Origin of the sequence: Agromyces tardus (genome assembly GCF_003710805.1) — a bacterium.
GTDB lineage: Bacteria > Actinomycetota > Actinomycetes > Actinomycetales > Microbacteriaceae > Agromyces > Agromyces tardus.
Genome location: NZ_RHHB01000019.1, coordinates 1 through 53,626, shown reverse-complemented (window position 1 = coordinate 53,626; position 53,626 = coordinate 1). Strand labels below are relative to the sequence as shown.

At 72.5% G+C, this 53,626-nt stretch carries 52 protein-coding genes and 2 tRNA genes; 36 read left to right on the top strand and 18 right to left on the bottom strand.

Annotated features, from left to right (window positions below; translation table 11 throughout):
* The 4 genes from EDM22_RS11005 to EDM22_RS10990 all read left to right on the top strand — a co-directional run.
* The coding region (locus EDM22_RS11005; RefSeq protein WP_138708067.1) for an anti-sigma factor at positions 1–734 on the top strand (734 nt) is incomplete at its 5' end.
* 200 nt (positions 735–934) lie between these two features.
* A complete protein-coding gene (locus tag EDM22_RS11000; RefSeq protein WP_122937096.1) occupies positions 935–1,984 on the top strand; it encodes an LLM class F420-dependent oxidoreductase in 1,050 nt (349 codons plus the stop codon).
* Positions 1,985–2,175: 191 nt separating this feature from the next.
* Positions 2,176–2,358 carry a YegP family protein gene (locus EDM22_RS10995; protein ID WP_122937095.1) on the top strand — a complete coding sequence of 61 codons (183 nt, stop codon included), beginning with the start codon at positions 2,176–2,178 and terminating at the stop codon, positions 2,356–2,358.
* Between the two features lie 57 nt (positions 2,359–2,415).
* Complete coding sequence (locus EDM22_RS10990; RefSeq protein ID WP_122937094.1) at positions 2,416–3,870, top strand: phytoene desaturase family protein; 1,455 nt, start codon at positions 2,416–2,418, stop codon at positions 3,868–3,870.
* Between the two features lie 36 nt (positions 3,871–3,906).
* On the opposite strand, the gene EDM22_RS10985 is transcribed toward EDM22_RS10990, so the two are convergent.
* Positions 3,907–3,979: transfer RNA gene (locus tag EDM22_RS10985), tRNA-Lys, on the bottom strand.
* A gap of 154 nt (positions 3,980–4,133) precedes the next feature.
* Between EDM22_RS10985 and EDM22_RS10980 the strand changes: the two genes are divergently transcribed.
* The 3 genes from EDM22_RS10980 to EDM22_RS10970 all read left to right on the top strand — a co-directional run bounded on the left by EDM22_RS10980 (position 4,134) and on the right by EDM22_RS10970 (position 6,562).
* On the top strand, positions 4,134–4,598 hold the full coding sequence (locus EDM22_RS10980) for a hypothetical protein (protein WP_122937093.1): 465 nt from the start codon (positions 4,134–4,136) through the stop codon (positions 4,596–4,598).
* A gap of 166 nt (positions 4,599–4,764) precedes the next feature.
* Complete coding sequence (locus tag EDM22_RS10975; protein ID WP_122937092.1) at positions 4,765–5,403, top strand: DNA-directed RNA polymerase subunit beta; 639 nt, start codon at positions 4,765–4,767, stop codon at positions 5,401–5,403.
* A 271-nt stretch (positions 5,404–5,674) separates the two neighbouring features.
* Positions 5,675–6,562 carry an aminodeoxychorismate lyase gene (locus EDM22_RS10970; RefSeq protein WP_122937091.1) on the top strand — a complete coding sequence of 296 codons (888 nt, stop codon included), beginning with the start codon at positions 5,675–5,677 and terminating at the stop codon, positions 6,560–6,562.
* 96 nt (positions 6,563–6,658) lie between these two features.
* Here EDM22_RS10970 and pstB read toward each other — a convergent pair whose 3' ends face one another.
* The 7 genes from pstB to EDM22_RS10935 form a co-directional block, all read right to left on the bottom strand.
* Positions 6,659–7,438, bottom strand: a complete 780-nt coding sequence (gene pstB, locus EDM22_RS10965) for a phosphate ABC transporter ATP-binding protein PstB (RefSeq protein WP_122937090.1) — start codon at positions 7,436–7,438, stop codon at positions 6,659–6,661.
* A 23-nt stretch (positions 7,439–7,461) separates the two neighbouring features.
* Entirely contained in the window at positions 7,462–8,562 is a 1,101-nt protein-coding gene (pstA, locus tag EDM22_RS10960; protein ID WP_122937089.1) for a phosphate ABC transporter permease PstA, read from the bottom strand.
* Positions 8,562–9,500, bottom strand: coding sequence for a phosphate ABC transporter permease subunit PstC (gene pstC, locus EDM22_RS10955; RefSeq protein ID WP_122937088.1), 939 nt, complete (start codon positions 9,498–9,500; stop codon positions 8,562–8,564). Before pstC ends, pstA begins: the two co-directional genes overlap by 1 nt.
* Positions 9,501–9,593: 93 nt before the next feature.
* A complete protein-coding gene (gene pstS / locus EDM22_RS10950) occupies positions 9,594–10,688 on the bottom strand; it encodes a phosphate ABC transporter substrate-binding protein PstS (protein ID WP_376917887.1) in 1,095 nt (364 codons plus the stop codon).
* A 157-nt stretch (positions 10,689–10,845) separates the two neighbouring features.
* Positions 10,846–11,784, bottom strand: a complete 939-nt coding sequence (locus EDM22_RS10945) for an NUDIX hydrolase (RefSeq protein WP_122937087.1) — start codon at positions 11,782–11,784, stop codon at positions 10,846–10,848.
* Entirely contained in the window at positions 11,781–13,961 is a 2,181-nt protein-coding gene (locus tag EDM22_RS10940; RefSeq protein WP_122937086.1) for an RNA degradosome polyphosphate kinase, read from the bottom strand. The genes EDM22_RS10945 and EDM22_RS10940 overlap by 4 nt, the downstream gene beginning before the upstream one ends.
* 101 nt (positions 13,962–14,062) lie before the next feature.
* On the bottom strand, positions 14,063–14,752 hold the full coding sequence (locus EDM22_RS10935; protein ID WP_122937085.1) for a winged helix-turn-helix transcriptional regulator: 690 nt from the start codon (positions 14,750–14,752) through the stop codon (positions 14,063–14,065).
* Positions 14,753–14,839: 87 nt separating this feature from the next.
* Here EDM22_RS10935 and EDM22_RS10930 point away from each other — a divergent pair, with 87 nt between their 5' ends.
* The 4 genes from EDM22_RS10930 (at position 14,840) to EDM22_RS10915 (ending at position 18,118) form a co-directional block, all read left to right on the top strand.
* Positions 14,840–15,151 (top strand): hypothetical protein, encoded by a 312-nt coding sequence (locus EDM22_RS10930; RefSeq protein ID WP_122937084.1) that lies wholly within the window; start codon positions 14,840–14,842, stop codon positions 15,149–15,151.
* A gap of 137 nt (positions 15,152–15,288) precedes the next feature.
* Complete coding sequence (locus tag EDM22_RS10925) at positions 15,289–15,897, top strand: nitrobindin family protein (protein ID WP_122937083.1); 609 nt, start codon at positions 15,289–15,291, stop codon at positions 15,895–15,897.
* Positions 15,897–17,042 (top strand): CAF17-like 4Fe-4S cluster assembly/insertion protein YgfZ, encoded by a 1,146-nt coding sequence (gene ygfZ / locus EDM22_RS10920; RefSeq protein ID WP_122937082.1) that lies wholly within the window; start codon positions 15,897–15,899, stop codon positions 17,040–17,042. The genes EDM22_RS10925 and ygfZ overlap by 1 nt, the downstream gene beginning before the upstream one ends.
* Entirely contained in the window at positions 17,039–18,118 is a 1,080-nt protein-coding gene (locus tag EDM22_RS10915) for an FUSC family protein (RefSeq protein WP_122937081.1), read from the top strand. The genes ygfZ and EDM22_RS10915 overlap by 4 nt, the downstream gene beginning before the upstream one ends.
* A gap of 54 nt (positions 18,119–18,172) precedes the next feature.
* On the opposite strand, the gene EDM22_RS10910 is transcribed toward EDM22_RS10915, so the two are convergent.
* Positions 18,173–18,982: a class I SAM-dependent methyltransferase gene (locus tag EDM22_RS10910; protein ID WP_376917886.1), complete on the bottom strand. Its 810-nt coding sequence runs from the start codon at positions 18,980–18,982 to the stop codon at positions 18,173–18,175.
* A gap of 96 nt (positions 18,983–19,078) precedes the next feature.
* Between EDM22_RS10910 and EDM22_RS10905 the strand changes: the two genes are divergently transcribed.
* Complete coding sequence (locus EDM22_RS10905; protein ID WP_122937080.1) at positions 19,079–19,825, top strand: phosphoglyceromutase; 747 nt, start codon at positions 19,079–19,081, stop codon at positions 19,823–19,825.
* An 82-nt stretch (positions 19,826–19,907) separates the two neighbouring features.
* Here the strand turns inward: EDM22_RS10905 and phoU are convergent, their stop codons facing one another.
* Positions 19,908–20,561, bottom strand: coding sequence for a phosphate signaling complex protein PhoU (gene phoU / locus EDM22_RS10900; protein WP_122937079.1), 654 nt, complete (start codon positions 20,559–20,561; stop codon positions 19,908–19,910).
* Between the two features lie 186 nt (positions 20,562–20,747).
* On the opposite strand from phoU, the gene EDM22_RS10895 reads away from it, so the two are divergent.
* Together EDM22_RS10895 and EDM22_RS10890 are read left to right on the top strand one after the other, a co-directional pair.
* A complete protein-coding gene (locus EDM22_RS10895; protein WP_122937078.1) occupies positions 20,748–22,067 on the top strand; it encodes a sensor histidine kinase in 1,320 nt (439 codons plus the stop codon).
* Positions 22,064–22,744, top strand: coding sequence for a response regulator transcription factor (locus EDM22_RS10890; RefSeq protein ID WP_122937077.1), 681 nt, complete (start codon positions 22,064–22,066; stop codon positions 22,742–22,744). Before EDM22_RS10895 ends, EDM22_RS10890 begins: the two co-directional genes overlap by 4 nt.
* A 76-nt stretch (positions 22,745–22,820) precedes the next feature.
* Here the strand turns inward: EDM22_RS10890 and EDM22_RS10885 are convergent, their stop codons facing one another.
* The gene (locus EDM22_RS10885) at positions 22,821–23,282 is read right to left on the bottom strand and encodes a hypothetical protein (RefSeq protein WP_122937076.1); all 462 of its coding nucleotides are present in this window, start codon (positions 23,280–23,282) and stop codon (positions 22,821–22,823) included.
* A 161-nt stretch (positions 23,283–23,443) separates the two neighbouring features.
* On the opposite strand from EDM22_RS10885, the gene EDM22_RS10880 reads away from it, so the two are divergent.
* The 4 genes from EDM22_RS10880 to rlmB all read left to right on the top strand — a co-directional run bounded on the left by EDM22_RS10880 (position 23,444) and on the right by rlmB (position 27,773).
* The gene (locus EDM22_RS10880; protein ID WP_122937075.1) at positions 23,444–23,926 is read left to right on the top strand and encodes a CarD family transcriptional regulator; all 483 of its coding nucleotides are present in this window, start codon (positions 23,444–23,446) and stop codon (positions 23,924–23,926) included.
* A 58-nt stretch (positions 23,927–23,984) separates the two neighbouring features.
* Positions 23,985–25,241, top strand: a complete 1,257-nt coding sequence (gene ispD, locus EDM22_RS10875; protein WP_122937074.1) for a 2-C-methyl-D-erythritol 4-phosphate cytidylyltransferase — start codon at positions 23,985–23,987, stop codon at positions 25,239–25,241.
* A gap of 85 nt (positions 25,242–25,326) precedes the next feature.
* The gene (gene cysS / locus EDM22_RS10870) at positions 25,327–26,748 is read left to right on the top strand and encodes a cysteine--tRNA ligase (protein ID WP_122937073.1); all 1,422 of its coding nucleotides are present in this window, start codon (positions 25,327–25,329) and stop codon (positions 26,746–26,748) included.
* On the top strand, positions 26,745–27,773 hold the full coding sequence (gene rlmB / locus EDM22_RS10865) for a 23S rRNA (guanosine(2251)-2'-O)-methyltransferase RlmB (RefSeq protein WP_122937072.1): 1,029 nt from the start codon (positions 26,745–26,747) through the stop codon (positions 27,771–27,773). Before cysS ends, rlmB begins: the two co-directional genes overlap by 4 nt.
* A gap of 65 nt (positions 27,774–27,838) precedes the next feature.
* On the opposite strand, the gene EDM22_RS10860 is transcribed toward rlmB, so the two are convergent.
* A complete protein-coding gene (locus tag EDM22_RS10860) occupies positions 27,839–29,158 on the bottom strand; it encodes a DUF4032 domain-containing protein (RefSeq protein WP_122937071.1) in 1,320 nt (439 codons plus the stop codon).
* 90 nt (positions 29,159–29,248) lie between these two features.
* On the bottom strand, positions 29,249–30,349 hold the full coding sequence (locus EDM22_RS10855) for an ABC transporter ATP-binding protein (protein ID WP_122937070.1): 1,101 nt from the start codon (positions 30,347–30,349) through the stop codon (positions 29,249–29,251).
* Between the two features lie 244 nt (positions 30,350–30,593).
* Here EDM22_RS10855 and EDM22_RS10850 point away from each other — a divergent pair, with 244 nt between their 5' ends.
* Together EDM22_RS10850 and EDM22_RS10845 are read left to right on the top strand one after the other, a co-directional pair.
* Positions 30,594–31,517: a DsbA family protein gene (locus tag EDM22_RS10850; protein WP_122937069.1), complete on the top strand. Its 924-nt coding sequence runs from the start codon at positions 30,594–30,596 to the stop codon at positions 31,515–31,517.
* Positions 31,518–31,604: 87 nt separating this feature from the next.
* Positions 31,605–31,677: transfer RNA gene (locus tag EDM22_RS10845), tRNA-Thr, on the top strand.
* A gap of 7 nt (positions 31,678–31,684) precedes the next feature.
* Here the strand turns inward: EDM22_RS10845 and EDM22_RS10840 are convergent.
* Both EDM22_RS10840 and msrB read right to left on the bottom strand, forming a co-directional pair.
* Positions 31,685–32,242: a nitroreductase family protein gene (locus EDM22_RS10840; protein WP_245989328.1), complete on the bottom strand. Its 558-nt coding sequence runs from the start codon at positions 32,240–32,242 to the stop codon at positions 31,685–31,687.
* Between the two features lie 2 nt (positions 32,243–32,244).
* Positions 32,245–32,646 carry a peptide-methionine (R)-S-oxide reductase MsrB gene (gene msrB, locus EDM22_RS10835; RefSeq protein ID WP_122937068.1) on the bottom strand — a complete coding sequence of 134 codons (402 nt, stop codon included), beginning with the start codon at positions 32,644–32,646 and terminating at the stop codon, positions 32,245–32,247.
* A gap of 192 nt (positions 32,647–32,838) precedes the next feature.
* Here msrB and EDM22_RS10830 point away from each other — a divergent pair, with 192 nt between their 5' ends.
* From EDM22_RS10830 to EDM22_RS10785, 10 genes are all read left to right on the top strand, one after another.
* On the top strand, positions 32,839–33,156 hold the full coding sequence (locus tag EDM22_RS10830; protein ID WP_122937067.1) for a DUF3263 domain-containing protein: 318 nt from the start codon (positions 32,839–32,841) through the stop codon (positions 33,154–33,156).
* Between the two features lie 26 nt (positions 33,157–33,182).
* Entirely contained in the window at positions 33,183–33,728 is a 546-nt protein-coding gene (locus EDM22_RS10825) for a LytR C-terminal domain-containing protein (RefSeq protein ID WP_122937066.1), read from the top strand.
* A 205-nt stretch (positions 33,729–33,933) separates the two neighbouring features.
* Entirely contained in the window at positions 33,934–34,137 is a 204-nt protein-coding gene (locus tag EDM22_RS10820; RefSeq protein WP_122937065.1) for a cold-shock protein, read from the top strand.
* Positions 34,138–34,312: 175 nt separating this feature from the next.
* Positions 34,313–35,374 (top strand): DUF3048 domain-containing protein, encoded by a 1,062-nt coding sequence (locus EDM22_RS10815; protein WP_122937064.1) that lies wholly within the window; start codon positions 34,313–34,315, stop codon positions 35,372–35,374.
* 210 nt (positions 35,375–35,584) lie between these two features.
* A complete protein-coding gene (groL, locus tag EDM22_RS10810) occupies positions 35,585–37,204 on the top strand; it encodes a chaperonin GroEL (RefSeq protein ID WP_122937063.1) in 1,620 nt (539 codons plus the stop codon).
* A 220-nt stretch (positions 37,205–37,424) separates the two neighbouring features.
* A complete protein-coding gene (locus tag EDM22_RS10805; protein WP_122937062.1) occupies positions 37,425–38,525 on the top strand; it encodes a hypothetical protein in 1,101 nt (366 codons plus the stop codon).
* Positions 38,526–38,612: 87 nt separating this feature from the next.
* Positions 38,613–39,725, top strand: a complete 1,113-nt coding sequence (locus EDM22_RS10800; protein ID WP_122937061.1) for an acetamidase/formamidase family protein — start codon at positions 38,613–38,615, stop codon at positions 39,723–39,725.
* Positions 39,722–41,323 (top strand): AtzH-like domain-containing protein, encoded by a 1,602-nt coding sequence (locus EDM22_RS10795; protein ID WP_245989327.1) that lies wholly within the window; start codon positions 39,722–39,724, stop codon positions 41,321–41,323. Before EDM22_RS10800 ends, EDM22_RS10795 begins: the two co-directional genes overlap by 4 nt.
* A 91-nt stretch (positions 41,324–41,414) precedes the next feature.
* Positions 41,415–42,602, top strand: coding sequence for a pyridoxal-phosphate-dependent aminotransferase family protein (locus tag EDM22_RS10790; protein ID WP_122937059.1), 1,188 nt, complete (start codon positions 41,415–41,417; stop codon positions 42,600–42,602).
* Positions 42,599–43,888 carry an allantoate amidohydrolase gene (locus EDM22_RS10785; RefSeq protein ID WP_122937058.1) on the top strand — a complete coding sequence of 430 codons (1,290 nt, stop codon included), beginning with the start codon at positions 42,599–42,601 and terminating at the stop codon, positions 43,886–43,888. The genes EDM22_RS10790 and EDM22_RS10785 overlap by 4 nt, the downstream gene beginning before the upstream one ends.
* 34 nt (positions 43,889–43,922) lie before the next feature.
* Here EDM22_RS10785 and EDM22_RS10780 read toward each other — a convergent pair whose 3' ends face one another.
* Positions 43,923–44,495, bottom strand: a complete 573-nt coding sequence (locus tag EDM22_RS10780) for a nucleotidyltransferase family protein (protein ID WP_122937057.1) — start codon at positions 44,493–44,495, stop codon at positions 43,923–43,925.
* A gap of 47 nt (positions 44,496–44,542) precedes the next feature.
* Between EDM22_RS10780 and uraD the strand changes: the two genes are divergently transcribed.
* Together uraD and uraH are read left to right on the top strand one after the other, a co-directional pair.
* A complete protein-coding gene (uraD, locus tag EDM22_RS10775; protein ID WP_245989326.1) occupies positions 44,543–45,058 on the top strand; it encodes a 2-oxo-4-hydroxy-4-carboxy-5-ureidoimidazoline decarboxylase in 516 nt (171 codons plus the stop codon).
* Positions 45,055–45,462, top strand: coding sequence for a hydroxyisourate hydrolase (gene uraH, locus EDM22_RS10770; RefSeq protein ID WP_376917885.1), 408 nt, complete (start codon positions 45,055–45,057; stop codon positions 45,460–45,462). The genes uraD and uraH overlap by 4 nt, the downstream gene beginning before the upstream one ends.
* A 60-nt stretch (positions 45,463–45,522) precedes the next feature.
* Here the strand turns inward: uraH and EDM22_RS10765 are convergent, their stop codons facing one another.
* Both EDM22_RS10765 and allB read right to left on the bottom strand, forming a co-directional pair.
* Positions 45,523–46,038, bottom strand: a complete 516-nt coding sequence (locus EDM22_RS10765; protein ID WP_281274080.1) for a nucleoside deaminase — start codon at positions 46,036–46,038, stop codon at positions 45,523–45,525.
* Positions 46,035–47,393, bottom strand: a complete 1,359-nt coding sequence (gene allB, locus EDM22_RS10760) for an allantoinase AllB (RefSeq protein WP_122937056.1) — start codon at positions 47,391–47,393, stop codon at positions 46,035–46,037. The genes EDM22_RS10765 and allB overlap by 4 nt, the downstream gene beginning before the upstream one ends.
* Positions 47,394–47,501: 108 nt before the next feature.
* Between allB and EDM22_RS10755 the strand changes: the two genes are divergently transcribed.
* The 4 genes from EDM22_RS10755 (at position 47,502) to pucL (ending at position 53,513) form a co-directional block, all read left to right on the top strand.
* Positions 47,502–48,683 carry an XdhC family protein gene (locus EDM22_RS10755; protein ID WP_122937055.1) on the top strand — a complete coding sequence of 394 codons (1,182 nt, stop codon included), beginning with the start codon at positions 47,502–47,504 and terminating at the stop codon, positions 48,681–48,683.
* 80 nt (positions 48,684–48,763) lie between these two features.
* The gene (locus EDM22_RS10750; RefSeq protein WP_122937054.1) at positions 48,764–49,570 is read left to right on the top strand and encodes an FAD binding domain-containing protein; all 807 of its coding nucleotides are present in this window, start codon (positions 48,764–48,766) and stop codon (positions 49,568–49,570) included.
* Positions 49,567–52,527 carry a molybdopterin-dependent oxidoreductase gene (locus tag EDM22_RS10745; protein WP_122937053.1) on the top strand — a complete coding sequence of 987 codons (2,961 nt, stop codon included), beginning with the start codon at positions 49,567–49,569 and terminating at the stop codon, positions 52,525–52,527. Before EDM22_RS10750 ends, EDM22_RS10745 begins: the two co-directional genes overlap by 4 nt.
* Before the next feature lie 80 nt (positions 52,528–52,607).
* Positions 52,608–53,513: a factor-independent urate hydroxylase gene (gene pucL, locus EDM22_RS10740; RefSeq protein WP_122937097.1), complete on the top strand. Its 906-nt coding sequence runs from the start codon at positions 52,608–52,610 to the stop codon at positions 53,511–53,513.
* Positions 53,514–53,626 lie beyond the last annotated feature (113 nt).

Here is a 53,626-nt window from a genome sequence, read left to right as displayed (position 1 = left end):
GGCTCGCCGACGCGGTGCCGCCCGTGACCCCGCCGCCGTCGCTGAAGGCGTCGATCTTCGCGCGCCTCGACGAGGTGCCGCAGCTCGCCGCGGAAGCCGCGCCCGAGGCCGCCGCGCCTCAGGCCGTGCCCGCCGCCCACGAGCCCGTCGCGCCCGCGCCGATCATCGACGAGCCCACCGCGCCCGACGCCGCAGTCCCGACGATCGCCGACGAGGCGCCGGCGACGGAACCCGCCTCCCCACGCCGCACCGGTCGCGCCGAGCGGGCCGCCGAGCGCCGCTGGTTCCAGCGTCCGGGCGCGATCCTCGCGGCCGCGGCGGCCGCCCTGCTCCTCATCGCCGGCACCGTCGTGGGCGTCAACTGGGGCGGGCCGGCGGGCTGGGGCGCGCAACGTGACGTGCAGGCGATCGCCGCAGCCCCCGACGCGCAGACCGCCGAGGCCGAGGTGCCCGGGGGTGGCACGGTCGAGCTCGTCTGGTCGGCCGAGCTGGGCCGTTCGGCCGTGCGCGCCGCCGACCTGCCCGACGTGGGCGCCGACTCCACGTACGAGCTCTGGTACATCGACGACTCGGGCGCGACGCCCGCCGGCACCTTCGACCCGTCGCGCGGCGGCGAGGCGTTCGTGGTGCTCGACGGCGAGTTCCAGCCCGGACTCGTCGTGGGCATCACGGTCGAGCCCGCCGGGGGTTCCACGTCTCCGACGACCGATCCCATCGCGGCGTTCGAGACCTGACAGGCTCGGGCGGATGTCGCGGCCCGTGTCCGGGGGATCGGCCGGACCGCGACATCCGCTCGTCTCACCCCGCCGGGGTGCCCGCGCCTCGGCCGGGCACCCTGTGCACGCGGCGCAGATCCCCCTCGGCGCGGTCGGATAGGGTCTGAGGTGGCCCGCACGGCCGGGCCCCACCACCCCACGACGACGAGGAGTGACGCATGCGCGTCGGCATGTTCCTGAACTACGCCGGAGGCTTCCGCGAGGTCGCCGACGAGGTCGCCGAGCTCGAACAGGCCGGCGTCGATCTCGTCGCCGTCCCCGAGGCCTACTCGTTCGACGCCGTCAGCCAGCTCGGATTCCTCGCTGCGCGCACCTCGCGCATGACGCTCATGAGCGGCATCCTGCAGTTCTACACGCGCACGCCCACCCTCACCGCGATGACGGCCGCCGGGCTCGACTACGTCTCCGACGGCCGGTTCGAGCTCGGCATCGGCGCCTCGGGGCCGCAGGTGATCGAGGGCTTCCACGGGCTCAAGTACGACGCGCCGCTGGGCCGCACGCGCGAGATCATCGACGTGTGCCGCATGGTGTGGCGCCGCGAGCCCGTCGTCTACGAGGGGCGCAACTACCGCATCCCGCTTCCCGCCGGCGAGGGCACGGGGCTCGGCAAGCCGCTCAAGCTCATCAACCACCCCGTGCGCGAGCGCATCCCGATCACGGTCGCATCGCTCGGGCCGAAGTCGGTGGAGCAGACCGCCGAGGTCGCCGACGGCTGGCTGCCGATGTTCTACCACCCCGAGCGCGCCGCGCAGGTGTGGGGCGCGTCGCTCGCCGCGGGCCTCGCGAAGCGCGCACCCGAGCTGGGCGCGCTCGACGTCTTCGCCAGCCCGGCGCTCGCGATCACCGACCGGGCGGATGCCGCGGCCGCGGCCGTCGACGCCGTGAAGCCCAACCTCGCGCTCTACATCGGCGGCATGGGCGCCCGCGGCAAGAACTTCTACAACGAGCTCATCTCGAGCTACGGGTACGCCGAGGAGGCCGGGCGCATCCAGGACCTCTATCTCGACGGACGCAAGCAGGAGGCGGTCGCCGCGGTGCCCGACGAGCTCGTGCGCGCCGTCTCGCTCATCGGCTCGGCCGCCGAGGTCGCCGAGCGCGTCGCCGCCTTCGCCGAGTCGGGCGTGACCACGCTCACGGTCACGCCGCTCGCGCGCTCCTCGGCCGAGCGTGTCGCGCTCATGTCGGGCTTCCGCGCGCTCGTCGGCTAGCCCTGGTCGGGCCGCTCTCGCGGGGGCCCGCGCACGGGTCCGCGCGGGGGCTCCGTGGCAGGCCGGGCACGCGGTCGTCGCCATACTGTGACCTTCGGGACCAAGTACCTCTGGTGCAGACGGTGCAAGGGGGTTACGGTGACTTCACCGTACGAAGCTGTACGGAAGGGGAAACCTGGGGAGGGTCCGCCATGGCGGGGAAGTTCGAGCTCTACACGGATTCCGCGGGACAGTATCGCTTTCGCCTGAAGGCCTCGAACGGACAGGTCATCGCCGCGTCCGAGGCGTACACGACGAAGGCCGCCGCGAAGAACGGCATCGAGTCGGTGCGTACCAACGCCCCCGGCGCGGTGCTCGACGACCAGACCGAGTAGCTCGACCTCCCCGCCGGGCGGTGCCCCGGTCGGTCCCTCGCGACGTAGTCTTCAGGCATGCCGTCCGTCGACGCGATCGTCGTCGGCGCCGGGCCCAACGGGCTCGCCGCCGCGGTGACGCTCGCTCGCGCCGGGCTCGCGGTGCGCGTCCTCGAGGCGCAGCCCACCATCGGCGGCGGCGCCCGCACCGCCGAACTCACGCTTCCCGGGTTCCTGCACGACGTCTGCTCCGCCGTGCACCCCATGGCGCTCGCGTCGCCGTTCTTCCGCGCGTTCGGGCTCGAACGCCGCATCGAGCTGCGCCTGCCGCCGGCATCGTTCGGGCATCCGCTCGACGGCGGGGTCGCGGGCATCGCCTACCGCGACCTCGATCGCACAGCGGCGGAGCTCGGGCGCGACGGTCGCGCGTACGCCCGGCTCCTGCGCCCGCTCGCGCGGCATGCCGACGAGGTCGCCGAGGTGACGGGCTCGTCGCTCGTGCGCGTGCCGCGGCATCCGCTCGTCGCCGCCCGCCTGGGTCTCGCGGTGCTCGAGCAGGGCACCCCCCTCTGGAACGCCCGCTTCGACGACGAGGTCGCCCCCGCGATGCTCACCGGGGTGGCCGCCCACACGATCCGCCCCCTGCCGAGCCTCTCGACCGCCGGCGCGGGGCTCGTGCTCACGGCGCACGCGCACGCGCGCGGCTGGCCGATCCCGGTCGGCGGGAGCCAGGCCATCGTCGATGCGCTCGTCGCCGACCTCGAGGCGCACGGCGGCGAGGTGCTCACGGATGCCGCGGTCGACGACCTGCGCGATCTGCCACGGGCGGGCGCCGTGCTGCTCGACGTGACCCCCCGCGCGCTCGCCCGCATCGCCGGTGACCGCGTGCCGCCGCCGTACCTCCGGGCGCTCCGCCGGTTCCGCTATGGGAGCGCCGCCGCGAAGGTGGATTTCGCGCTCTCGGCCCCGGTGCCGTGGGCGAACCCCGGGCTCGCCCTCGCGGGCACGGTGCACGTCGGAGGCACGCGCACCGAGATGGCCGCGGCCGAGGCGGCGGTGCACCGGGGGCGCCACGCGGAGTCGCCCTACGTGCTGGTGTCGCAGCCCTCGATCGTCGACCCGGGCCGTGCGCCCGACGGCCGCCACGTGCTGTGGGCCTACACGCACGTGCCCGCGGGGTCGGCGCTCGACCCGACCGAGGTCGTCACCCGGCAGATCGAGCGCTTCGCGCCGGGGTTCCGCGACGTGGTGCTCGCGTCGTCGTCGATGAGCGCGGTGCAGGTGCAGGCGCACAATGCAAACTACATCGGCGGCGACATCGCCTCGGGCGCGCCGTCGCTCGGGCAGCTCCTGCGGCGCCCGGTGCTCTCGCCCGACCCGTGGCGCACGCCGATTCCCGGCGTGTACCTCGCGTCGTCGTCGACGCCACCCGGACCGGGCGTGCACGGCCTCGCCGGCTGGCACGCGGCGCTGAGCGCCCTGCGCCACGAGTTCGGCGTCGACGTGGAGCCGGACCTGTCGCCGGCGGAGTGAGCGTGGTGGGCCCCAGCGTGGTGGGGCTGGGCGGGGTGGGCCCCGTCGGGCTCGAACCGACGACCCGCGGATTAAAAGTCCGCTGCTCTGCCAACTGAGCTAGAGGCCCGCTCCACCACAATAGCGCGGTCGAATGGCCTCGTCGGAGGGCCCGCACGGGCCGGATCGCGGGTCGCCGGACGACGGTGCGGTTCGAGGCGCGTCCGCTCCCGCGGCTGTCACCGGCCGAACGTAGGCTGTCCCCGCCTGTCGAAGGGAGATGCATGAAGACCTGCTCGACCTGCCGCCGTTCGCTCGCGCATTCCGAGTTCAACCGGCGCGCGCGGTCCCCGGATGGACGGCAGTCGGTCTGCCGGGCGTGCAACGCCGCGCGGGCGCGACGGTACTACTCGGAGAACCTCGACAAGCACCGCCGGGCAGTGGCCGCGCAAGTGGCGAAGACGCGCGCGTCCCATCTCCAGCGGATCGGCGACTACCTGCTGGAGCATCCGTGCGTCGACTGCGGCGAGGCGGACATCCGCGTGCTCGACTTCGATCATCGGGAGGGCGTCGAGAAGTCGGCCGAGGTGATGAAGCTCGCGAAGGCGGCCTATTCATGGCAGCGGGTGCGTGACGAGATCGCCAAGTGCGAGGTCCGCTGCCGGAACTGCCATGCCATCGCCACCTACGAGCGAATGGGGGCCACGTGGCGATCGGCGATCGCGCAGCGGGCGCTGAGTACAGAGTGACCGAGGCCTCGAGGGTGCCCCTGATCAGCCTGTCGAGGCGCCGCGCGTCCCGACAGCGGGGACAGGCGGCGGGCACGTACTGCGACCGCGCAGGCCCCGCATTCCCGGTTCCGCCGAGGGCGGAACGCGGACGCATCCGCAGAGGCAGCGGGTATCGTGTCCCGCGATGGCCTCAGATTTCCACCGCCCCACGCGTTTCCCCCCGCGGATGTTCGAGGGTTACCTCGGCGCGGAGGATCCCGCGCACGTCAGCCGCGTCGCGCACGACACCGCCGCCGCGGTGCTCTCCCGCGTGCGGGCCGACCCCGATCCCGAGGTCGTCTCGCGGCTCGTCACCTACACCGACCAGCACGGCATCGACGCGATCGCCGAGCTGTGGGCGCACGCGTCGCCGAAGAGCCTGCCCGGCGCGCTGTGGCGCATCTACCTCCTGCGCACGCTCATCCGCCAGGATGCGGCGTCGACGAGCCTCGCCTACCAGCGCGGCACCGAGGTCTCCCGCACGATCGACCAGGTGGTCGCGGGCGCACCGGTCCCCGCGGGTCCCGCCGAGGTGCAGGAGCTCGCCGACGTGATCCTGCAGGGCGTCTTCTCGGGTGACTTCGCCGTCGCGCTCGAGCGGGCCGCGGCGTTCTGCCGGGTCACCTCGGCCGGATATGCGAGCCTCGCCGACGACGCGGATGCCGCGGACGCCGTGCACCCCGAGCGATCCGAGCAGCTCACCCGTCGCGCCCTCCGGCTCGACGCGCTCGCCGACGAGTTCGCCTCGTGCGCCCGGCTCTGGCGCCGCGACTCCCTCGACTGAGCGCGGCACAGCCGGCCCCGCCGCCGCGGCGTGACCGCGGTGCCGGGGTGTTCCGGCAGCCTCGCGACCGCCGTCGGGAATGAAGCACCCCCACCCCTCGTTTACAATGGACGTGGCCGGTCGCAGTAACCCCGGGCTCCAATATTCGCCGCTCCGAGCGGCCTCGCGCCGAGAGGCGTTCTGCGGCCGGCCATTTCGCTGCCCCGCGTCGGTCGCCCCGGTTCGCGCTCGGGCACGGGCGCGCCGGCCGCGCGCGGCGTAGCATCGGGGAATGGTCGAAACGCTGACGTTCCTCGTCGATCCGCTGCCCGTCGGCGCCGCGGCCGATTCCTTCGACGAGGCAGTCCGCGAGGTGGAGACCGGAGCCGGCGCCCTCGCCGTGAACGACTTCGCCCCGCACCGCGGCGACGGCGTGTTCGAGACCCTCGCCGTCATCGACGGACACGTGCAGGAGGTCGGCCCGCACCTCGCCCGCCTCGCGAACTCCGCGCGCATCTGCGAACTGCCCGAGCCCAACGCCGACCAGTGGCGCGCGGTCATCGCCGCGGCGGCGGCACGCCTCCCCGCGCAGGGCGAGTACGCGCTGAAGATCGCGCTGAGCCGCGGGCTCGACCCCGGACCGAAGCCCACCGCGTGGGTGTACGTCGTGCCGGGCGCCGACTTCACGGCGGCGCGGGAGCGCGGCATCCGCGTGATCACCCTCGACCGCGGCATCGATCGCGGGGCGGGGGAGCGCGCCCCGTGGCTGCTGCTCGGCGCCAAGACGCTGAGCTACGCGGCGAACATGGCGGCGATCCGCGAGGCGAAGCGGCGCAGCGCCGACGACGCGCTCTTCGTCACCTCCGACGGGTTCGTGCTGGAGGGACCCACGTCGAGCGTCATCGTGCGGATCGGCGACCGCTTCGTGACGCCGCCGCCCGCGGCGGGCATTCTGCACGGCACGACGCAGCGCAGCCTGTTCGCCCACCTCGAGGCCACGGGGCGCACGGGCGAGTACCGCGACGTGACCGTCGACGAGCTCCGGTCGGCGGATGCCGCGTGGCTCGTGTCGAGCGTGCGCCTCGCCGCGCCGATCACGGCGCTCGACGACGTGCCGATGCCCGTCGACGAGGACGCGACGCGCGACTTCAACGCCTACCTGCTGTCGCCGCGGGACTGACGACACGGCCTCAGGCGGCCACGGCGGACTCCGCGAGACGACGACGGCCCGGCCCCGCAGCAGCGGGAACCGGGCCGTCGGTGCGGCGCCGTCGGATCAGCCGAAGCGGCCCGACACGTAGTCCTCGGTCGCCTTGACCGAGGGGTTCGAGAAGATCGTCGTGGTGTCGTCGTACTCGATGAGCTTGCCGGGCTTGCCGGTGCCCGCGATGTTGAAGAACGCGGTGCGGTCGGAGACCCGCGAGGCCTGCTGCATGTTGTGGGTCACGATGACGATCGTGTAGTCCTGCTTGAGCTCCTCGATGAGGTCCTCGATCGCGAGGGTCGAGATCGGGTCGAGCGCCGAGCAGGGCTCGTCCATGAGGATGACCTCGGGCGAGACGGCGATCGCGCGGGCGATGCAGAGCCGCTGCTGCTGGCCGCCCGAGAGGCTCGAGCCCGGCCGGTCGAGGCGGTCCTTGACCTCGTTCCAGAGGTTCGCGCCCTGCAGGGACTTCTCGACGAGCGCGTCGGCGTCGGACTTGGAGATGCGCTTGTTGTTGAGCTTGACGCCCGCGAGCACGTTCTCCTTGATCGACATCGTGGGGAACGGGTTCGGGCGCTGGAACACCATGCCGACCTGCCGGCGCACGAGCACCGGGTCGACGTCCGCGTCGTAGAGGTTGTTGCCGTCGATGAGCACCTCGCCCTCGACGCGCGCGCCGGGGATGACCTCGTGCATGCGGTTGAGGGTGCGGAGGAACGTGGACTTGCCGCAGCCCGACGGGCCGATGAACGCGGTGACGCTGCGTGGCTCGATCTCGAGGCTCACGCCCTCGACCGCGAGGAACTTGCTGTAGTAGACGTTGAGGTCACGGACTTCGATGCGCTTGGACACGGGTTTCCTTTACTGCGTGAAGATCAGCGGCCGAGCTTCGGGGCGAAGAAGCGGGCGACGAGTCGGGCGATGAGGTTCAGCGCCATGACGATGAGGATGAGGGTGAGTGCGGCGGCCCATGCGCGGTCGAGGTAGGCCTCGGGCGGGTTGCCCTGGTTGGCGTACTGCGTATACACGAACACGGGAAGCGAGGACATGCGGCCCTCGAAGAGGTTGTAGTTCATGCTCTGCGTGAAGCCGGCCGCGATCAGCAGGGGCGCCGTCTCGCCGATGACGCGGGCGATCGCGAGCATGATGCCGGTCGTGATGCCGGCGATCGCCGTGGGCAGCACGACCTTCACGATCGTGAGCCACTTGGGCACGCCGAGTGCGTAGGCGGCCTCGCGCAGCTCGTTCGGCACGAGCTTCAGCATCTCCTCGCTCGAGCGGACGACCACGGGGATCATGAGCACCGTCAGGGCGACGGCGCCGGCGATGCCGGTGCGCGTGCCCGGGCCCCAGAAGATCGCGAAGAGCGCGTAGGCGAAGAGGCCGGCCACGATCGACGGGATGCCCGTCATGACGTCGACGAGGAAGGTGATGCCCTGCGCGAGCCGCCCGCGGCCGTACTCCACGAGGTAGATCGACGTCATGAGGCCGATCGGGATCGAGATGAGCGCCGCCGTGCCCGTCATGAGCAGGGTGCCCACGATGGCGTGCAGCGCGCCGCCGCCCTCTCCGGTGACGTTGCGCATCGAGGAGGTGAAGAACTCGGCGTCGAAGCGGGCGAGGCCGAAGGTCACGACCGTGATGGCGAGCGACACGAGCGGGATCATCGCGAGCACGAACGCACCCGTGACGAGTGCGGTCACGAACCGATCGGTCGCCCGCCGGGAGCCTTCGACGATCCGCGAGAACAGCCAGATCGCGACGATGTACAGGATCGCGCCGACCACGAGGGTGCCGACCCAGTTGAACTCGGAGCCGTTCCCGGCGGCGACGACGCCGAAGACGCCGGCCGCGACGAGGAGGCTCGCGCCGAGCATCATCCACGGAGCGCCCTGGGGCAGCTTGCCCGCGGTGAGCGAGTTGGCGATCGGCGAGGCGGCCGGCCGCAGCTCGGGAGGGGTGAGCGTGGTGGTCATCAGTTGGCTCCCGAGAATTCCTTGCGGCGGCTGACGATCCAGCGCGCGAGCGCGTTGACGGCGAAGGTCACGACGAACAGGATGAGGCCGGTCGCGATGAGCACGTTCACGTTGATGCCGTAGGCCTCGGGGAAGCTCAGCGCGATGTTCGCCGCGATCGTCGAGGGGTTCACCGAGGTGAGGAGCTGGAACGTCACGGCGCCCGTGGCCGACAGCACCATCGCGACGGCCATCGTCTCGCCGAGCGCGCGTCCCAGCCCGAGCACGGAGGCGGAGATGATGCCCGGGCGGCCGAAGGGGAGCACCGCGATGCGGATCATCTCCCAGCGCGTCGCGCCGAGCGCGAGTGCGGCCTCCTCGTGCAGCACCGGGGTCTGCAGGAAGACCTCGCGGCAGATCGCGGTGATGATGGGCAGCACCATGACGGCGAGCACCACCGCGGCGGTGAGGATCGTCCGACCCGTTCCCGAGACGGGGCCGGCGAACAACGGGAACCAGCCCATGTTGTCGACGAGCCAGGAGTACAGGGGCTGGATCGCCGGCGCGAGCACGCCGATGCCCCAGAGGCCGAACACGACCGAGGGCACCGCGGCGAGCAGGTCGACGATGTAGCCGAGCACCGAGGCGAGTCGCCGCGGTGCGTAGTGCGAGATGAAGAGGGCGATCCCGATCGAGATCGGCAGGGCCATGACGAGTGCGAGCAGCGCCGCCCAGACGGTGCCGAAGACGAGGGGCCCGACGTAGGCCCAGAAGTTGCTGTCGAGGATCGAGGCGTCCTCGTTCGAGGCGACGAGCGCGGGAAGGCTCTGGATGAGCAGGAAGCCCGCGACGGCGGCGAGGGTGACGAGGATCATCGAGCCGGCGAAGACGGCCGACCCTGAGAAGACGCGATCGCCGGGTCGCTGTTTCGCCGTGATCTGTGCGGTGGCGGTGGTCATCTGTCGTGGATCCTCTGGTTCGTGGAGTGAGACAGGGTTGTGCCCGACCCCGTGCGCGTCGCCTCGGACGCGTCGGGGTCGGGCACGAACCTACTACTGGATCGAGTCGATCGCGGTCTGGATCTTCTCGCGGAGCGAGTCCGAGATCGGAGCCGAGCCGGCGTTCTCCGCCGCGACGTCCTGGCCCTCGGCGCTGGCGATGTAGCTGAAGTACGACTTCACGATCTCGACGTTCGCCGGGTCCTCGTACTGCTGGCAGCCGATGAGGTAGCTCACGAGCACGATCGGGTACACGTTCGTGTCGTCCGCGTTGCGGTCGAGCGCGATGGCGAGGTCGCCGTCGGCGCGCCCCTCCTCGAAGGGCGAGGCGTCGACCACCGCGGATGCCGCCTCAGGGGAGTAGGGCACGAACGCGTCGCCCACCTTCACCGAGACGGTGCCGAGGTCGCCCGCGCGGGACGCGTCGGCGTAGCCGACCGTGCCGGTGCCGTTGGTGACGGCGTCGACGACACCGGAGGTGCCCTGAGCGGCCTCGCCGCCCTGCAGCGGCCACTCCTCGACCGCGCCCGAGGTCCACACGTCGGGAGCCGCGGCGGCGAGGTAGTCGGTGAAGTTGCCGGTCGTGCCCGACTTGTCGGAGCGGTGCACGGCGGTGATCGCGAGATCGGGGAGGGTCACGTCGGGGTTCGTCGCCGCGATCGCGGGGTCGTTCCACTTGGTGATCGTGCCGGCGAAGATCCCGGCGATGGCCGCGGGCTCGAGGTCGAGCGAGTCGATGCCGTCGAGGTTGAAGATGACGGCGATCGGCGAGATGTACAGCGGGAGCTCGACGATCGACGAGTCGGCGGCGCACTTCTTGAAGCCGCCCGCGGCGACCTCCTCGGCCTTGAACGCGCGGTCGGAACCGGCGAAGTCGCTCGCGCCTTCGAGGAAGGTGTCGCGACCGGCGCCCGAGCCCGAGGGGTCGTAGTCGATCGTGACGTCGGGGTTCGCCGTCTGGAAGCCGGCGATCCACGCCTGCTGCGCGGAGTCCTGCGACGAGGCGCCGGCGCCGACGAGGTTGCCCGAGAGCGTCGACACGGAGGCGTCGGGGGCGGTCGAGCCGCCCTCGTTCGCGGCGCACGAGCTGAGCGCGAGTGCCGCGGTCATGGCGATGACGGCGGGGGCGCCGAAACGCTTGAGATTCACGTGATTCCCTTCCGGGGGCTTGAATGCAGGGCTGGGCCGGGTGCCGACCCGCCTGCGACGCTAATCAGCGTGCGTGACGAGCGTCCCCCGCGAGGGTGAACGGAAGGTGAACGACGACTGTCCGTGCGGATGCCGCGGCTGGGAGTCCGCAGTGAGCTCAGGCGCGCGGGGCGTGCGTCTCGATCGCGATGATGCCCGAGGCGGGGTTGGTGGTGGAGAGGTGCACGACGCTGAACGCACCGGGCTCGAGCCCCGCGGCATCCGACACGTAGGAACCGAGCGGAGTGCCCGTGGCGAGTGCGATCTCGCGCACGATCTCGGGGAGCACCGGCCCGTGGCTGCACAGCACGGCCGACTTGCCGACGCGCACGCGCTTGCCCACCACGCGGCGCACCTCGTCGTCGCCGGCCTCCCACGCGTCCTGCGAGATGCCCTCGGCCCGCTTGATGGTGATGCCCGTGGTCGCCGCGAGCGGCGCGACCGTCGTGACGCACCGCACCGCCGGGCTCGAGACGATGCGACGCGGCGCCCACGCGGTGACGACGTCGACGAGCCCGGCGGCCTGCTTCACGCCGCGCTCGACGAGGGGGCGGGATGCGTCGGAGCCGTCCCAGCTGCCGCGGTTCACGGCCTTGCCGTGCCGCACGAGCACGAGCGAGAAGGTGTCGGTGACGCCCTGGTCGACGAGCTTCGAGAAGTTCTCGAGGATCTCGACGTCGGGCTGGTAGCTCAGGTACGTGCGGGCCCGCTTGATCGTGACCCATTCGAGCGCGGCGATCTCTGCGTTCGGGCGGAACGTCGAGCGCTGCACGGCCCGGTCGCTCACGGCCGCGGCCCAGTAGTGCACGATCTTCTCGCGGCCGCTCGGCAGGGGATAGCGGGAGACGCCGAGCGGCACGCCGAGGGCGACGTCGAGCCCGGTCTCCTCGGCGATCTCGCGCACCGCGGTGCGGGGGAGCGACTCGCCGGGGTCGACCTTGCCCTTGGGGATCGTGACGTCGCCGTAGACCGTGCGATGCACGACCAGCACGTGGATCCTGCCGTCGATGACGCGCCAGCAGACGGCGCCCGCGGCGTAGATGGCCGTGCCGGTCACCGGCGCTTCCCCGAGCGGGTGCTGCGCTGCGCGATGCGCTGCATGCGGCGGGACTGCAGGTCGTCGAGCGGCGCCCCCGCGGCATCCGTCGACCGCCTCGTCCAGGTTCCGTCGCCGTCGAGCCACCAGGAGCTCGTGCGCTCGTCCATCGCCTGGTCGAACATGCCGTCGATCTCGGCGATGTGCTCGGGGTCGGTGAGGCGCACGAGCGCCTCGACGCGGCGGTCGAGGTTGCGGTGCATCATGTCGGCCGAGCCGATGAAGACCTGCGGATCGCCGTCGTTCAGGAACGAGAAGACCCGGGAGTGCTCGAGGTAGCGCCCGAGGATCGAGCGCACGCGGATGTTCTCGCTGAGCCCCTCGATGCCCGGTCGCAGGCTGCAGATGCCGCGCACCCAGACCTCGACGGGCACGCCCGCGTTCGAGGCGCGGTAGAGGCCGTCGATGATCGCCTCGTCGACGATCGAGTTGACCTTGATGCGGATGCCGCTGGGCCGGCCCTGCTCGGCGTTGCGGATCTCGGTGGAGATCTGCTTGAGCAGGCCCTTGCGCAGGTGCAGCGGCGCGACGAGGAGCCGCTTGAACTTCTTCTCGATCGCGTAGCCCGAGAGTTCGTTGAACAGCCGCGTGAGGTCCTTGCCGACCTGGTCGTCGGCGGTGAGCAGCCCGAGGTCCTCGTAGATGCGGCTCGTCTTGGGGTTGTAGTTGCCCGTGCCGATGTGGCTGTAGTGGCGCAGCCCGCCCTGCTCCTGGCGGATCACGAGGGCGAGCTTGCAGTGGGTCTTGAGCCCCACGAGGCCGTAGACGACGTGCACGCCGGCCTTTTCGAGCTTGCGGGCCCAGGTGATGTTCGCGGCCTCGTCGAAGCGCGCCTTGATCTCGACGAGGGCGAGCACCTGCTTGCCCGCCTCGGCCGCGTCGATGAGCGCCTCGACGATGGGGCTGTCGCCCGAGGTGCGGTACAGGGTCTGCTTGATCGCGAGCACGTCGGGGTCGGCGGCGGCCTGCTCGAGGAACGCCTGGACGCTCGTGGCGAAGGACTCGTAGGGATGGTGGAGCAGCACGTCCTGCCGGGCGACGGCGCGGAAGATGTCGGCGCGACGATTCGGCTCGGGCGGCGCGAGCGCGGCGTTGGTCGTCGGCACGTGCGTGGGGTAGTGCAGCTCGGGGCGGTCGATGCGGGCGAGGTCGAAGAGGCCGCCGAGGTCGAGCGGCGCCGGCAGGCGGTAGACCTCCTGCTCGGTCACGTCGAGCTCGCGCACGAGGAGGCCGAGGGTGACGTCGTCCATGTCGTCGGTGATCTCGAGGCGGATGGGCGGACCGAACCGGCGACGCAGGAGTTCCTTCTCGAGCGCCTTGATGAGGTTCTCGGTCTCGTCCTCCTCGATCTCGACGTCCTCGTTGCGGGTGACCCGGAACACGTGGTGCTCGAGGATCTCCATGCCCGGGAACAGGTCGCCGAGGTGATTGGCGATGAGGTCCTCGAGGGTGATGTAGCGGGCGTCCTCGACCGATTCGCCGGGATCGACCCGCACGAACCGAGGCAGCATCTGGGGCACCTTGACGCGGGCGAACTCCTGCCGACCGGTGCGGCTGTTGCGCACGCGGACGGAGAGGTTGAGCGAGAGCCCCGAGATATAGGGGAACGGATGCGCGGGGTCGACGGCGAGCGGCATGAGCACCGGGAAGATCTGCCCGCCGAAGTACTCGTGCAGGTGCGCCTGCTCCTCGGGGGCGAGCTCGCCCCACGTGACGATCTTGATGCCGGCGTCGGCGAGGGCCGGCTTCACGAGCTGCTGGTAGGCGGCGGCGTGCCGCTCCATGAGCACGTGGGCCTTGTGCGAGACGTCGCTCAGCACGTCCAGGGGGGAGCGGCCCACGTTCGTGGGCACGGCGAGGCCCGTGACGATGCGGCGCTTCAGGCCCGCGACGCGCACCATGAAGAACTCGTCGAGGTTCGACGCGAAGATCGCGAGGAAGTTCGCGCGCTCGAGCACGGGCAGCTGCGGGTCCTCGGCGAGCTCGAGCACCCGCTGGTTGAACGCCAGCCAGCTGAGCTCACGGTCGAGGTACCGCTCGGCGGGCAGTTCGGGCGCACCGTCGATGTCGAGGGGCTCGAAGTCGTCGTCGAAGTCGCTCGAGGTGCGGTCGTCGTCGAGTGTGCTCTCCGCGGTCATCCACACATCATGCCACCGTGTCGCGAAGCGGCGATGAAGCGGATGTCACCGTGCGGTGACGAAGTGACGCGGCGCGACGCGGGCGCGTGGCGCGACGGACGTCACCGGGCGGTGATGGTCGCGTCCCGGTCGTCCTCCTCGTGGACGTTGAACCGGTAGCCGACGTTGCGCACCGTGCCGATGAGGCTGTCGAGGTCGCCGAGCTTGGCGCGCAGCCGCCGCACGTGCACGTCGACCGTGCGCGTGCCGCCGAAGTAGTCGTAGCCCCACACCTCGCTGAGCAGCTGCTCGCGGGTGAACACGCGTGACGGATGGGCCGCGAGGAAGCGGAGGAGCTCGAACTCCTTGTAGGTGAGGTCCAGCGTGCGGCCGTGCACCTTGGCGGAGTAGCTCGCCTCGTCGATGACGACGCCGGAGGTCTGGATGCGCTCGTTCGGCTGCGTGGCCTGCGCGCGGCCGATCGCGAGCCGGATGCGCGCGTCGATCTCGGCGGGACCGGCGTGCTCGAGCACGACGTCGTCGATGCCCCAGTCGGGCGTGACGGCGGTGAGGCCGCCCTCGGTGACGACGAGCAGCAGCGGCACCGAGAGGCCGGTGGTGCGCAGGATCTGCGAGAGGGCCTTGGCGCCCGCGAGGTTGGTGCGCGCGTCGAGGAAGACGAGATCCGACTCCGGGGCGCGGACGAGCTGCTCAGGTGAGGCGGGGATCACGCGCACACGGTGAGTCAGAAGTGCCAGGGCCGGGAGAACTTCATCGTTGGCTGCCGGCGTCAGTATCAAGAGCTGCGCCACGCTCACCCTCCAGTAGTAAGGTGCGGTCAATACTACGGGACGCCGCGCGGCGTCCGTGCGACGGTCGGGAGCGCGATGGAAACCGGGATGGCCGAACAGGGCACGACGTTCGGGCGGTGGGCGGTCGTGGGGGTGTGGGCCATCGCGATCGTCGGGTCGGCGATCGTCGTGTCGCTGGCCTACTCGGGGACCGACGAGTGGTTCGGCGACCAGGGACCCTCGGGCGCGTTCGCGGCCCTCGGCGTGGTGCTCGCGGCATCCGTGCTGGCTGCCCTCGCCCTGCAGCTCGCCTCACGGCGCCCCCCTGGGTTCGTGGGCCGAGCGAGCGCATCGGTGTGCGGTGCCCTGCTCGTCGTGGCCGTCGCGTCGCTCGCGCTGCTGCCGGTCGTGCTCGGCTGAACGGGTAGACTCGACGCATGTCCTCGCTGCTCGCGCTCGAACTCTTCTTCATCGGCCTGCTCGGTCTTGCGAGCCTCGCGATCGCCTGGATCAGCGGTGTCGTGGTCTACAAGCTGTTCCGGGGGCAGCGCTAGATCGTGATCGAGCTGCCGGTCGGCGTTCCCGCCGAGCTCGTGCCGCTCTCCTGGCTCATCGGGGTGTGGGAGGGTTCCGGCGTCCTCGACTACAAGGTGGGCGACGAGTCCGTCACCCACGAGTTCGGGCAGCGCGTGAGCTTCAGCCACGACGGCCTGCCGCACCTCAACTACACGTCGTACACCTGGCTCTTCCCCGACGAGCCCGACGGCGACCCCACCCCGCTCGCGACCGAGACGGGATACTGGCGCCTCTCGCGGCCGCTCGGCGAGGGCGACCCCGGTCCGGCCCTCATGCCCGCCGTCGGCCGGCCGCCGTATCCCGACGCCGAGTCGGTCGAGACGCTGCGCAACGACGCGGGCGGCTTCGACATCGAGGTGTCGATCGTGCATCCGGGCGGCGTGAGCGAGCTCTACCTCGGCCAGGTGAAGGGCCCGCGCATCGACCTCGGCACCGACGCCGTGATGCGCACGGCCGGCGCCAAGGACTACGCGGCGGCCACGCGCCTCTACGGGCTCGTCGAGGGCCACCTGCTCTGGGCGTGGGACATCGCCGCACTCGGACAGGACCTGCGCACCCACGCGTCGGGCCGACTCGCGAAGGTGGACTGATGACCGGCTCCCCGCTCCTCGCACTTCCCGGCGCCGTCGTCGGCGAGGGCCTCGACGCCGGTGTCGCCGCGCACTACGGCAACCCGATGGTCGAGCAGCGCCGCCTCGAGCAGGGGCGGGCCTTCGTCGACCTCTCGCATCGGGGCGTCCTCACCGTGACCGGCCCCGACCGGCTCACTTGGCTCAACTCCATGGCGAGCCAGGCGCTCGACCGGCTCGCGCCGGGTGAGGGCGCCGAGGCGCTCTTCCTCGACGCCTCGGGCCACGTCGAGCACGCCGTGCACTTCGTCGACGACGGCGGGCGCACCTGGCTCGTGGTCGAGCGCGACGAGGCCGCGCCGCTCGCGGCCTGGCTCGACCGCATGCGCTTCATGCTCCGTGTCGAGGTCGCCGACGTCACCGCCGAGGTCGCCGTCGTGGGCGTCATGGCCGATCCGTCGGCGCTTCCCGCGCCGCACGCCGCCGACGCGATCGTGTGGCACGACCCGTGGAGTGCCGCGTCGCCCCGCGGCTACCAGTACGCACGCGACCCGCAGCATCCGGCATCCGCGTGGAACTGGACCGAGCTCGTCGTGCCGCGTGCGTGGCTCTCCGAGCTGGCGGATGCCGTGCGCTCCGGCCGCGCCGAGGTCGCGGGCGTGCTCGCGCTCGAGGCACTCCGCATCGCGGCGTGGCGTCCCCGCTTCGCCACCGAGGTCGACGACAAGACCCTCCCGCACGAGCTCGACTGGCTGCGCAGCGCCGTCGACCTGCACAAGGGCTGCTACCGCGGGCAGGAGACGGTCGCGAAGGTCATGAACCTCGGCCGCCCCCCGCGGCGGCTCGTGATGCTGCACCTCGACGGCAGCGACACCGTGCTGCCCGTCGCGGGCGACCCGGTCGTGGGCGAGAAGGTGCGCCCCGAGCCCGCCCCCGGCGAGGCAACCGAGCGCCGCGTCGTCGGCCGCATCACCTCCGCGGCCATGCACCACGAGCTCGGGCCGATCGCGCTCGCCGTGGTGAAGCGCGCGGTGCCGGCCACGATCGAGCTCATCGTCGAGAGCCACGGCATCGACGTGGCCGCGGCGCAGGTCGAGATCGTGCCGGCCGATGCGGGCGCGGCGGTCGAGGTGCCGCGGTTGCCGCGCCTCGGCGTGCGTCCGTGAGTGCACCCGACGCGCTCGCGGCGCGCCTGTCCGAGGGCGCCTCCCGGCTGCGGGACTCGCTGCCGGCGATCCTGCAGATCACGGTGACCGCGGTCGCCGCCTACTCGTTCTCGTACTTCGTGCTGGGCCACAGGTATCCCCTCATCGCCGCGATCGTGGCGATCAACGCGCTCGGGTTCGTTCGCGACGCGCGCCCCGTGCGCGTGCTCGAGACGGTCGTCGCGATGACGCTCGGCATCACCCTCGCCGAGGTGCTGCTGCTCGCGTTCGGCACGGGCGCGCTGCAGTACGCGATCGCGCTCGTCGCGACCCTCGCGGTGGCGCGGTTCCTCTCGGGGAACGCGGCCTTCGCCCTCGCCGCCGCAGTGCAGTGCACCCTCGTCATGCTCATGCCCGCTCCCGAGGGCGGACCGTTCGTGCGCTCGGTCGACGCGCTCGTGGGCGGCGCCTTCGCGCTGCTGGCGACGGCGATCATCCCGCGCGACCCGCGCCGGGCGGCCATGCGCGAGGGGCGGCGGCTGCTCGGCGAGCACGTCGCCGTGCTCCTCGAGCTGTCGGAGGCGCTGCGGGCCGGGAGCACGGACGCCGCGGGGCGGGCCCTGTCGCGCGTGCGCGCGACCCAGCCCCGCGTCGAGGCGTGGACCGCGAGCGTGGACTCGGGCCTCGCGATCGCCCGGGTCTCGCCCATCGTGCGGCGGTCGCGGTTCGACCTCGAGCGCCAGCGCGTCATGCTCGCGGGCATCGACCTCGCCACCCGCAACCTCCGGATCGTCGCGCGCCGCATCGAGTGGGTCCTGCGCGACGGCGTGCCGCGCCCCGAGATCGCCGACGCGCTGGCGCGAACGGCCGTCGCGGTGCAGGTGCTCGAGGAGTCCCTGCGCGACGTGTCCCAGCAGCCCGTCGCGCGCCAGGCGTTCGCCGAGATCGCGCGCCACCTCGAGCCCGGGCGCGTGCTTCCCGACGCGCCGCCGGGCGACCGTCGCACCTACGGCTCCCTCCGGCCGTACCTCGTCGACCTCCTCACCGCCACGGGCATGGGCCTCGGCGCGGCGCGGGCGCTGCTTCCCGGAGACTGAGCGACGCGAGCCCCGATCAGGGGGCCCGCCGCGGTCGGCACGGCGAGTCTCCGGTCACCTCGGCGCGACCGATGCCCATGCGACCGTGAGCTCGCCGAGCCGCCAGCGGCGGGCAGTGCCGAGCACCGGCCAGCCGTCGTCGCGCAGCGTTCGCGCCACTGCGATCCAGCGCTGCGACGGCCCGTACACCGAGAGCGGCGCATGCGTGCGCCAGGCGCGGTCGAGCGCCGCGAGCAGTGCGTGCACCCGCTCGCCGGGAACGTTGCGGTGGATGAGCGCCTTGGGCAGGCGCTCCGCCACGATCGAGGGCGCCTCGAGCCCGCGAAGCCGCAGGCTGATCGTGAACGTCTCGGGTCCGGATGCCGCGGTGCCCACCCAGCTCGCGACGCGCCCGAGCTCGTCGCACGTGCCCTCCACGAGGAGCCCGCCCGGCGCGAGCCGCGAGGTCATGCGTTCCCACGCCGCGGCGACCGCCGACTCGTCGTACTGCCGCAGCACGTTGAACGCGCGGATGACCGCGGGCCGGCGCCCGCTCGGCACGGGCACCTCGAACCCCCCGAGCCCGAAGCCCACGCGCAGGTCGGCGGGGAACGGCGTCTCACCGCGACGCACCTGCGCGAGCTGGTCCGACGCGGTGCGCACCCGCCCCGGGTCGATCTCGAGTCCGAGCACCTCCACGTCGTGGCGCGCCCGCCGCAGCCGCGCGGCGAGCTCGAACGCGGTCACCCCGCTCGCGCCGTACCCCAGGTCGACGACGAGCGGGTCGCCCGCCCGCAGCAGCGCCGGCTGCGCCGCGATCCAGCGATCGACGCGGCGCAGGCGGTTCGTGTTCGTCGTCCCGCGCGTGATGGATCCGACCGGCATGGCACCCAGTCTCCCAGCAGCCCGGCGCGGCCGCGGCATCCGTCATGCGAGGTCGCGCCGATGGCGAGCGGATGCCGCGCCGCTAGGCTGGGACGCATGCCACACACCCTCGTGCTGCTGCGCCACGGCCAGAGCGATTGGAACCAGAAGAACCTGTTCACCGGCTGGGTCGACGTGCGGCTCAGCGACCTCGGCCGTGCCGAGGCGAAGCGCGCCGGCGAGCTGCTCGTCGAGAAGGGCGTCCTGCCCGAGGTGCTGCACACCTCCGTGCTCACCCGTGCCATCCAGACCGCGAACATCGCCCTCGAGGAGGCCGATCGCCTCTGGGTCGACGTGCGCCGTTCCTGGCGGCTCAACGAGCGCCACTACGGCGCCCTGCAGGGTCTCGACAAGGCCGAGACGCTCGAGAAGTACGGCCCGGAGCAGTTCATGCTCTGGCGCCGCTCGTTCGACGTGCCCCCGCCCGTGCTCGCCGACGACGACCAGTGGTCGCAGGTCGGCGACCCGCGCTACGCCGGCCTCGCCGACGACGAGCTGCCGCGCACCGAGTGCCTGAAGGACGTCATCGCGCGCATGCTGCCCTACTGGCAGTCCGACATCATCCCCGACCTGCAGGCCGGCAAGACCGTGCTCGTCACGGCGCACGGCAACTCGCTGCGGGCACTCGTGAAGCACCTCGACGGCATCTCCGACGAGGACATCGCGGAGCTCAACATCCCCACGGGCATCCCGCTCGTCTACGAGCTCGACGAGGACTTCATGCCCACCAAGCCGGGCGAGTACCTCGACCCCGAGGCGGCTGCTGCCGGTGCGGCCGCGGTCGCGGCGCAGGGCAAGAAGTAGCCGCAACCCGCGCACGCGAGAACGGTCGGCGGATGTCGCATCCGCCGGCCGTTCCCCTGTCTCCGCCCGCCCGGGCGCGAGGTCAGACCGTCTCGGGGACCCAGTCGCCCGTGGCGAGGTACTGCACCTTCTTGGCGATCGAGACCGCGTGGTCGGCGAAGCGCTCGTGGTAGCGGCTGGCCAGGGTCGCGTCGACCGTGTCGACGGTCTCGCCCTTCCAGGTCTCGCCGAGCACCTTGTCGAACACCGAGAGGTGCAGGGCGTCGATCTTGTCGTCCTCGTTGCGGATCTCCTCGGCGAGCTCCACGTCTTCGGTGCGCAGCAGCTCGGTGAGCTTGCGCGCGATCTCGACGTCGAGGCGGCCCATCTCGGCGAACGTGGGACGCAGCGACTTCGGCACGACCTTGTCGGGGAACCGGTAGCGCGCGAGCTGCGAGATGTGGGTCGACATGTCGCCCATTCGCTCGAGCGACGCGCTGATGCGCAGCGCGCTCACGACGATGCGCAGGTCGCGGGCGACCGGCTGCTGGCGCGCGAGGATCGTGATGGCGAGCTCGTCGAGCGCGAGCGCGCGCTGGTCGATGAGGTCGTCGTCGGCGATGACCTCCTCGGCGAGGCTCACGTTCGACTCGTTGAACGCGCGCGTCGCCTTGTCGATCGAGACCGCGACGAGGTCGGCGATCTCGACGAGCCGCTCCTGCACCTCGCGCAGTTCCTGCTGGAACACCTCACGCATGAATGAAATCCTTCGTCTCTCCGGCCTGCGCCGAGCGCGCAGGCATACCGGTTCGATCCGGCTCCGGGACATCCTCCCGCCGTCAGGTGAACGGCAGGTGCCGAGATCCTGAACACTCCCTAACGTACCGCCGTCCCGGGCGGGACGCGGCGCCCTCGCGTGGTTCGCGGTCGTTAGTGTGGTGCCATGGACTCCACCTGGTCGGTGCTCGCCGCGCTGGCCTTCGGCATCCTGCTCGGCGTGGGCTTCATGATCGTGCTGCACATCGCCGAGCGACGTGGCCAGAGCGCGGCGAAGGTCGTGGCCCCCACGATCCCCGACGGGGTCGACCAGGTGCTCGCGGTGCTGGATGCCGCGGGCATCGTGCTCGATCCGTCGAACAACGTGCTGCGCGCCTCGCCCGGCGCCCTCGCCATGGGCCTCGTGCGGAACCAGATGCTCGCCCACCCCGAGCTCCTCGAGCTCGTGGCATCCGTTCGCCGCACGGGCGAGCCGGTCTCGGCGGAGCTCACCGTGGCCCGCGGGCCGTATTCGACCGCGACCATGCAGCTCGCGGTGCAGGTGGCCCGCCTCGGCACGCGCTTCGTGCTGCTGCTCGCCGAGGACCGCACCGAGGCGAACCGCCTCGACGAGGTGCGCCGCGACTTCATCGCCAACATCAGCCACGAGCTCAAGACGCCCATCGCGTCCGTGAGCCTGCTCGCCGAGGCGATCGACCAGGCCGCCGACGAGCCCGACCGCGTGCGCCGCTTCGCCGACCGGCTCACGGTCGAGTCGGCGCGGCTCGCGCACATCACGAGCGAGGTGATCGAGCTCTCCCGGCTGCAGGCGCGCGACGCCCTGCGGCGCGACGAGCTCGTCGACGTCGACCGCGTCGTCGCGACCGCCGTCGACCAGAACCGCGTCGTCGCCGCCGCGAAGGGCATCGAGGTCGCCCTCCGGGCGAAGTCGCGGGCGCAGGTCTACGGCGACCCGGCGCTGCTCGGCGTCGCGGTGCACAACCTCGTGTCGAACGCGGTGGCCTACTCCGCCGAGGGCGGCCGCGTGGGGGTCGGCGTCGTCGTGCGCGGCGACTCCGTGGAGATCGCCGTGACCGACCAGGGCATCGGCATCGCCGAGGAGGACCTCGAGCGCGTGTTCGAGCGCTTCTACCGCGTCGACCAGGCCCGCTCGCGCAACACGGGCGGCTCCGGCCTCGGCCTCAGCATCGTGAAGCACACGGTGCAGAACCACGGCGGCGAGGTGCGGGTGTGGTCGCAGCCGGGCAAGGGCTCCACCTTCATGATCCGGCTCCCGCTCGCCGAGCCGCCCGTCGCCGACGACGGCACCGGCGGCGCAGGCGGGGCGGATGCCGCGACCGGCGGCGGGTCCGCGTCCGGCGCCGCCTCGCCCGCCCGCCTCACCGGGGCCGGCACCGGATCCACCAAGCCGACCGGGGACTCCGGCCGGCGACCCCGCTCGCGCGCCAAGGCCCGCGCCGCGTCCACCCGAGGAGACCGAACGTGACCCGCATCCTGCTCGTCGAGGACGAGATCGCCCTCAGCGACCCGCTCAGCTTCCTGCTCGAGCGGGAGGGCTACGACGTCGAGGTGGCCGCCGACGGCCCGTCGGCGATCGCGGCCTTCGACCGGGCGGGAGCCGACCTCGTGCTCCTCGACCTCATGCTGCCGGGGCTGCCGGGCACTGAGGTGTGCCGCGAGCTGCGCAACCGCTCGAACGTGCCGATCATCATGCTCACGGCGAAGGACTCGGAGATCGACATCGTCGTGGGCCTCGAGCTCGGCGCCGACGACTACGTCACCAAGCCGTACTCCACGCGCGAGCTCCTCGCCCGCATCAGGGCGGTGCTGCGCCGCCGCACGGAGGCCGTCGACTTCGACGAGTCGATCATCGAGGGCGGCCGCGTGCGCATGGACGTCGACCGGCACACGGTCGAGGTCGACGGCCGGTCGGTGCCCATGCCGCTCAAGGAATTCGAGCTGCTCGAGCTGCTCATGCGCAACGCCGGGCGCGTGCTCACGCGCGGCCAGCTCATCGACCGGGTGTGGGGTTCGGACTACTTCGGCGACACCAAGACGCTCGACGTGCACATCAAGCGCATCCGGTCGAAGATCGAGGTGCAGCCGTCCGAGCCGGTGCAGCTCGTGACCGTGCGCGGGCTCGGCTACCGCTTCGAGGCGTAGCGCACACGACGAGGCGGATGCCGCGGCCCAGGGCCTGCGGCATCCGCCTCGGTGGTTCGCGGGGGCTGTGCCCGGTCTACGGCACCAGGTCCTGGTACTCGGGCAGGCGCCCGTCGAGCACGGGGACCTTGACCTCTGCACCCTCTTCGGTGTCGTACTGGAAGTACAGGGGGACGAGGCTGCCGACCTCGGCATCGATGCCCTCGAGCAGCAGCGGGTCCTCCTGGTCGGTGCCGAGGGAAATGGTCTCACCGGCGTCGATGTCGAGCTCGGCCGACGCGTTGCCGTCGACGGCCTGCACCTCGAGCGTGACGTCGTCTTCGCCCGTGTTCACGACCGTCATGACGAGGTTGCCGTCGCGGCCGTCTTCGCTCACGACGAGGATGTTGCGGATGTCGAGGGTGCCGACGTCGGCGGAGACCCCGTCGCTCGCGTCGTACTTCTCGGTGGTGGCCTGATAGGTGATCATGGCGCAACCGCTGCCGCCGATGGCGATGCCGAGAGCCAGGGCAGCGGATGCCGCGAGACGCGCCTTCACAGAACCTCCAATGACGAGCGAGCGCGCAGCCTCATGGCCTCGCGCGCGTAGGGATCGAGTCCGAGTGTAGCCTACGGCAGTCCGCCGCTCCGGGAGGGGAGGCGGAACCCTAGCACGATCCCGGTGTGATATCCTGAAAGTTGCCGAAAGGACACCGATTCATGCTTTTTGAGGTTGGCGAGACCGTCGTTTATCCGCACCACGGGGCCGCAACGATCGTTGAAGTCAAGAAACGCACCATCAGGGGCGAAGAGAAGCTCTACCTCAAGCTGAACGTCACGCAGGGCGACCTCGTCATCGAGGTTCCCGCTGAGAACGTCGACCTGGTCGGCGTGCGCGACGTCATCGGCAAGGAGGGGCTCGACAAGGTGTTCGAGGTGCTTCGGGCACCGTTCACCGAGGAGCCCACGAACTGGTCCCGCCGTTACAAGGCGAACCTCGAGAAGCTCGCCTCCGGCGATGTGATCAAGGTTTCCGAGGTCGTCCGCGACCTCTGGCGTCGCGACCAGGACCGCGGGCTCTCCGCAGGGGAGAAGCGCATGCTTGCGAAGGCACGCCAGATCCTCATCTCCGAGCTCGCGCTCGCAGAGAAGACCGACGAGGAGCAGGCTTCGACCGTGCTCGACGAGGTGCTCGCCTCCTAGGCGATCCTCCGTCACGTCGTACCGGGGCCTCGTTCCGAGACCCCGGTACGCTCGCACTGTGAACTCCGCGACCACCGCAGTCATCGTCGTCGCCGCAGGCAGCGGCACCCGCCTCGGCCACTCCGAGCCGAAGGCGTTCGTGCCGCTCGGTGGCGACACGATCCTCGGCGTCGCCCTCGATGCCGTGCTCGGCATGCGCGAGACGCCGCACGTGGTGCTCGTGGTGCCCTCCGACCGCGTCGACGAGGCACGGGAGCGCTACGCGCCCGTCGCCGCCGCGGCATCCGCGCCGTTCGACGTCGTGGCCGGCGGGGCGACCCGTCAGGAGTCCGTCTCGCGCGGGCTCGCCGTGCTGCCGCACGAGGTCGCCATCGTGCTCGTCCACGACGCGGCGCGTCCGCTGACGCCGCCGATCGTGTTCGACGAGGTGGCGGCCGCCGTGCGGGCGCGTGGTCACGGCGTCGTGCCCGGGCTGCCCGTGGTCGACACCATCAAGCGGGTGGACGCGTCGGGGCGCATCGTCGAGACCGTCGATCGCGCCGAGCTCGCCGCGATGCAGACCCCGCAGGGCTTCCCGCGCGCCGGGCTCGAGTGGGCCTACTCCCGCGCCCACGGCGAGCACACCGACGACGCGGCGCTCGTCGCCTCCACGGGAATGGCGGTCGACGTGGTCCCCGGCGACGCGCGGGCGTTCAAGGTCACGCTGCCGTCCGACCTGCATCGCGCCGAGCAGCTCGTGGCCGGTCGTGAGGCCGGCCGGCCGGGCGCGGCCTCGCGGGCTTCGGCGGCCACGGTGTCGGCCGCAGCGCCCGCGGGCGTCGGTGCCGTGGCATCCGCCGCCCTGCCGCGCATCGGCACGGGGGTCGACGTGCACGCGTTCGCCGACGATCCCGAGACCCCGCTCTGGCTCGCCGGCCTGCACTGGCCCGGCGAGCGCGGCCTGTCGGGCCACAGCGACGGGGATGCCGCGGCGCACGCGATCTGCGACGCCCTGCTCGCCGCCGCGGGCCTCGGCGACATCGGGGGCATGTTCGGCACCGCCGACCCGCGCCTCGCCGGCGCGCACGGCGAGGTCTTCCTCGCCGAGACGGTCGTGCGGCTCGCCGACGCCGGTTTCCGCGTCGGCAACGTCTCGGTGCAGGTCGTGGGCAACCGGCCCAAGCTCGCGCCCCGCCGCGCGGAGGCGGAGGAGTTCCTGTCGGGCATCCTCGGCGCCCCGGTGAGCGTGTCGGCGACCACCACCGACGCGCTCGGCTTCACCGGGCGGGGCGAGGGCGTCGCGGCGATCGCCACCGCGCTCGTCCTCCCCGCCTGACGGCTCGCCGCCCGCGGGCCTCCGCGCCGTGCGGGGCGGCACGCGACACGATGGCCCGCCGGAGCGCCGCCGGTAGGCTTACGGGGTGACCGTGCGACTCTACGACTCGAAGGCCCAGGCGTTGCGTGACTTCGTGCCCCTCACCGAGGGTCGCGTCGGCATGTACGTCTGCGGACCCACCGTGCAGTCGAGCCCGCACATCGGGCACCTGCGCAGTGCCCTCGTCTACGACATCATGCGCCGCTGGTTCACGGCGCGCGGGCTCGAGGTCACGTTCGTGCGCAACGTCACCGACATCGACGACAAGATCCTGCAGGCGGCGATCGACGAGGGCAATCCCGAGCAGTGGTGGGCGCTCGCGTACCGCGTCGAGCTCGAGTTCACCGCCGCGTACAACTCGCTCGGCATCCTGCCGCCCACCTACGAGCCGCGCGCCACGGCGAGCGTCACCCAGATGCAGCAGCTCATCGCGCAGCTCATCGAGGGTGGCCACGCCTATGCGGCGCCCGACGGCTCCGGCGACGTGTACTTCGACACGGCGAGCTGGCCGGCCTACGGCGAGCTGACCCGCCAGTCGCGCGACCACATGGAGGCCGCGGCGGACTCCGATCCGCGCGGCAAGCGCGACCCGCGCGACTTCGCGCTCTGGAAGGGGCGCAAGGCCACCGAGCCCGTCTCGGCCGGGTGGGACTCGCCGTGGGGGCCCGGCCGACCCGGGTGGCACATCGAGTGCTCGGCCATGGCCGCCCGCTACCTCGGCACCGAGTTCGACCTGCACGGCGGCGGGCTCGACCTGCGGTTCCCGCACCACGAGAACGAGCTCGCGCAGTCCACTGCCGCCGGGCAGGCGTTCGCGCGACACTGGGTGCACAACGGCCTCGTGAACATCGGCGGGCAGAAGATGTCGAAGTCGCTCGGCAACTCCGTCTACGCGCACGAGCTCACCGCCCTCGCGTCGCCGCTCGCCGTGCGGTACCTGCTCGGCGCCGCGCACTACCGGTCGACGCTCGACTACTCGCCCGAGTCGCTGCTCGAAGCCGAGGCCACCGTCGACCGCATCCGCACGTTCCTCGACCGCGTGGAGCGCCGGCTCGCCGGCACCCGATTCGCCGGCACGGGCGACGTCGCGCTGCCCGCGGCGTTCGCCGAGGCGATGGACGACGACCTCTCCGTGCCGCAGGCGCTCGCGGTGCTGCACGACACCGTCCGCGCCGGCAACCAGGCCCTCGACTCCGAGGACCTGCCCGACGCGGCAGCCCTCCACGGGCAGGTGGTCGCAATGCTGCGCGTGCTCGGCATCGACCCGCGCGACCCGCACTGGGCCACCGACGCCGGGCCCGCGGCATCCGCCCTCGACGCACTCGTCTCACGCCTCATCGAGGACCGGAGCGCCGCACGCGACGCGAAGGACTGGGCCTCGGCCGACCGCATCCGTGCGGAGCTCGCAAGCGCGGGCATCACCATCGAAGACAGCCAGACCGGAACGCATTGGAGCCTCACGTCATGAAGGGCAGCAGCGGAAAGCCTCGCGCAGGAGCCGTGCGCAAGAAGGGCAAGGGCCAGAAGGTCGGCACCGGCGGCCACAGCCGCAAGGCGCTCGAGGGCAAGGGACCCACTCCCAAGGCCGAGGATCGGCCGTACCACGCCGCCCACAAGCGCAAGGCCGCGGCCGAGCGCCAGTCCGCCACGGGAACCCGGGGCAAGGTGGCGGGTCAGTCGCGCGCCGGTGCCCCGCGCGGGGCCTCGGGCGCGGCGCGGAGGTCGAAGGCCGGCGACGAGTCCGAGATCGTGACGGGCCGCAACTCGGTCATCGAGGCGCTGCGGACCCGCATCCCCGCGACCACCCTGTACATCGCCGCGCGCATCGAGATGGACGATCGCGTGAAGGAGGCGATGAAGATCGCCACCAACCGCGGCATCCCGATCCTCGAGGTCATGCGGCCCGAGCTCGACCGGCTCGCCGGCGAGGGCGGCGTGCACCAGGGCATCGCGCTCAAGGTGCCGGCGTACGAGTACGCGCACCCCATCGAGCTCCTCGACGAGCTGCTCGCCGGCGACGAGACGCCGCTCCTCGTGGCGCTCGACGGCATCACCGACCCGCGCAACCTCGGCGCCATCATCCGCTCCACCGCCGCGTTCGGCGGCCAGGGCGTCATCGTGCCGCAGCGCCGCTCGGTCGGCGTGACGGCGGCCGCGTGGCGCACGTCGGCGGGCGCCGCGGCGCGCGTGCCCGTCGCCATGGCGCCGAACCTCACGCAGACGCTCAAGGCGCTCAAGGAACGCGGCGTCTTCGTGCTCGGCCTCGACGGCGGCGGCGACGTCTCGCTGCCGGGCCTCGACTTCGCCGAGCGCCCGATCGTGATCGTCGTCGGCAGTGAGGGCAAGGGCCTGTCCCGCCTCGTCACCGAGACGTGCGACGCGATCGTCTCGATCCCGATCACGGCGGCGACCGAGTCGCTCAACGCCGGCATCGCGGCATCCGTCACCCTCTACGAGATCGCGAAGCTGCGCGCGGAGGCCGCCGCGCGCTGACCTCACGGTTCGACCGACGGGTGCCGCGCGGCTCCCGCCGGCGGAGTCGAACTCGGTGGTCGTCCTCAGACCTTCAGGCGCCAGTCGCCCTCGTCGTCGGGGTCGACGACCGCGACCGCGGACGTCTCGGGCGCCACGACGTCGAGCGCCGTGGTGATCGCGTCGGTCGGCGGCCCGATGACGGTCGCCTCGTCACGGCGGTGCCGCAGCACGTCGTTGATGTAGCTGGTGAGGGCCTCGGCGAGGGGGATGTCGCGTGCCTGCTGCTGCGCGAGGAACCAGCGGTGCTCGAGCAGCTGGTGGAACACCTCGGCCGGTTCGAGCTTGCCGCGCAGGTCGGCGGGGACCGCCCGGACGACCGGTTCGAACACGCGCATGAGCCACTCGTGCGCGACCATCTCCTCGTCGAGGTCGGCCTTGCCGTAGGCCGCGCGGTAGGAGTCGAGGTCGTTGAGCAGCCGCCGGGCCTGGTTCTCGCCCGCGTCGAGGCCCGTGAGTCGCAGGAGCCGGCGCTGGTGGTGTCCCGCGTCGACCACCTTCGGCTGGATGCGCAGCGTGGTGCCCGTCTCGTCGGTCCTGATCGCGAGCTCCTCGATGTCGAAGCCGAGGTCGTTGAGCCGGTTGACGCGCTCGTTGATGCGCCAGCGCTCGGCGAGGCCGAACGACTCGGAGCCCGTCAGCTCCTGCCAGAGGCTGCGGTAGGCGTCGACGATGCCGTTCGAGATGTTGACCGGGTCGAGCTCATCGGCGACGCGGCCGCCGGCCTCGAGGTCGAGCAGCTCGCCCGCGATGTTGACCCGCGCGATCTCGAGGTCGTTCTCGCGCTGGCCGTTCGAGAGTCCGCCCTCGTAGAGCTTGCCGGTCTCCGCGTCGACGAGGTAGGCCGCGAAGGCTCCCGCGTCGCGACGGAAAAGCGTGTTCGACAGCGACACGTCGCCCCAGAAGAAGCCGACGATGTGCAGGCGCACGAGCAGTACGGCGAGCGCGTCGACGAGGCGCGTCGCGGTGTCGGGCCGCAGGGTCTGCGAGAAGAGCGCCCGGTACGGGAGCGAGAACCGCAGGTGCCGGGTGACGAGCACCGGCTTGAGCGCCTCGCCGTCGGCATCGCTGCGGTTCGTGATCACGGCGACGGGCTCGACGCACGGGATCTCGAGCCGCTGCAGGCTGCGCAGCATCTCGTACTCGCCCTTGGCCATGTCGGCGGTCGTCTCCTTGATGGCGACGACGTGCCCCGACAGGTGCGCGAACCGCACGAGGTGGCGCGAGATGCCCTTGGGCAGCGACGCGATGTTCTCGCTCGGCCAGGACTCGAGTGGGAGATCCCACGGGAGGTCGAGCAGGGCAGGGTCGGCCATGGCCGAGGTGATCGTCAGTGAGCCGCTCATCAGGGTTCAGCGTAGCCGGAAACGTGCCCGGGAAACGCGGATGCCGGCCGGACCGAGGTCCGACCGGCATCCGTCGTGGGAGCGCGCTGCCTACGCGGTGACGGGCTTCTTGCTGAGGCGGAGGCCCGACTCGGCGTCGAAGACGTGCACGTGGTTCGGCACGGCCGTGAGGTAGACGGTGTCGCCCGCGAACGGGTGCGAGCGGCCGTCGACGCGCGCGACGATGTCGGTGCGCTTGCCTTCGATGGTGGAGTGGCCGTAGAGGTAGCCGTCGGCGCCGAGCTCCTCGACGAGGTCGACGACCACCTCGAGGCCCTCGCCCTGCGTCGGGGACACGATGATGTCCTCGGGGCGCACGCCGATGGTGGCGACCTTGCCGGAGGACTCCGCGAGGGTCTCGCGGTCGACCGGGACGGTGGCGCTGCCGAACTTGATGCCGTCGTCGACCAGGTCGGCGTGGAACAGGTTCATGGCGGGCGAGCCGATGAAGCCGGCGACGAACACGTTCTGCGGCTTCTCGTAGAGGTCGCGCGGGGTGCCGACCTGCTGCAGGACGCCGTCCTTCAGCACGGCGATGCGGTCGCCCATGGTGAGCGCCTCGGTCTGGTCGTGGGTGACGTAGACCGTGGTGACGCCGAGGCGGCGCTGGAGCGACGCGATCTGGGTGCGGGTCTGCACGCGGAGCTTGGCGTCGAGGTTCGACAGCGGCTCGTCCATGAGGAACACCTGCGGCTGGCGCACGATGGCGCGGCCCATGGCGACGCGCTGGCGCTGGCCGCCGGAGAGGGCCTTCGGCTTGCGGTTGAGGTACGGCTCGAGGTCGAGGAGCTTGGCCGCCTCGAGGACGCGGGCCGCGCGCTCGTCCTTGCCGACGCCGGCGATCTTGAGCGCGAAGCCCATGTTCTCGGCGACCGTCATGTGGGGGTACAGCGCGTAGTTCTGGAAGACCATCGCGATGTCGCGGTCCTTCGGCGGCACGTCCGTGACGTTGCGGTCGCCGATGAAGATGTTGCCGTCGTTGACCTCTTCGAGGCCCGCGAGCATGCGGAGCGAGGTGGACTTGCCGCAACCGGAGGGGCCGACCAGGACGAGGAACTCCCCGTCTGCGATGTCGAGGTCGAGCTGGTCGACCGCGGGACGGGTGCCTCCCGGGTACAGGCGGGTGGCCTTGTCGAACGTGACTGACGCCATGGTTCTTCTTCTCCTTCACCGGCAGGTACGTGCCGGACGATCCGTAGTGAATGGATGGTTTGCGTCGACGTCGACGCTCCCTCAGTATTACACGGGCGGGGCATGTCTGTGATATCGGCCGCCGAGCAGGCGCTCGGCCGCCGTCCGGCGTCCGTTTGGGCGATTCCCAGACATCGCTCCTACTATCGTCAAGCGCGCGCCTGTGATGGCGCGCGCCCACACAGCGACCCGGAGTGACCATCCAATGAGCAATGGCGGACCGACCCAGCCACGCCCCACCCGCAACGAGCGACGTGAGGCGGCCCGCGAGAAGGCACGAGTCCTCCGCGAGGAGCAGAAGAAGCGGGAACGGCGCAACAAGGTCCTCATCCAGGTCGGCGTGATCGTCGCGATCGTCGCGATCGCGGCCCTGATCGGCGGATTGATCTTCAACAGCATCAAGCCCGCCGGCCCGGGTCCGAAGAACATGGCCAGCGACGGGATCCTGCTCGTCGCCGGCGACAGCGGCATCACGGCGGTCGAGACGCCGGCGATCCCGGCCGGCGGCGACCCCACCCCGACCGAGCAGGACGACAGCGGCACCGTGGCCAACATCGTCATCTACCTGGACTACCTGTGCCCGTTCTGCGGCCAGTTCGAGACCACGAACTCCGACGCCATGCGCACCATGGTCGAGCAGGGCGCGGCGACGCTCGAGATCCACCCCATCGCGATCCTGACGAACAAGTCGGCCGGCACCCAGTACTCGCTGCGCGCCGCGAACGCGGCCGCCTGCGTGGCCGAGTACTCGCCCGACTCGTTCTTCGACTTCAACTCGCTGCTGTTCGCCAACCAGCCCGAGGAGCTCTCGGCCGGTCTCACGAACGACGAGCTCAAGGACTTCGCCGGCCAGGCGGGCGCGAGCAAGAGCGTGAACGCGTGCATCGAGGAGACGCGGTTCAAGGCGTGGGTGCAGGAGTCCACCAACCGGGCCCTGACCGAGCCGATCCCGAACTCCGACCTCGCCTCGGTCACGGGCACCCCGACCGTGCTCGTCAACGGCAAGCAGTACGTCGGCTCCCTCGAGGACCCGGCCGAGTTCCAGTCGTTCGTGCTGCAGGCGGCGGGCGAGGCCTACTCCGAGTCCACCGCGACGCCCACCCCGACGCCTACTCCGGCAGCGGGCTGACGGGCGCGAGCGCACCACGACCACGACGGCCCGGCGGGAATGCCGGGCCGTCGTCGTGCTCGCTAGGATGTCGTCGAGGCATCCCTCGCCGGCTTGGCGCAATTGGTAGCGCACCGCTCTTGTAAAGCGGTGGTTGCGGGTTCGAGTCCCGCAGCCGGCTCTGCAGGTCAGCCGAGCGAGCTGAAGCGGCCCGCCGCGGGCGATCCGGTCCGCCGCTCGGGTCGCGCGCCCTCGGGGCGGCCACCCACGTAGAGCCAGCCGAGCAGGCGCTCGTCGTCGGCGAGGCCGTGGGCGGCGGCGACGAGCGGGTGTCGCGTGTACGGTCCCGTGCGCCACATCACGCCCCACCCGGCGTCGTCGAGCAGCAGCGACAGCTGGTGTCCGACGCCCGCGGCGACCGCCTCCTGCTCCCACGCGGGGACCTTCGGGTGCTCGCGCACGACCGCCACGAGGGCGAGCAGCAGCGGCGCCCGCAGCGGCTTCGCCGCGAGCTTCTCGGCGGCGTCGCCCTCGGCGCCCGCGGCGTCGGCGATCGCGCGTCCGACCCGGGCCCGTGCGTCGCCGCGGATCGCGATGACGCGCCACGGCGCGAGCGATGCGTGGTCGGCGACGCGGGACGCCGCGTCGAGCAGCGACACGAGTTCGGCGTCGCCGGGCGCGGCATCCGTCACCTTCGGCCACGACCGCCGCGCGAGCGCGGCCTCACGGGCGGATGCCGCCGCCACGCTCAGGACTCGGCCGTGAAGTCGAGTGCGATCGAATTCATGCAGTAGCGGTCGCCCGTGGGGGTGCCGAACCCGTCGGGGAAGACGTGCCCCAGGTGCGAGCCGCACGCCGCGCAGCGCACCTCGGTGCGCACCATGCCGAGCGAGGTGTCCTCGATGAGCTCGACGGCCTCCGGGCGCACCGACTCGTAGAAGCTCGGCCAGCCGCAGCCCGAGTCGAACTTGGTGCCGCTCTGGAACAGCTCGGCCCCGCACGCGGCGCACGTGTAGACGCCCGCACGCTCCTCGTCGAGGAGCTCGCCCGTCCAGGGGCGCTCGGTCGCGGCCTCGCGCAGCACGGAGTACTGCTCGGGGTCGAGCTCCGCGCGCCACTCCTCGTCGCTCTTGTTCACGCGATACGCCATGTGCGTTCCTTCCGTCGTCGGCCACGATGGGCAGCCACCATGGTCGCAGGTCTTCCTGCACACGGATGCAACGCGGCGCCGCCGCGCGCTGTTCCGCGTCCCCGCACGTCGTGGCGCGCGTCGCGCGCGGCATCCGCTCTCTAGGATGGCCTGCAGGCGAGCCGACCCGGCCCGTCGGGACGGGAGGTGCGGATGGGTGCGGCACGGGTGCCCGAACCGGACCACGACCCGGGCGACGGCGCGGCGAGCGGGGGACTCGACGAGCGCGCGCTGCGCATCCTCGCCTTCGAGGCGCGCGCGTGGCAGCAGCCCGGACGCAAGGCCGAGGCGATCCGCGAGGAGTTCGGCCTCAGCGCGGCCCGGTACTATCGCATCCTCGGCGACCTCGTCGACTCACCCGCGGCACTGCGCCACGATCCCATGCTCGTCAAGCGGCTCCAGCGCCTGCGCGACGCACGGGTGGCTGCGCGGGCCCGCCGAACGCTTCAGCCCGGCCGGCGCATCGACTGATCACGGCCCCGACCCAGACTGGACCCATGGCGCAGAAGTTCCCCCGCGACCGCTTCGACTCCATCCCGCACGGGATCGAGCGGGTCGGCGCGCACCGTGCCCCCGCCCGTCGCGGTGCCCGCTGGATCGCGTTCGGCTGGGCCGCGCTCGCCACGGTCGTGCTCGCCGCCGCCGGCATCTTCGGCGTGACCGTGCTGAACGAGCGCCTGAACTTCCTCGCGCCGCCGGAGCCCACCGCGACCCCCACCCCGGTCGTCACGGCCGCGCCCACGATCGCCCCCGACATCCCGGTCGCCGTGCTCAACGGCACCGACACCACCGGGCTGGCCGCGAAGGCGGGGGAGACGCTCGCCGCAGGCGGGGTTCCGGTGGGCACGACCTCCAACGCCGACGCGAACGACATCACCGAGACCGTGGTCTACTACGCGAGCGCCGACCTCGAGGGCGCCGCGCGCGGCGTCGCGCAACTGCTGCCCGAGGCCGACGTGCGGCTCTCGGAGGACTTCGGCGCCGAGGGGATGCAGCTCGTCGTCGTGCTCGGATCGGACTACGCGGCGGCCGTCGGCGGCTGATCGCGACCGAATCGTTGCCATTCTGCGACCATTCGTTGCGTCCAGACCCTTGTGCCGCAATCTCGGGTCGTTGTTATCTGGGAATGGTCGCTCGATCCCGTGTGAACAACCGGTGCCCCCCGCGGCACCGTCGTCAGCACGAAGACGGCCCGGTACAGGCGAACGGCACGTGCTGACTCGAATCACAGCAACATGGGAGCAACGTATGGCGCAGGGAACCGTCAAGTGGTTCAACGCTGAAAAGGGATACGGATTCATCACCGTCGACGGCGGGGGCCAGGACGTCTTCGTCCACTACTCCGCGATCGACATGGCGGGCTACAAGGTCCTCGAAGAGGGCCAGCAGGTCGTCTTCGAGGTCGGCACGGGTGCCAAGGGCCCCCAGGCCGAGGCGGTCCGCCCCGCCTGACCCGTCGTGAACGCGCCGTACGGTTCGCCGGCGGCGCGTTTCACGCGCCCGCGGGAGTCCACCGCGTCCGCGATGGTGCACGGATGCCGCAGCGCGGCGCAGGGGCGCGCGCGGCCCCCGAGCTGGGGGGCCGAAGGTCCGGCGCCGCGGGGATCCACGAAGATACCCTGACGCCATGGCGGGGCCGGCCGTGGGGCGTCCGCGGCTCATGGTCGCGGCGATCGTCGCTGCGGTGTCGGCGCTCGCGCTCGCGGTCGCGGGCTGCGGAGGCACGGCGACGTCGCCCACGGCTCCGCCGACGACCGCGGCTGCGCGTCCGTCCCCCAGCCCGTCGCCGCGGCCCCCGCAGCCCGCCGTCGACCCGCTCCGCGGCACGCTGACCCCGGCGGGAGCCACGGCGCATCCGTCGCTCGCCGCGAAGATCGACAACCACTTCGACGCGCGCCCCCAGATCGGGCTGAACGCCGCCGACATCGTGTTCGAGGAGCTCGTCGAGGGCGGACTCACGCGCTACCTCGTCGTCTGGCACTCCGTCGTGCCGGCGGAGATCGGGCCCGTGCGGTCGGTGCGGCCGATGGATCCCGACCTCGTCACCCCGTTCGGCGGCATGATCGCGTACTCGGGCGGCCAGCAGGTGTTCGTCGACATGATGCAGGCGGCGCCCGTCGTGAACCTCGTCTTCGACTTCGACGACACCGGGCTCTTCCATCGGGCCGACGAGCGGCCGTCGCCCCACGACGTCATCCTCGACGCGGCCGAGGCGATGCGGCGCAACGCCGCCCTGCCGCCGCCGCCCCCGCAGTTCGCCTACGGCACGGCCGATCCGCTCGATGCGCCGCAGTTCGCCGCGACGCCGACGGCGCGCATCGACCTCGCGTTCTCGGAGGGGGGCGCGCGGGCCTGGGAGTGGGATGCCGCGACCTCCGCGTGGCTCAGATCGCAGGAGGGCGCGCCCGACCTGGAGGCGTCGGGGGAGCGGGTGCGTGCGACCAACGTGGTCACGCTGCGCGTCGCGATCGACGACACCTACGGGGAGGTGCCGCGCACCGTCGCGGTGGGCACGGGCGAGGCGTGGTTGTCGAGCCACGGGCGCACCGCGCACGGCACCTGGTCGAAGGCCGCCGCGGACCGGCCGTTCACGCTGCGGGCCGACGACGGGACGCCGATCCGCCTCGCGCCGGGTTCGACGTGGGTCGAGCTCGTGCCCGCATCCGGATCGGCGGCGTTCGCGCCCTGACCGACCGGACCGGGCCGGAGACCGGCGGCGTGCCCGGTGCGTCCCGGTGCGTGCGCGCTCTGCGGGCCGGGGCTGGGGGATCGCCCCGAGGCATCCGCGCTCGCTTGCACTCGGAGCGGTCGAGTGCCAGAATCGTTTTAGCACTCACGCGTTTTGAGTGCTAACACCAACGAATCTTTGAAGACGTCCGGGAAAGGACGAGAAACACACATGGCAAAGATCATTGCTTTCAACGAGGAGGCCCGTCGTGGGCTCGAGCGTGGACTCAACCAGCTCGCCGACGCCGTCAAGGTGACCCTCGGCCCGCGCGGTCGCAACGTCGTGCTCGAGAAGAAGTGGGGCGCGCCCACCATCACGAACGACGGCGTCTCGATCGCCAAGGAGATCGAGCTCGACGACCCGTACGAGAAGATCGGTGCCGAGCTCGTCAAGGAGGTCGCCAAGAAGACCGACGACGTCGCAGGTGACGGCACCACCACCTCCGTCGTGCTCGCCCAGGCGCTCGTGCGCGAGGGCCTCCGCAACGTCGCCGCCGGCGCCGACCCCATCTCGCTCAAGCGCGGCATCGAGAAGGCCGTCGCAGCCGTCGAGGCCGAGCTCCTCGCCAACGCGAAGGACGTCGAGACCAAGGAGGAGATCGCCGCCACCGCTTCGATCTCCGCCGCCGACGAGCAGATCGGCGCGCTCATCGCCGAGGCGATCGACAAGGTCGGCAAGGAGGGCGTCGTCACCGTCGAGGAGTCGAACACCTTCGGCACCGAGCTCGAGCTGACCGAGGGCATGCGCTTCGACAAGGGCTACCTGTCGGCGTACTTCGTCACGGACCCCGAGCGCCAGGAGGCGGTCTTCGAGGACCCGTACATCCTCATCGTCAACGGCAAGGTCTCGAACATCAAGGACCTGCTCCCCATCGTCGACAAGGTGATCCAGACCGGCAAGCAGCTGCTCATCATCGCCGAGGACGTCGACGGCGAGGCGCTCGCCACGCTGATCGTCAACAAGATCCGCGGCATCTTCAAGTCGGTCGCCGTCAAGGCCCCCGGCTTCGGCGACCGTCGCAAGGCGCAGCTGCAGGACATCGCGATCCTCACCGGCGGCCAGGTCATCTCCGAGGAGGTCGGCCTCAAGCTCGAGAACGTCACCCTCGACCTGCTCGGCCAGGCCCGCAAGGTCATCATCACCAAGGACGAGACGACCATCGTCGAGGGTGCCGGTGACGAGGAGGCCATCGCCGGCCGCGTCGCGCAGATCCGCTCGGAGATCGAGAACACCGACTCCGACTACGACCGCGAGAAGCTCCAGGAGCGCCTCGCCAAGCTCGCCGGCGGCGTCGCCGTCATCAAGGCGGGCGCGGCCACCGAGGTCGAGCTCAAGGAGCGCAAGCACCGCATCGAGGACGCCGTCCGCAACGCGAAGGCCGCCGTCGAGGAGGGCATCGTCGCCGGTGGTGGCGTCGCCCTCATCCAGGCCGGCAAGACCGCGTTCGAGAAGCTGCACCTCACGGGCGACGAGGCGACCGGCGCCAACATCGTCCGCGTCGCCATTGACGCGCCGCTCAAGCAGATCGCGCTCAACGCCGGTCTCGAGCCGGGCGTCGTCGTCGACAAGGTGCGCAACCTCCCCGTCGGCCAGGGCCTCAACGCCGCGACCGGCGAGTACGTCGACATGCTCGAGGCGGGCATCAACGACCCGGTGAAGGTGACCCGTTCGGCGCTGCTCAACGCCGCGTCGATCGCCGGCCTCTTCCTCACCACCGAGGCCGTCGTCGCCGACAAGCCCGAGAAGAACCCGGCTCCGGCCGGCGACCCCACGGGCGGCATGGACTTCTGACCCTGAGCGGAGCGCAGCTCCGCGATGGTCAGGGTCGAGTGACCGGCCCTTCCGGCCGGTCGTATCGAGACACTGTCCGAACCGATCCTCGGCCCCAGGGCCCGATCACGCGAAGGGCGTCTCCTCCGGGAGGCGCCCTTCGTCGCGTCGGAGGGGCCGTGGTGAAATCGTTATGCGGAGGCTGTTCTCCGGCTGATGCCCTCATCGCTACGTTGAGCACATGACCCGTCGCCTCGGGGTCGGTGCCCTCACCGCCGGCCTCGTCCTCTGCTCACTCGCTGCGTGCGCAGCCCCCGCGCCGTCGTCGACGCCGGGCGCCGCGCCCCCCGCGCAGACGGTGCTCCCCACGCCCTCGCCGGACGCCACACGTCCCGCCGATGCGACCGGGACGAGTTGCGAGCGGTTCGTCCCGATCGAGCTGCTCGAAGCGGCAGCCGGGGGGCAGCTCGTACCCGGCGCCGTCCAGTGGAGCGAGTTCGAGGATGCGCGGGTGCGTGCGTTCTACGAGTTCGCGGGTGGCTTCTGGTGCGTGTGGAGCGACGCGGCGACCGGCGCAGTTCGCGCGACCGCTTCGATGGTGCCCGCCGGGGGTGCCGCAGAACTGCAGATCAGCCGAGATCTCGCCGACGCCGGCGACAGTGACGCGCTGAGCGAGCCCACGGCGCTCGCCGCAGGGTGCCTGTACGACTACTGCCTGGTGCGCGGCTCGGTCGACGGCGACTACGCCTACGTCAGCGTGCACGGCCTCCCGTGGCACGGCGACGGAGCGCCACCGCCTACCGAGATGCTCGCGATCCAGGACGTGGTCGCCGACCGACTCGCAGCGCTGGAGCCGACTGCGATCCCGCCGCTCTCCGCGCGCTGGCAGGACGGGCCGCGCACGTGCGACGAGCTGCTGCCCGCCGACGAGTTCGCAGGGGCGCTCGGCGTCCCCGCCGTGGAGTACCGCCCCGGGTACTCCTACGAAGAGGCGACGGGCTGGGACATCGCGCTGCTCACGGCCGGGGGCTTCACCTGCCGCTTCTCCAGCAGGGAGGACTCGGGGGCGATGGGATCGATCACGGTGCTGCCCGACGCGGCATCCGCCCTCGATGACGCGACCGCAGTCGCCGAAGCGTCAGGCTGGGCGGTCGACGAGGCGACCGGCGTCGCCGCCAGGTGCGGCACCAACGGAGGCTCGACTCCGAACTGCTCGGCCCAGGTCGCTGCAGGCGGTGCATGGCTCTGGATCTCGGCGACCGGGTACCGGGGCGAGGACGTGCTCGCGCAGCGGCTCGATGATGCGGTGGCGGCGTTGGCGGGGGCGCTCGAGCGCAGCTGAGCGCACGCGATCGCACGCCGCCGGGTCCGCGTCCGTGCGCGCGGTACCCTCGTCCGACAGAAGTCGGTGACACGGACGGGGTGCTGCATGGGTGGATTTCGCGGGGTGCTGCAGGCGGGCGCGCAGGTCGGGAGCGGCGCGGCCTACCTCCCCGCCGAGGCCGACGCAGTCCACTGGGGCCGGCTTCCCGCGCGCGGCGACGCGCCCGTGCTCACGATCGATCCGGGCACCGAGGTGGTCATCGACACCGTGAGCCATGAGGGCATCCTCGAAGACCAGGGGCGCGACCCCGCGGCGTTCTTCGGGGCGAACGGCGTCGCCCGCGAGCACGTGCTCGACGAGGCCGTCGCGCTCGCGGCATCCGACCACCCCCGCGACCCCGCGACGGACGGCCCGCACGTCGTCACCGGGCCGATCCACGTGCGCGGGGCGCGCCCCGGCGACCTGCTGCGGCTCACGGTCGTCGACGTCACGCCGCGCGTGCCGTACGGCGTGATCTCGAACCGCCACGGGCGCGGAGCGCTGCCGGGCGAGTACCCGCGAGCCGCGGGCAACGTGAGCGTCTTCACCCCCATCGAGCAGCACGCCGGCGACTGGTTCGGCTCGCTGCCGCTCCGCGACGGCGGCGAGCGCACCGTGCGGTTCCCGCTCGCGCCGTTCCTCGGCATCATGGGCGTCGCGGTCGACGCCGACGAGCGGCCGCATTCGGTGCCGCCGGGTGCGCACGGCGGCAACATCGACCTCAACCTGCTCACCGAGGGGGCTTCGCTCTACCTGCCCGTGCAGGTGCCGGGCGCTCTCGCCTACGTCGGCGATCCGCACTTCGCGCAGGGCGGCGGCGAGGTGGCGCTCACGGCGCTCGAGGCGTCGTTGCGCGCGACCATCCGCTTCGAGGTCGTGCCGGCCGAGACCGCCCTGCATGACTTCGGCGAGCTCGCCGGCCCGCTCGCCGAGACGAGCGAGTACCTCGTTCCCACGGGCCTCGACGCCGACCTCGACCTCGCGATGCAGGACTGCGTGCGCCAGGCCATCGCCCTGCTCGGGGCGAGGTACGGCATGGAGCCGCACCTCGCCTACGCGTACCTCAGCGCGGCGACGGACTTCGACGTCTCGCAGGTCGTCGACCTCGTGAAGGGCGTGCACGCGCGCATCCGCACGAGCGACTTCCGTGCGGTGCGGCGGGGCGGCGCGGTCGCATGACCGAGCGGATGCCGCAGCGCGGCGGCGGCGCGAACGCCTCCGTGCCGGTGCACCTCCCCGAGGGCGTGGCCGCGCCGGCCGGTCTCGTCGAGGCCGCGCTCGCCTACGAGGCCGCGCTCATGGCCGACGACCTCGCGACGCTCGAGTCGGCCTTCGCCCCCGGACCCGACACGCTGCGCGGCGACGAGGGCGGACTGCTCGTCGGCCGCGACGTGATCTCGCGCTTCCGCGGGGCGCGCGGCGGGGCGCCGAAGCGCGCGATCGAGGCGCTCCACGTGCGCCCGATCGACGACGACCATGCGTGGCTCGCCGCCGTGACCGCGCCGGCCGCCGGCGGACGCGGTCTCGTGAGCCAGCTCTGGGAGCGGCAGCACGGCGCGTGGCGCATCACGGCCGCGCACGTCTCGGCGCCGCCGCGCGCGATCGACCCCCGCGTGTGGCGCGTCGTCGGCGACCCGCTGCTGCCGCCGACCGAGGCGGGCCCGCTCGACGGGCACACCGTCGCGGTGAAGGACGTGTTCGCCGTCGAGGGGTTCGCGCTCGGCGCGGGCGTGCCCGCCTACCTCGACGAGGGCGCACCGCACGCGCGGTCGGCGGCGAGCCTGCGCGCGCTGCAGGCCGCCGGGGCATCCGTTCGGGGCATCGCCCGCACCGACCAGTTCGCGTACAGCATCGCGGGTCGCAACGCGGCCTACGGCACCCCGCCGAACCCGGCGGTGCCGGGCGCGATCTCGGGCGGGTCCTCGAGCGGCCCGGCGTCGGCGGTGGCGATGGGCCATGCCTCGATCGGGCTCGGCACCGACACGGCCGGGTCGATCCGCATCCCCGCTTCGTACCAGGGGCTCTGGGGGCTGCGGACGACGCACGGGGCGGTGAGCACCGACGGTGTGCTGCCCCTCGCCCCGAGCTTCGACACGGTGGGCTGGCTCACGCGAGATCGCGCGACCCTCGAGGCGACCGCGGTCGCGAGCCTCGACGAAGCCGCCCAGGTGGGGCTCGGCGATCGCTTCGTGACGGCGCGTGCCCTCATCTCATCGGCCTCGCCGGGCGTCGCCGCTGCGTTCGTCGCCTACCTCGAGGCGTGGGATCGCGAGGTGACGGCGATCGACGACGACTCGCTGTCCGACGTCGCGCTCGACGGGGTGCAGACCGCGTTCCGCACGATGCAGGCGTTCGAGGCGTGGGCGGCGCACGGCGCCTGGGTCGCGGCGCATCCGGGCGCGCTCGGCGCGGATGTCGCGTCCCGGTTCGAGTGGGCGTCCACGATCACGCCCGCCGCCGCCGCCGCGGCGCGTGCGGCCCTGGAGCGGGCGCGGTGCGCGCTCGACGCCGCGCTCGGCGATGCGGTGCTCGTGCTGCCGTCCGCGGCATCCGTCGCACCGGCGCTCGATGCAGCGGGCGACGAGATCGAGGCCGTGCGCGCCGCGACGCTGCGCATGACCGCGGTGGCGGGTGCGACGGGGCGACCGGCGCTCTCGGTTCCCGGGCTCACGGTCGACGGTGCGCCCGTCGGGGTGTGCTTCGTGGGTCCGCGGGGCGGCGACCTCGCCCTCGTTCGCGCGGCCGACGAGTGGATGCCGCGGGCGAAACGCCACTGAAACACCCGTTGCGTAGCGTGACTCGCTGAAACCCTCGATTCAGGGAGTCCTCATCGTCGCCGCACCGGTCAACCCGCCCACCCGCCTGCTCATGGGGCCGGGACCCGTCAACGCCGACCCGCGCGTGCTGCGCGCGATGTCGGCTCAGCTCGTCGGCCAGTACGACCCGGCGATGACGGCGTACATGAACGAGACCATGGAGCTCTACCGCGGCGTGTTCCGCACGTGCAACGAGGCGACCCTGCTCGTCGACGGCACCTCCCGGGCGGGCATCGAGGCGGCGCTCGTGTCGCTCCTGGCGCCCGGCGACCGCGTGCTCGTGCCGATCTTCGGGCGGTTCGGGCACCTGCTCGCCGAGATCGCGCGCCGGGCTGGCGCCGAGGTGCACACCCGCGAGATCGAGTGGGGCGGCGTGTTCACCGCGGCGGCGATCGAGCGGGCGATCGTCGAGGTGCGGCCCGCGTTGCTCGCGGTCGTGCACGGCGACACCTCGACCACCGTCGCGCAGCCGCTCGACGAGCTCGGTGCGATCTGCGAGCGGCACGGCGTGCTCTTCTACACGGATGTCACCGCCTCGCTCGGCGGCAACCCCTTCGAGATGGACGCCTGGGGCCTCGACGCCGCGACGGCGGGCCTGCAGAAGTGCCTCGGCGGCCCCTCGGGAAGCGCGCCCCTCAGCCTCTCGCCGAGGGCCGTGGAGCGCGTCCAAGCGCGCTCCAGCGTCGAGGCGGGCATCCGCAGCGCGGGCGACGTGGTGCGCGAGCACCCGATCCGTTCGAACTACTTCGACCTCGGCATGATCCTCGACTACTGGGGCGAGAAGCGCCTCAACCACCACACCGAGGCCACGTCGATGCTGTACGGCGCGCGCGAGTGCGCTCGCCTGCTGCTCGAGGAGGGCATGGACACGGCCATCGACCGGCACCGGCTGCACGGCGCGGCCATGCTCGCGGGCGTCGAGGGGCTCGGCCTCGAGGTCTTCGGCGACCGTGCCCACCGCATGCACAACGTCGTCGGCGTGTCCATCCCCGACGGCGTGAACGGCGACCGGGTCCGCGGCGCGCTGCTCGAGGACTTCGCGATCGAGATCGGCACCTCGTTCGGTCCGCTGCACGGACGGATCTGGCGCATCGGCACCATGGGCTACAACGCCCGGCGCGACACCGTGCTCACGACGCTCGCCGCGCTCGAGCAGGTACTGCGCGCCGAGGGGCATCGGCTCACCGCGGGCGGGGGCGTCGCGGCGGCGCGCGACGTCTACGCGTCGGAGGCGGCATGACGCCGCGGCTCGCTTCGGGCTCGCTCGCGGTCGCCGAGCGGGTGCTCGACCGGTGCGACGAGCTCGCGGCGATCTCGTCGAGCCCCGAGCTGCTCGAACGCGTGCACCTGTCGCCGGAGCACCGGCGGGCCAACGACCGCGTCGCCGCCTGGATGGCCGAGGCCGGCCTCACGCCGTGGCAGGACGCCGCCGGCAACCAGTGCGCACGCCTCGAGGGTGCCCGTGCCGGGCTGCCGGCCCTGCTGCTCGGTTCGCACCTCGACACCGTGCGTGACGCGGGCCGCTACGACGGCATGCTGGGCGTGCTGCTCGCCATCGAGGTGGCGACCCGCGTCGCCCGCCGCGGCGAGGAGCTGCCCTTCGCGCTCGAGGTCATCGGGTTCACCGACGAGGAGGGCGCCCGCTTCGGCAACGCACTGCTCGGCAGTCGCGCCCTCGCCGGCGGCTTCGACCCCGAGTGGTGGGAGGACCGCGACCGCGACGGCCTCACCCTGCGCGAGGCGTTCGTCGACTTCGGCCTCGACCCCGCGCGCCTGCCGAGCGCGGCGCGGCGCCCGGAGACGCTCGTCGGGTACCTCGAGACCCACATCGAGCAGGGCCCGTACCTCGAGGACGCCGACCGGGCGCTCGCGGTCGTCTCGTCCATCGCGGGCGCCCGCCGGTTCGAGTTCACCCTCACCGGCGTCGCCGGGCACGCGGGCGGCACGCCGTATGCTCGCCGCCGCGACGCGCTCGTCGGTGCGAGCGAACTCGTCGTCGCCGTCGAGCAGATCGGTCGCGCTGCCGGCGTGATCGCGACCGTCGGCCGACTGCAGGCGTTCCCCGGCGGCATCAACGTCATCCCGGGCCGGGTGGAGTTCACCCTCGACCTGCGCGCCGAGCACGACCGCGACCGCGATGCGGCCCTCGCCGACATCCGGCTCCGCGCCCGCGAGATCGCCGATCGGCGGGGGCTCCGCTTCGAGTCCCGCGAGATCTACCGGGCGGATGCCACGCCCTGTGCGCCCTGGTTGCAGGAGGCGGTGGCGAGCGGCATCCGTCGCACGGGCGACGACGACCCCATGACGCTCTGGAGCCGCGCCGGCCACGACGGCATGGCAGTGAGTGGCGTGACCGACGTCGCCATGCTCTTCGTGCGCTGCGGCAACGGCGGCATCAGCCACCACCCCGACGAGACGGTGACCGTGCACGATGTCGCGCTCGCGCTCGACGCGTTCGAGGCGGCCGTGCTCGCCGTCGCCGAGCGGGTGCGGGCGGAGGCGCAGCGCCTCGGCGCGTCGAGATGAGGCCGAAGCCTGCGCCGCAGTCGTCGCGCGACGGTCAGTGCTCGTGCTCCTGGTCGCGATCGAGCCCGTCGGCGAGGTCGCCGCACTCCACCTCGATGGCGCCGTGCTGCGCGAGGTACGCGCCCGCGCCGGTGTCGCCCGCGACGGACGCGGCGACGGGTGCCCAGTGGTCGCGTCCGAGCAGCACGGGATGCCCCGGCCTGCCGGCGAACACCGCGCGCGCCGCCGCCGTGCGCAGATCGCCCGCCTCCTCGAGCACCCGGCGTCCCACCGACGACGGAAGCCCCCGCAGGTCGACGAGGCTCACGAGGGCGGCGTCGGCGTCGGAGGCCGCGGCGTACGCGAGCCCGGCGCGCAGCGACGCCGAGAGTCCCTCGGCCCAGTCCTCGGCCACGACCACCGCGTCGCCCGGCGGCACGAGCGCGCGGGCTGCCTCGGCCTCGGCGCCGAGCACCACGACCACGTCGTCGCAGCCCGCGGCGCGCAGCATGCGGCATCCGCTCGCCACCCATGGCACCCCGAGCTGGTCGCGCACGAGCGCCTTGGGCCGGCCCATGCGGGTGCCCGCACCGGCGGCGAGCAGCACTCCGAGCACCCGATCCGCCATGGCTACAGTTAACCGGAGCCGCGGGCGCGGCGGGGAGGAGGCGCCGGGTGAACCTGCGCAGTGAGACGGCGGAGCAGTTCCGGGAGGGCCTGCGGGCGTGCCTGCACGTCGAGCGCTGGGTCGACGACGTGGCGGATGCCGCGCCCTACGACTCGCTCGAACAGCTCCTCGCCGTGGCATCCGACGCCGCATCGCCCCTCCCGCCCGCCGAGATCGACGAGGCGCTCGCCGCGCACCCGCGCATCGGCGAACGGCCGGCCGGCGAGGGACGCGCGCAGCAGTTCTCGCGCGCCGAGCAGTCCTCGGCCGACGCCGGCGACGCCGAACTCGCCGCGGCGATCGCCGCCGGCAACCGCGCCTACGAGGAGCGCTTCGGCCGCGTGTTCCTCATCCGAGCGGCCGGACGCTCGCGGGCCGAGATCCTCGCCGAGCTCGAGCGGCGCCTGCGGCTCGATGACGAGGCCGAACTCGTCGTCGTGGGGGAGCAGCTCCGCGAGATCACGCTGCTGCGGCTGCGGGCCATGTTCGCGGATGCCGCGGCGCCGATCGGAGCGGCGGCATGAGCGCCGGCGCGGCGATGCCGGGCGGGCCGGCCGGGCCGGACGGGCGGGCCGGGCGGGCCGACCCCGCCGGAGCACGCAGCCACGTCACGACCCACGTGCTCGATGCCGTCACCGGACGTCCGGCCGCGGGGGTCGCCGTGCGGCTCGAGGCGCGGGGCGCCGACGGCTGGACGACGATCGCCGAGTCCGTCACCGACGACGACGGCCGCGTCTCGCGGTTCGGACCGGAGACGCTCGCCGAGGGCGTCTACCGCGTCGTCTTCGACACCGCCCGCTGGTTCGGCGACCGGCCCACGTTCTACCCGGAGGTCGTCATCGTCTTCGAGCTCGCTGCGGCATCCGAGCACTACCACGTGCCGTTGCTCCTGAGCCCGTTCGCGTACTCGACCTACCGTGGGAGCTGATCGGCGCCGTCGCGACTGGGGCGGCGCGGTCGAGCGTCGAGCGGCGGGGTGGCGGCGCGGTCAGTAGTCGACCCGGTCGCGCTTCGTGAGCCACGCGTCGAACGGCGCCCCCGCGTCGGCGGGGCGCAACTCCTGGATCGCCGTCGCCCACGTGCTGCGGTCGCGGGCGAAGAGCTCGTAGAAGTCGCGGTCGTCGAAGCCGCCGAGGGCCGCGTCGTGGCGATCGGCCGCGTAGACCACCCGATCGAGGCGGGCCCAGAGTGACGCAGACAGGCACAGCGGGCACGGCTCGCACGAGGTGTAGAGCGTCGCGCCGGCGAGCGAGAAGTCGCCCACCGCCGCGCAGGCGGCGCGGATCGCGCAGACCTCGGCGTGCGCCGTGGGGTCGAGGTCGCGGGTGACCCGGTTCTGGCCGGCCGCGAGGAGCTCCCCGTCGCGCACGATGACGGCGCCGAACGGGCCGCCGCCCGCGGCGACGTTCTCGACGGCGAGGTCGATCGCCCGCCCGATCCACGTGAGGTCGGCCACGGGATCGGCCGTGCGGTCGGTGATGCGGTCGGTCATGCCGTCGGTCATGCGGTGCTCCGATCTTCGGCCCGCTCGAGGAGCCGGCCTCTCGCCTCGTCGCCGACGGGGATGCCGCGCAGCCAGGTGGTGCGGACGACGCCCGTGAGCGCTGCCCCGGCGTACGCCGAGACGGGGTTCTTGTGTGCGAGCGCCGCGGGCTCGACGGTGAACGCGGCGTCGGGCGCGAAGGCGACGAGGTCGGCGTCGGCGCCGACGACGATGCGGCCCTTGCTCGCCAGCCCGGCGAAGCCGGCGGGCCCCGACGACATCCAGCCGAGCACGCGCTCGAGCCCGATCCCGCGGCGGGCGGCATCCGTCCAGACGTTCGCGAGCCCGAGCTGCAGGCCGGAGATGCCGCCCCAGGCTCGGCCGAAGTCGCCGTCGAAGCCCAGCTTGAGCTCCGCGGTCGCGGGCGAGTGGTCGGACACGACGAGGTCGAGGGTGCCGTCGAGCAGGCCCTGCCACAGCAGGTCGCGGTTGTGCTCGTCGCGGATGGGCGGGCAGCACTTGAACTCCGTCGCGCCATCGGGGATGTGCTCCGCGTCGAGGGTGAGGTAGTGCGGGCAGGTCTCGGCCGTGAGCCGCAGTCCCTCCGCCTTCGCGGCGGCGATGAGCGGCAGCGCGGCGGCCGACGACAGGTGCAGGATGTGGGCGCGCCCGCCGGTCTCGCGGATGCCGTCGATCACGCGGCCGATGGCCGTGAGCTCGGCCTCCGGTGGCCGGGAGTCGACGAACCGGGCGTAGCTCGTGCCCCCGTCGTTCTCGTGCGCGTCGAGCACGGCCGGGTCCTCGGCGTGCACGATGAGGAGCCCGTCGAACTCGGCGAGCTCGCGCAGCGCGGCCAGCAGCTGGGCGGGGTCGAGGTGCGGGAACTCGTCGACGCCCGACGGCGACAGGAAGCACTTGAAGCCGAAGACGCCGGCATCGTGCAGCGCCCGCAGCGAGCCCAGGTTGCCCGGCACCGCGCCGCCCCAGAACCCCACGTCGACGAAGGCCTGCGGCGCGGCCGCGACGCGCTTCCTCGCGAGCGCCGCCGGGTCGACCGTGGGCGGGATGCTGTTGAGCGGCATGTCGATGATCGTCGTGACCCCGCCCGCGGCCGCCGCCCGGGTGGCGGAGGCGAAGCCCTCCCATTCGGTGCGGCCGGGCTCGTTGACGTGCACGTGGGTGTCGACGAGACCGGGGATGAGGACCTCGCCGGGAGCGAGCCTCACGATCTCGCGGCCCTCGAGCGGGGACCCGAGCGGCTCGATCGCAGCGATCGCGCCGGCGCGCACGGCGATCGTGGCCGGCCGGAACGCGCCGTCGATCAACGCCGCATCCGCGTGCACCACGAGGTCGACCGGGTCGTGCGTTGCCGTCATGTTTCCTCCGCGGCGAACATAACAGCGCCCGGTTTCGGGCGCGTTGCGGGCGCGCCCCTGCGCGTCGGCGTCGACATAGGATCGACGGACCTGATCGCGGGAGGCATCGTGCTCGAACTGTCGGCCGAGATCGCCGCACGTCTCGCGCGCGGCGAGCGCTTCGCCGTCGCGACGGTGACCGCCGTCGACGGCTCGGCGCCGCGCGACCCCGGCGCCTCGATGCTCGTCGACGCCGACGGGCGCGTCACCGGCAGCGTGTCGGGCGGATGCGTCGAGGGGGCCGTGTACGAGCTCTGCGAGCGCGTGCTCTCCGGTGCCGCCGCCGTCGAACGGGGGCGCTTCGGCATCGACGACGAGAGCGCGTTCGCCGTCGGGCTCAGCTGCGGCGGCGAGATCGAGGTCTTCGTGCAGCCCGCCGAGCCGGGGGTGCTCGCTCCCGAGCCCTTCGAGCGGGTGCTCGCCGGCGCGTCGAGCGGCGTCGCCACGATCGTATCGGGGCCGGAGCCGCTGCTCGGCCGGGTCGTCGCGCCGGGCGCGGGGCCCGCGCCGCTCGACGACGAGGAGCTCGCCGCCGCGGGCGTGCGCGGCGTCTCGGCGCAGCGCATCGCGGCCGAGCTCGACCGCCGCATCCGTTCGGGTCGGTCGGGCCTCGTGCGCTTCGACTGCGACGGCGACGAGCTGGTCCTCTTCTGCGAGAGCCGCCTGGCGCCGCCGCGCCTGGTGATCTTCGGCGCGGTGGCGTTCGCCGAGGCGCTCGCGTCGGCCGCGGCCCTGCTCGGCTATCGCGTGAGCGTGTGCGATCCCCGGCCGGCGTTCACGACCCCCGACCGGTTCCCTGCCGTGCACGAGGTCGTGGTGCGGTGGCCGAGCGACTACCTCGCCGAGCTCGACGTCGACGAGCGAACGGTCGTGTGCGTGCTCGGCCACGATGCGAAGACCGACATCCCGCTGCTCGCGCTCGCCCTGTCGCTGCCCGTCGCCTACGTCGGCGCGCTCGGCTCGCGTCGCACCCACGACGAGCGCGTGCGGATGCTGCGCGACGCGGGAGTCGACGACGACGCCCTCACCCGGCTGCGCTCGCCCATCGGGCTCGACCTCGGCGCCGCGACGCCCGCGGAGACCGCCGTGTCGATCCTCGCCGAGGTGATCGCCGTGCGGGCCGGGCGGGACGCGCGGCCGCTGAGCGAGACCGACGGACCCATCCACGGACCCGTGGGGGCCGCCGCGCACGAGGTGGCGCCGGCGGCGGCGGCGCCCGTCTCCGCGATGCGGGCGATGGCCGCCGGATAGCCCGTCGTCGGGTCGGCGTGCGGTGGAAACATCCCCGTCATGTCGGTTCGATTCACTGGTGCTCGGAAGGAGGGGATCGCATGGACCTCGACACCGTCACCGAGTACCGCCACGCGCGCTCGCGCGGCGACCTCCTGCTCGGCCCCTCGGAGCGGTTCGTCGCCGGCGGCACCTGGCTGTTCTCCGAGCCGCAGCCGGGCACGACCGGCCTCGTCGACCTCACGGCCATGGACTGGCCCGCCCTCGAGTTCGACGACGAGGGCGGCCTGCGCATCGGCGCGACGTGCACGATCGCGCAGCTCGCGGCGATCCCGCAGCTCGACGGATTCACGGCGCACCCCCTGTTCTTCCAGTGCGCGACCGCGCTGCTCGCCTCGTTCAAGGTCTGGAACGCCGCCACCGTCGGCGGCAACATCTGCCGGTCGTTCGCGGCCGGCGCGATGGTGTCGCTCGCCGTCGCCCTCGACGGCGTCGCCGTCGTGTGGAGGCCCGAGGGTGACGAGGTGCGGCTCCCGGTCGCCGAGCTCGTCACGGGCGACGGCGCCAACTCGCTCGCGCACGGCGAGGTGCTGCGCGCCGTCGATATCCCGGCGCACGCCCTGCGCGCCCGCACCGCATTCCGCAAGATCGCCCTCGCGGAGCTCGGTCGCTCCGCCGCCGTCGTCACCGGTCGGCTCGACGGCGACGGCTCGACGGTGTTCGGCATCACCGCGGCCACGTCGCGGCCCACGGTGCTGCGGTACGACGGGCTCCCGGATGCAGCGGCACTGCGCTCCGACGCGGCATCCGCCCACGGCTACCACACCGACCCCCTGGGCTCCGCCGACTGGCGGCGCCAGGTGAGTTGCGTGCTCCTCGAGGAGATCCGGCAGGAGCTCGCCGCATGAGGTTCACCGTGAACGGACTCGAGCGCATCGGCGAGCCGCGCCCCGGCCAGTGCCTGCGCACGTTCCTGCGCGACCACGAGCACCTCGAGGTCAAGAAGGGCTGCGATGCGGGCGACTGCGGCGCGTGCTCGGTGCTCGTCGACGGCACGCCCGTGCACTCGTGCATCACGCCGGCCGGGCGGATCGAGGGCCGAGCGGTGACGACCGCCGAGGGCCTCGGCACGCCCGACGATCCGCACCCCGTGCAGGAGGCGTTCGTCGAGCACTTCGGCTTCCAATGCGGGTTCTGCACGCCGGGCATGATCGTGACCGCGTCGACGCTCGACGAGCACGACCTCGACGACCTTCCGCGGCTCATGAAGGGCAACCTCTGTCGCTGCACGGGCTACCGCAGCATCCGCGAGTCGATCACCGCCGGGGTGCATGCGGCGCACGCCCACGCCGGGGCCGCGCCCCTGGCGGAGTTCGCGGACGGGGACGCAGACGGCCGGACCGAGCCGGCACCGGTCGAGCCGGTGTCGGTCGACACCCAGCCCACCGAGATCGTCGCTCCCGAGGCGGCGGCCGGCGGCCGACGCTCGGGCGCCCGCAACCTGGGCTCCATCGGGGCCGACGACCGGCCGCCCTCGCTCGTCGGCCGCTCCGTGCACCCGCTCGCCGCGCACCGCGTCGTGCGGGGTGCCGAGCCCTTCACATTCGACACGGTGCTGCCCGGCGCCCTGCACCTGCGCGTGCTCGGGTCGCCCCACGCGCACGCGCGCATCCGCTCGATCGACACGACCGCGGCGCTCGCCGTGGAGGGAGTCGAGCTCGTCCTCACCCACGAGGACGCGCCCGCTGCCCGTTTCTCCTCGGGGCGCCACGAGCACCGCACCGACGACCCCGACGACACGCGCGTGCTCGACGACGTCGTGCGCTTCATCGGCCAGCGCGTGGCCGCGGTCGCGGCGACGAGTGCCGCCGCCGCCGAGGAGGCGTGCCGGCGCATCGCCGTCGACTACGAGGTGCTGCCCGCGGTCTTCGACCCCGAGGAGGCCAGGGCGCCGGGCGCGCCGCTCCTCCACCCCGCGCGCACGCCCGAGGATCGCGTCGACGAGGCCGGGCGCAACGTGGTCGCGACGCTGCACGCCGGCTTCGGCGGCGACGTCGACGCGGCGCTCGCGGCATCCGAGGTCACCGTTTCGGGAACGTGGCGCACCCAGCGCATCAGCCATGCGCAGCTCGAGACCCACGGATCGCTCGGCTGGCTCGACGCCGACGGGCGCCTCGTCGTGCGCACGAGTTCGCAGGTGCCGTTCCTCACACGCGACGAGCTGTGCCGCCTGTTCGACCTCCCGCAGGAGCGGGTGCGCGTGTTCACCGCGCGCGTCGGCGGCGGCTTCGGCGGCAAGCAGGAGCTGCTCACCGAGGACCTCGTCGCGCTCACCGTGCTGCGCACCGGCAGGCCCGCCGTCTACGAGCTCAGCCGAAACGACGAGTTCGTGCGCACCACCGTGCGGCACCCGATGCGCGTCTCGGTCGAGCTCGGCGCATCGCGCGACGGACTCCTCACGGCGATGAAGGTCGGCGTGCTGAGCGACACCGGCGCCTACGGCAACCACTCGCGGGGCGTCCTGTTCCACAGCTGCAGCGAGTCGGTCAGCCTCTACCGGAGCCCCGTCACGCGCGTCGACGCCGAGGCGGTCTACACGAACAACACGCCCTCGGGAGCGTTCCGCGGCTACGGCCTCGGCCAGGTCGTGCTCGCGGTCGAGTCGGCGATGGACGAGCTCGCCCTCGAGCTCGGCATCGACCCGTTCGAACTGCGCAGGATCAACGTCATCGGCCGCGACGAGGTGCCGCTCGACCTCGCCGGCGCGCCCGAGCACGACATCGTGCCCGGCAGCTACGGCCTGGACCAGTGCCTCGACCTCGCCGAGCAGGCGCTCCGGCGGGGCAACGGCGCCCACGCGCCCGCGGGCGACCACTGGCGCGTCGGCGAGGGCATGGCCGCGTCGATGATCGCCACGATGGCGCCCCGTGGGCATGTCGCCAACACCACCGTCACGCTGCACGCCGACGGCACCCTCGTGCTCGGGGTCGGCACGAGCGAGTTCGGCAACGGCACCACGACCGTGCACGCCCAGATCGTCGCAACCGACCTCGGCACCACGATCGATCGCGTGCGGCTCACCAACTCCGACACCGACGGGGCCACGTACGACTCCGGGGCGTTCGCGTCGGCGGGCACGACGGTCGCCGGCAAGGCACTGCACGCCGCCGCCCTCGCGCTCCGCGGCATCCTCCTCGACACCGCCGCGGCGATCACGGGCACGGATGCCGCGGACTGCGCGCTCGGCCCCGACGGGGTTACCGCGGGCGACCGCACGGTGGGCTTCCCCGAGCTCATCTCCCGGGCGCCGGCGGAGTACCGCATCGGCGACACGCTCGTGACGACGGGCGCGGAGTACGGCGACCGCCGGTCCCTCGCGTTCAACGTGCACGCGTTCCGCGTGGCGGTGGACGTGCGCACCGGGGTCGTGCGGATCCTGCAGTCCGTGCAGGCCGCCGACGCCGGCACCGTGATGAATCCGGAGCAGTGCCGCGGCCAGGTGGAGGGCGGTGCGGCGCAGGCGATCGGCGGTGCGCTGTACGAGGAGGTGCTCATCGAGGATGGTCGCGTACAGAACCCCGCATTCCGCTTGTACCGTGTACCGCAGATGGCCGACATTCCCGACACCGAGGTGAGCTTCGCCGAGACGAGCGACGAGCTCGGCCCCTTCGGCGCGAAGTCGATGAGCGAGAGTCCGTACAACCCCGTCGCGGCGGCCCTCGGCAACGCGATCCGCCGGGCGGTCGGTGCGCGCCCGTACGAGACGCCGTTCTCGCGGGATCGCGTGTGGCGGCTCGCGCGCGACGCGGAGGCGACCGGCGCCGCCGCCGGCGCCGCATCCGTCGAGCCGGTCGCAACGGGCTGAATCGCCCGCCCGACGAACCCGCGGCGCCTGCATACCCGGCACCGGCATCGCGAACCCCGACCGATCACAAGGAGCAGCAGATGGGCATCATCCTCGGCGACAACCAGTACGGGAAGGCGGAGAACCGCCTCGTGCGGATCTATCGCGACTCGCCGCGCCACGAGATCCACGACGTCAACGTCTCGACCGCGCTGCGGGGCGACTTCGCCGCGGCGCACCTGCGCGGCGACCAGGGCAACGTGCTGCCGACCGACACGCAGAAGCAGACCGCGTACTCGTTCGCCAAGGAACGGGGCCTCACGTCGATCGAGTCGTACGGGCTCGAGCTCGCGCGTCACTTCGTCGACACGGTCGCGCCCGTCGACGCGGCTCGCGTCGAGATCGAGGAGTTCGCGTGGCAGCGCGTGCTCGTCGACGGAGCCGAGCACGACCACACGTGGGTCCGCAAGGGCCAGGAGGTGCGCACGGCGTCGGTCACGGTCGAGGGCAGGGGTGACGAGCAGCGCACCTGGATCACCGGCGGCCTCAAGGACCTCGTGATCCTGAAGTCCACGGGGTCGGAGTTCCACGGATTCCACGAGGACTCGTACACCTTGCTGCGGCCCACGACCGACCGGGTCATGGCCACCTCGCTCGTCGCGAAGTGGCGGTTCACGACCACCGAGGCCGACTGGAACGAGGTGTACGAGGGCGTCAAGGCGATCCTCGTGAAGCAGTTCGCCGTCGTGCACTCGCTCGCACTGCAGCAGACCCTGTACGAGATGGGCAAGGCCGTGCTCGAGGCGTACGACTTCATCGCCGAGGTGCGCCTCTCGGCGCCGAACAAGCACCACTTCCTCTACGACCTGTCGCCGTTCGGGGTGGCGAACGACAACGAGGTCTTCCACGCCGACGACCGCCCCTACGGCCTCATCCAGGCGAGCGTGACCCGCGACGACGCGCCCGACCCCGGACCCGCCTGGCGCCAGTACACCGGCCTCGTCTGAGGGCTCGGGCGCGCACCCGGAACGAGGTGCGGCGCCCGCCCCGTGGCGGGCGCGCGCCTCACGCGCCGGGCAGGCGCCGGGCACGCCCCCCAGGCGCGGGGCACGCCCCGCAG

What these genes read in the sequence shown, in the direction of transcription:
- EDM22_RS11000 (WP_122937096.1), top strand. Translation starts at nt 935, where the DNA reads ATGCGCGTCGGCATGTTCCTGAACTACGCCGGAGGCTTCCGCGAGGTC.
- EDM22_RS10995 (WP_122937095.1), top strand. Translation starts at nt 2,176, where the DNA reads ATGGCGGGGAAGTTCGAGCTCTACACGGATTCCGCGGGACAGTATCGC.
- EDM22_RS10990 (WP_122937094.1), top strand. Translation starts at nt 2,416, where the DNA reads ATGCCGTCCGTCGACGCGATCGTCGTCGGCGCCGGGCCCAACGGGCTC.
- EDM22_RS10980 (WP_122937093.1), top strand. Translation starts at nt 4,134, where the DNA reads ATGAAGACCTGCTCGACCTGCCGCCGTTCGCTCGCGCATTCCGAGTTC.
- EDM22_RS10975 (WP_122937092.1), top strand. Translation starts at nt 4,765, where the DNA reads ATGGCCTCAGATTTCCACCGCCCCACGCGTTTCCCCCCGCGGATGTTC.
- EDM22_RS10970 (WP_122937091.1), top strand. Translation starts at nt 5,675, where the DNA reads ATGGTCGAAACGCTGACGTTCCTCGTCGATCCGCTGCCCGTCGGCGCC.
- pstA (WP_122937089.1), bottom strand. Translation starts at nt 8,562, where the DNA reads ATGACCACCACGCTCACCCCTCCCGAGCTGCGGCCGGCCGCCTCGCCG.
- pstC (WP_122937088.1), bottom strand. Translation starts at nt 9,500, where the DNA reads ATGACCACCGCCACCGCACAGATCACGGCGAAACAGCGACCCGGCGAT.
- EDM22_RS10940 (WP_122937086.1), bottom strand. Translation starts at nt 13,961, where the DNA reads ATGACCGCGGAGAGCACACTCGACGACGACCGCACCTCGAGCGACTTC.
- EDM22_RS10930 (WP_122937084.1), top strand. Translation starts at nt 14,840, where the DNA reads ATGGCCGAACAGGGCACGACGTTCGGGCGGTGGGCGGTCGTGGGGGTG.
- ygfZ (WP_122937082.1), top strand. Translation starts at nt 15,897, where the DNA reads ATGACCGGCTCCCCGCTCCTCGCACTTCCCGGCGCCGTCGTCGGCGAG.
- EDM22_RS10910 (WP_376917886.1), bottom strand. Translation starts at nt 18,982, where the DNA reads ATGCCGGTCGGATCCATCACGCGCGGGACGACGAACACGAACCGCCTG.
- EDM22_RS10905 (WP_122937080.1), top strand. Translation starts at nt 19,079, where the DNA reads ATGCCACACACCCTCGTGCTGCTGCGCCACGGCCAGAGCGATTGGAAC.
- phoU (WP_122937079.1), bottom strand. Translation starts at nt 20,561, where the DNA reads ATGCGTGAGGTGTTCCAGCAGGAACTGCGCGAGGTGCAGGAGCGGCTC.
- EDM22_RS10895 (WP_122937078.1), top strand. Translation starts at nt 20,748, where the DNA reads ATGGACTCCACCTGGTCGGTGCTCGCCGCGCTGGCCTTCGGCATCCTG.
- EDM22_RS10880 (WP_122937075.1), top strand. Translation starts at nt 23,444, where the DNA reads ATGCTTTTTGAGGTTGGCGAGACCGTCGTTTATCCGCACCACGGGGCC.
- rlmB (WP_122937072.1), top strand. Translation starts at nt 26,745, where the DNA reads ATGAAGGGCAGCAGCGGAAAGCCTCGCGCAGGAGCCGTGCGCAAGAAG.
- EDM22_RS10860 (WP_122937071.1), bottom strand. Translation starts at nt 29,158, where the DNA reads ATGAGCGGCTCACTGACGATCACCTCGGCCATGGCCGACCCTGCCCTG.
- EDM22_RS10855 (WP_122937070.1), bottom strand. Translation starts at nt 30,349, where the DNA reads ATGGCGTCAGTCACGTTCGACAAGGCCACCCGCCTGTACCCGGGAGGC.
- EDM22_RS10850 (WP_122937069.1), top strand. Translation starts at nt 30,594, where the DNA reads ATGAGCAATGGCGGACCGACCCAGCCACGCCCCACCCGCAACGAGCGA.
- msrB (WP_122937068.1), bottom strand. Translation starts at nt 32,646, where the DNA reads ATGGCGTATCGCGTGAACAAGAGCGACGAGGAGTGGCGCGCGGAGCTC.
- EDM22_RS10830 (WP_122937067.1), top strand. Translation starts at nt 32,839, where the DNA reads ATGGGTGCGGCACGGGTGCCCGAACCGGACCACGACCCGGGCGACGGC.
- EDM22_RS10825 (WP_122937066.1), top strand. Translation starts at nt 33,183, where the DNA reads ATGGCGCAGAAGTTCCCCCGCGACCGCTTCGACTCCATCCCGCACGGG.
- EDM22_RS10820 (WP_122937065.1), top strand. Translation starts at nt 33,934, where the DNA reads ATGGCGCAGGGAACCGTCAAGTGGTTCAACGCTGAAAAGGGATACGGA.
- EDM22_RS10815 (WP_122937064.1), top strand. Translation starts at nt 34,313, where the DNA reads ATGGCGGGGCCGGCCGTGGGGCGTCCGCGGCTCATGGTCGCGGCGATC.
- groL (WP_122937063.1), top strand. Translation starts at nt 35,585, where the DNA reads ATGGCAAAGATCATTGCTTTCAACGAGGAGGCCCGTCGTGGGCTCGAG.
- EDM22_RS10805 (WP_122937062.1), top strand. Translation starts at nt 37,425, where the DNA reads ATGACCCGTCGCCTCGGGGTCGGTGCCCTCACCGCCGGCCTCGTCCTC.
- EDM22_RS10800 (WP_122937061.1), top strand. Translation starts at nt 38,613, where the DNA reads ATGGGTGGATTTCGCGGGGTGCTGCAGGCGGGCGCGCAGGTCGGGAGC.
- EDM22_RS10795 (WP_245989327.1), top strand. Translation starts at nt 39,722, where the DNA reads ATGACCGAGCGGATGCCGCAGCGCGGCGGCGGCGCGAACGCCTCCGTG.
- EDM22_RS10790 (WP_122937059.1), top strand. Translation starts at nt 41,415, where the DNA reads ATGGGGCCGGGACCCGTCAACGCCGACCCGCGCGTGCTGCGCGCGATG.
- EDM22_RS10785 (WP_122937058.1), top strand. Translation starts at nt 42,599, where the DNA reads ATGACGCCGCGGCTCGCTTCGGGCTCGCTCGCGGTCGCCGAGCGGGTG.
- EDM22_RS10780 (WP_122937057.1), bottom strand. Translation starts at nt 44,495, where the DNA reads ATGGCGGATCGGGTGCTCGGAGTGCTGCTCGCCGCCGGTGCGGGCACC.
- uraH (WP_376917885.1), top strand. Translation starts at nt 45,055, where the DNA reads ATGAGCGCCGGCGCGGCGATGCCGGGCGGGCCGGCCGGGCCGGACGGG.
- EDM22_RS10765 (WP_281274080.1), bottom strand. Translation starts at nt 46,038, where the DNA reads ATGACCGACGGCATGACCGACCGCATCACCGACCGCACGGCCGATCCC.
- allB (WP_122937056.1), bottom strand. Translation starts at nt 47,393, where the DNA reads ATGACGGCAACGCACGACCCGGTCGACCTCGTGGTGCACGCGGATGCG.
- EDM22_RS10750 (WP_122937054.1), top strand. Translation starts at nt 48,764, where the DNA reads ATGGACCTCGACACCGTCACCGAGTACCGCCACGCGCGCTCGCGCGGC.
- EDM22_RS10745 (WP_122937053.1), top strand. Translation starts at nt 49,567, where the DNA reads ATGAGGTTCACCGTGAACGGACTCGAGCGCATCGGCGAGCCGCGCCCC.
- pucL (WP_122937097.1), top strand. Translation starts at nt 52,608, where the DNA reads ATGGGCATCATCCTCGGCGACAACCAGTACGGGAAGGCGGAGAACCGC.